50 protein-coding genes (2 of these 50 running past the window's edge) are annotated in these 56,990 nt (G+C 63.8%); 18 read left to right on the top strand and 32 right to left on the bottom strand.

From position 1 onward, the window contains the following. From AB6809_RS14255 to AB6809_RS14235, 5 genes are all read right to left on the bottom strand, one after another. Positions 1-711, bottom strand: the 5' end (the start) of a protein-coding gene (locus tag AB6809_RS14255; protein ID WP_029966516.1) for an acetate--CoA ligase family protein. The gene continues 1,485 nt to the left of window position 1, outside the view; the window shows 711 of its 2,196 coding nt (coding positions 1-711); the start codon lies at positions 709-711; the stop codon falls past the left edge of the window. 100 nt (positions 712-811) lie between these two features. After that, positions 812-2,059: a formyl-CoA transferase gene (frc, locus tag AB6809_RS14250; protein WP_006049166.1), complete on the bottom strand. Its 1,248-nt coding sequence runs from the start codon at positions 2,057-2,059 to the stop codon at positions 812-814. A gap of 24 nt (positions 2,060-2,083) precedes the next feature. Next, positions 2,084-3,847 (bottom strand): thiamine pyrophosphate-binding protein, encoded by a 1,764-nt coding sequence (locus tag AB6809_RS14245; RefSeq protein ID WP_371026845.1) that lies wholly within the window; start codon positions 3,845-3,847, stop codon positions 2,084-2,086. Between the two features lie 532 nt (positions 3,848-4,379). Further along, complete coding sequence (locus AB6809_RS14240) at positions 4,380-5,099, bottom strand: GntR family transcriptional regulator (RefSeq protein ID WP_006049164.1); 720 nt, start codon at positions 5,097-5,099, stop codon at positions 4,380-4,382. Continuing rightward, positions 5,077-5,295: a hypothetical protein gene (locus tag AB6809_RS14235; RefSeq protein WP_029966517.1), complete on the bottom strand. Its 219-nt coding sequence runs from the start codon at positions 5,293-5,295 to the stop codon at positions 5,077-5,079. The genes AB6809_RS14240 and AB6809_RS14235 overlap by 23 nt, the downstream gene beginning before the upstream one ends. Positions 5,296-5,673: 378 nt before the next feature. On the opposite strand from AB6809_RS14235, the gene shiA reads away from it, so the two are divergent. The 3 genes from shiA to AB6809_RS14220 all read left to right on the top strand — a co-directional run bounded on the left by shiA (position 5,674) and on the right by AB6809_RS14220 (position 8,904). Then, positions 5,674-6,990, top strand: coding sequence for a shikimate transporter (shiA, locus tag AB6809_RS14230; protein ID WP_006049162.1), 1,317 nt, complete (start codon positions 5,674-5,676; stop codon positions 6,988-6,990). Between the two features lie 371 nt (positions 6,991-7,361). Beyond that, a complete protein-coding gene (locus AB6809_RS14225; RefSeq protein ID WP_006049161.1) occupies positions 7,362-8,765 on the top strand; it encodes an OFA family MFS transporter in 1,404 nt (467 codons plus the stop codon). 10 nt (positions 8,766-8,775) lie between these two features. Further along, positions 8,776-8,904: a hypothetical protein gene (locus AB6809_RS14220; protein WP_006049160.1), complete on the top strand. Its 129-nt coding sequence runs from the start codon at positions 8,776-8,778 to the stop codon at positions 8,902-8,904. A gap of 88 nt (positions 8,905-8,992) precedes the next feature. On the opposite strand, the gene AB6809_RS14215 is transcribed toward AB6809_RS14220, so the two are convergent. From AB6809_RS14215 to AB6809_RS14205, 3 genes are all read right to left on the bottom strand, one after another. Further along, a complete protein-coding gene (locus AB6809_RS14215; protein ID WP_029966519.1) occupies positions 8,993-11,851 on the bottom strand; it encodes a YadA-like family protein in 2,859 nt (952 codons plus the stop codon). 406 nt (positions 11,852-12,257) lie between these two features. Further along, positions 12,258-12,683 (bottom strand): DUF3830 family protein, encoded by a 426-nt coding sequence (locus tag AB6809_RS14210; protein WP_029966520.1) that lies wholly within the window; start codon positions 12,681-12,683, stop codon positions 12,258-12,260. Between the two features lie 587 nt (positions 12,684-13,270). Beyond that, positions 13,271-14,194, bottom strand: coding sequence for an AraC family transcriptional regulator (locus AB6809_RS14205; RefSeq protein ID WP_029966522.1), 924 nt, complete (start codon positions 14,192-14,194; stop codon positions 13,271-13,273). A gap of 176 nt (positions 14,195-14,370) precedes the next feature. Between AB6809_RS14205 and AB6809_RS14200 the strand changes: the two genes are divergently transcribed. Continuing rightward, a complete protein-coding gene (locus AB6809_RS14200) occupies positions 14,371-15,369 on the top strand; it encodes a LuxR family transcriptional regulator (RefSeq protein ID WP_006049156.1) in 999 nt (332 codons plus the stop codon). Between the two features lie 125 nt (positions 15,370-15,494). Here the strand turns inward: AB6809_RS14200 and AB6809_RS14195 are convergent, their stop codons facing one another. From AB6809_RS14195 to AB6809_RS14185, 3 genes are all read right to left on the bottom strand, one after another. Continuing rightward, positions 15,495-16,256 (bottom strand): ABC transporter permease, encoded by a 762-nt coding sequence (locus tag AB6809_RS14195; RefSeq protein WP_006049155.1) that lies wholly within the window; start codon positions 16,254-16,256, stop codon positions 15,495-15,497. After that, the gene (locus AB6809_RS14190; RefSeq protein WP_006049154.1) at positions 16,253-17,179 is read right to left on the bottom strand and encodes an ABC transporter ATP-binding protein; all 927 of its coding nucleotides are present in this window, start codon (positions 17,177-17,179) and stop codon (positions 16,253-16,255) included. Before AB6809_RS14190 ends, AB6809_RS14195 begins: the two co-directional genes overlap by 4 nt. A 112-nt stretch (positions 17,180-17,291) precedes the next feature. Continuing rightward, on the bottom strand, positions 17,292-17,531 hold the full coding sequence (locus AB6809_RS14185; protein WP_029966524.1) for a hypothetical protein: 240 nt from the start codon (positions 17,529-17,531) through the stop codon (positions 17,292-17,294). 50 nt (positions 17,532-17,581) lie between these two features. Between AB6809_RS14185 and AB6809_RS14180 the strand changes: the two genes are divergently transcribed. Next, on the top strand, positions 17,582-17,989 hold the full coding sequence (locus AB6809_RS14180) for a hypothetical protein (RefSeq protein ID WP_029966526.1): 408 nt from the start codon (positions 17,582-17,584) through the stop codon (positions 17,987-17,989). Positions 17,990-18,210: 221 nt separating this feature from the next. Here AB6809_RS14180 and AB6809_RS14175 read toward each other — a convergent pair whose 3' ends face one another. Both AB6809_RS14175 and AB6809_RS14170 read right to left on the bottom strand, forming a co-directional pair. After that, positions 18,211-19,908: a tannase/feruloyl esterase family alpha/beta hydrolase gene (locus tag AB6809_RS14175; protein WP_370882146.1), complete on the bottom strand. Its 1,698-nt coding sequence runs from the start codon at positions 19,906-19,908 to the stop codon at positions 18,211-18,213. 2 nt (positions 19,909-19,910) lie between these two features. After that, on the bottom strand, positions 19,911-21,011 hold the full coding sequence (locus AB6809_RS14170) for an OpgC domain-containing protein (RefSeq protein ID WP_029966530.1): 1,101 nt from the start codon (positions 21,009-21,011) through the stop codon (positions 19,911-19,913). A gap of 65 nt (positions 21,012-21,076) precedes the next feature. On the opposite strand from AB6809_RS14170, the gene AB6809_RS14165 reads away from it, so the two are divergent. From AB6809_RS14165 to AB6809_RS14155, 3 genes are all read left to right on the top strand, one after another. Next, the gene (locus tag AB6809_RS14165; protein ID WP_029966532.1) at positions 21,077-21,343 is read left to right on the top strand and encodes a hypothetical protein; all 267 of its coding nucleotides are present in this window, start codon (positions 21,077-21,079) and stop codon (positions 21,341-21,343) included. A gap of 176 nt (positions 21,344-21,519) precedes the next feature. After that, positions 21,520-22,692 (top strand): acyltransferase, encoded by a 1,173-nt coding sequence (locus AB6809_RS14160; RefSeq protein ID WP_035569558.1) that lies wholly within the window; start codon positions 21,520-21,522, stop codon positions 22,690-22,692. Positions 22,693-22,766: 74 nt separating this feature from the next. After that, the gene (locus tag AB6809_RS14155) at positions 22,767-23,024 is read left to right on the top strand and encodes a hypothetical protein (protein WP_029966536.1); all 258 of its coding nucleotides are present in this window, start codon (positions 22,767-22,769) and stop codon (positions 23,022-23,024) included. A gap of 25 nt (positions 23,025-23,049) precedes the next feature. On the opposite strand, the gene AB6809_RS14150 is transcribed toward AB6809_RS14155, so the two are convergent. Beyond that, a complete protein-coding gene (locus tag AB6809_RS14150) occupies positions 23,050-24,966 on the bottom strand; it encodes an AAA family ATPase (RefSeq protein ID WP_029966537.1) in 1,917 nt (638 codons plus the stop codon). Between the two features lie 506 nt (positions 24,967-25,472). Between AB6809_RS14150 and AB6809_RS14145 the strand changes: the two genes are divergently transcribed. Beyond that, on the top strand, positions 25,473-26,096 hold the full coding sequence (locus tag AB6809_RS14145; RefSeq protein WP_029966538.1) for an ATP-binding cassette domain-containing protein: 624 nt from the start codon (positions 25,473-25,475) through the stop codon (positions 26,094-26,096). A 28-nt stretch (positions 26,097-26,124) separates the two neighbouring features. On the opposite strand, the gene AB6809_RS14140 is transcribed toward AB6809_RS14145, so the two are convergent. Beyond that, positions 26,125-27,132: an NAD(P)-dependent alcohol dehydrogenase gene (locus tag AB6809_RS14140; RefSeq protein ID WP_029966539.1), complete on the bottom strand. Its 1,008-nt coding sequence runs from the start codon at positions 27,130-27,132 to the stop codon at positions 26,125-26,127. A gap of 156 nt (positions 27,133-27,288) precedes the next feature. Next, positions 27,289-28,878: a tetratricopeptide repeat protein gene (locus tag AB6809_RS14135; RefSeq protein WP_029966540.1), complete on the bottom strand. Its 1,590-nt coding sequence runs from the start codon at positions 28,876-28,878 to the stop codon at positions 27,289-27,291. 250 nt (positions 28,879-29,128) lie between these two features. Here AB6809_RS14135 and AB6809_RS14130 point away from each other — a divergent pair, with 250 nt between their 5' ends. Continuing rightward, positions 29,129-29,326: a heavy-metal-associated domain-containing protein gene (locus tag AB6809_RS14130; RefSeq protein ID WP_029966541.1), complete on the top strand. Its 198-nt coding sequence runs from the start codon at positions 29,129-29,131 to the stop codon at positions 29,324-29,326. A gap of 43 nt (positions 29,327-29,369) precedes the next feature. Next, on the top strand, positions 29,370-29,777 hold the full coding sequence (locus tag AB6809_RS14125; protein WP_029966542.1) for a DUF305 domain-containing protein: 408 nt from the start codon (positions 29,370-29,372) through the stop codon (positions 29,775-29,777). Positions 29,778-29,801: 24 nt separating this feature from the next. Here the strand turns inward: AB6809_RS14125 and AB6809_RS14120 are convergent, their stop codons facing one another. From AB6809_RS14120 to prpC, 4 genes are all read right to left on the bottom strand, one after another. After that, positions 29,802-30,242: a hypothetical protein gene (locus AB6809_RS14120; protein WP_006049141.1), complete on the bottom strand. Its 441-nt coding sequence runs from the start codon at positions 30,240-30,242 to the stop codon at positions 29,802-29,804. 247 nt (positions 30,243-30,489) lie between these two features. Then, positions 30,490-31,677: a 2-methylaconitate cis-trans isomerase PrpF gene (gene prpF / locus AB6809_RS14115; RefSeq protein WP_029966543.1), complete on the bottom strand. Its 1,188-nt coding sequence runs from the start codon at positions 31,675-31,677 to the stop codon at positions 30,490-30,492. 26 nt (positions 31,678-31,703) lie between these two features. Continuing rightward, positions 31,704-34,301: a Fe/S-dependent 2-methylisocitrate dehydratase AcnD gene (gene acnD, locus AB6809_RS14110; RefSeq protein ID WP_192699398.1), complete on the bottom strand. Its 2,598-nt coding sequence runs from the start codon at positions 34,299-34,301 to the stop codon at positions 31,704-31,706. Positions 34,302-34,466: 165 nt separating this feature from the next. Further along, positions 34,467-35,642 (bottom strand): 2-methylcitrate synthase, encoded by a 1,176-nt coding sequence (prpC, locus tag AB6809_RS14105; RefSeq protein ID WP_029966545.1) that lies wholly within the window; start codon positions 35,640-35,642, stop codon positions 34,467-34,469. 215 nt (positions 35,643-35,857) lie between these two features. On the opposite strand from prpC, the gene prpR reads away from it, so the two are divergent. Next, positions 35,858-37,828 (top strand): propionate catabolism operon regulatory protein PrpR, encoded by a 1,971-nt coding sequence (prpR, locus tag AB6809_RS14100; protein WP_029966546.1) that lies wholly within the window; start codon positions 35,858-35,860, stop codon positions 37,826-37,828. Here prpR and AB6809_RS14095 read toward each other — a convergent pair. From AB6809_RS14095 to AB6809_RS14045, 11 genes are all read right to left on the bottom strand, one after another. Continuing rightward, a complete protein-coding gene (locus AB6809_RS14095; RefSeq protein WP_029966547.1) occupies positions 37,785-38,195 on the bottom strand; it encodes an AraC family transcriptional regulator in 411 nt (136 codons plus the stop codon). The two genes, prpR and AB6809_RS14095, sit on opposite strands and share 44 nt — an antisense overlap. After that, entirely contained in the window at positions 38,192-39,343 is a 1,152-nt protein-coding gene (locus AB6809_RS14090) for an FAD-binding oxidoreductase (protein WP_006049135.1), read from the bottom strand. The genes AB6809_RS14095 and AB6809_RS14090 overlap by 4 nt, the downstream gene beginning before the upstream one ends. After that, positions 39,340-40,719, bottom strand: a complete 1,380-nt coding sequence (locus tag AB6809_RS14085) for an NAD(P)/FAD-dependent oxidoreductase (RefSeq protein ID WP_029966548.1) — start codon at positions 40,717-40,719, stop codon at positions 39,340-39,342. The genes AB6809_RS14090 and AB6809_RS14085 overlap by 4 nt, the downstream gene beginning before the upstream one ends. Continuing rightward, positions 40,704-41,018 carry a (2Fe-2S)-binding protein gene (locus AB6809_RS14080; protein ID WP_029966549.1) on the bottom strand — a complete coding sequence of 105 codons (315 nt, stop codon included), beginning with the start codon at positions 41,016-41,018 and terminating at the stop codon, positions 40,704-40,706. The genes AB6809_RS14085 and AB6809_RS14080 overlap by 16 nt, the downstream gene beginning before the upstream one ends. Then, positions 41,015-42,859: an ABC transporter ATP-binding protein gene (locus tag AB6809_RS14075; protein WP_029966550.1), complete on the bottom strand. Its 1,845-nt coding sequence runs from the start codon at positions 42,857-42,859 to the stop codon at positions 41,015-41,017. The genes AB6809_RS14080 and AB6809_RS14075 overlap by 4 nt, the downstream gene beginning before the upstream one ends. Then, positions 42,859-43,839 (bottom strand): ABC transporter permease, encoded by a 981-nt coding sequence (locus AB6809_RS14070; protein WP_006049131.1) that lies wholly within the window; start codon positions 43,837-43,839, stop codon positions 42,859-42,861. The genes AB6809_RS14075 and AB6809_RS14070 overlap by 1 nt, the downstream gene beginning before the upstream one ends. Further along, positions 43,836-44,789, bottom strand: a complete 954-nt coding sequence (locus AB6809_RS14065; RefSeq protein WP_006049130.1) for an ABC transporter permease — start codon at positions 44,787-44,789, stop codon at positions 43,836-43,838. Before AB6809_RS14065 ends, AB6809_RS14070 begins: the two co-directional genes overlap by 4 nt. A gap of 126 nt (positions 44,790-44,915) precedes the next feature. Continuing rightward, positions 44,916-46,532 (bottom strand): ABC transporter substrate-binding protein, encoded by a 1,617-nt coding sequence (locus AB6809_RS14060; RefSeq protein ID WP_006049129.1) that lies wholly within the window; start codon positions 46,530-46,532, stop codon positions 44,916-44,918. A 112-nt stretch (positions 46,533-46,644) separates the two neighbouring features. Further along, positions 46,645-47,919 (bottom strand): FAD-binding oxidoreductase, encoded by a 1,275-nt coding sequence (locus tag AB6809_RS14055; protein ID WP_029966551.1) that lies wholly within the window; start codon positions 47,917-47,919, stop codon positions 46,645-46,647. Positions 47,920-47,994: 75 nt separating this feature from the next. Next, on the bottom strand, positions 47,995-48,663 hold the full coding sequence (locus AB6809_RS14050; protein ID WP_029966552.1) for a haloacid dehalogenase type II: 669 nt from the start codon (positions 48,661-48,663) through the stop codon (positions 47,995-47,997). Between the two features lie 273 nt (positions 48,664-48,936). Beyond that, on the bottom strand, positions 48,937-50,430 hold the full coding sequence (locus tag AB6809_RS14045; RefSeq protein WP_029966553.1) for an aldehyde dehydrogenase: 1,494 nt from the start codon (positions 50,428-50,430) through the stop codon (positions 48,937-48,939). A 308-nt stretch (positions 50,431-50,738) separates the two neighbouring features. On the opposite strand from AB6809_RS14045, the gene AB6809_RS14040 reads away from it, so the two are divergent. The 4 genes from AB6809_RS14040 (at position 50,739) to AB6809_RS14025 (ending at position 54,695) form a co-directional block, all read left to right on the top strand. Further along, the gene (locus AB6809_RS14040; protein WP_029966555.1) at positions 50,739-51,605 is read left to right on the top strand and encodes a GNAT family N-acetyltransferase; all 867 of its coding nucleotides are present in this window, start codon (positions 50,739-50,741) and stop codon (positions 51,603-51,605) included. Between the two features lie 6 nt (positions 51,606-51,611). Then, on the top strand, positions 51,612-52,538 hold the full coding sequence (locus AB6809_RS14035; protein ID WP_006049124.1) for a glyoxylate/hydroxypyruvate reductase A: 927 nt from the start codon (positions 51,612-51,614) through the stop codon (positions 52,536-52,538). A 184-nt stretch (positions 52,539-52,722) separates the two neighbouring features. After that, positions 52,723-54,144, top strand: a complete 1,422-nt coding sequence (locus AB6809_RS14030; protein ID WP_029966557.1) for an aspartate aminotransferase family protein — start codon at positions 52,723-52,725, stop codon at positions 54,142-54,144. 53 nt (positions 54,145-54,197) lie between these two features. Then, positions 54,198-54,695 (top strand): Lrp/AsnC family transcriptional regulator, encoded by a 498-nt coding sequence (locus AB6809_RS14025; protein WP_006049122.1) that lies wholly within the window; start codon positions 54,198-54,200, stop codon positions 54,693-54,695. A 7-nt stretch (positions 54,696-54,702) separates the two neighbouring features. On the opposite strand, the gene AB6809_RS14020 is transcribed toward AB6809_RS14025, so the two are convergent. Next, entirely contained in the window at positions 54,703-55,626 is a 924-nt protein-coding gene (locus AB6809_RS14020; RefSeq protein ID WP_029966558.1) for a LysR substrate-binding domain-containing protein, read from the bottom strand. Between the two features lie 145 nt (positions 55,627-55,771). Between AB6809_RS14020 and AB6809_RS14015 the strand changes: the two genes are divergently transcribed. Further along, the gene (locus AB6809_RS14015; protein WP_029966559.1) at positions 55,772-56,854 is read left to right on the top strand and encodes a tartrate dehydrogenase; all 1,083 of its coding nucleotides are present in this window, start codon (positions 55,772-55,774) and stop codon (positions 56,852-56,854) included. A gap of 2 nt (positions 56,855-56,856) precedes the next feature. Further along, positions 56,857-56,990: the 5' portion of a succinylglutamate desuccinylase/aspartoacylase family protein gene (locus tag AB6809_RS14010; protein WP_371026844.1), read on the top strand. 850 nt of this gene lie beyond the right edge of the window; only the first 134 of its 984 coding nucleotides appear in the window; its start codon is at positions 56,857-56,859; the stop codon falls past the right edge of the window.

Genomic DNA, 56,990 nt, shown 5'->3' with positions numbered 1-56,990 from the left:
CAGATCCAGCTCGGAGATTTCGGGGAAGTCGGACACGAGCCGCGAGACGTTTTCGATCAACCCGGCGAGCGCCTCGCGGTCGACGGGTTCGCCGCCGCGCACGCCCTTGAGCATGTCGGCAGCCGCGATGCCGTCGAGCATTGAGCGAGCGTCGTCGCGCGTGGCCGGCGCGAGGCGGAACGTGATGTCCTTCAGCACTTCGACCAGCACGCCGCCAAGACCGAACGCGACCAGCTTGCCGAACGACGGATCGGTCACCGCGCCGACGATCACTTCCTGCCCGCCGCCGATCATCTGCTGCACCTGCACGCCAAGCAGATTCGCGTTGGCGTTATAGCGCTTCGCGTTCTCCATGATCGTGGTGAATCCTTGCACCACGTCCGCAGCGTTCTTCACGCCGACGAGCACGCCGCCCGCTTCCGTCTTGTGCAGGATTTCCGGCGAGACGATCTTTAGTACCACCGGAAAACCGATGTCCGCCGCGAATTGCGCGGCTTCGTCCGCGGTCGTCGCAAGCGCTTCCTTCGGCACCGAAATGCCGTAGACGTCGCACACGAGTTTGCCTTCCGGCGCGGTCAGCGAGTTGCGGCCTTCGGCTTTCGCGTGATCGAGAATGTGCCGCACGACGTCCTTGTTGGCGACCTGCGCGCGGTCGTCCGGCGTGTGTGCGGTACCGCGTTCTTTCAGTGAGAGCGTGTCTTCGTATGCCATGTCCTGCCGTCTCCAATGCGGGTTCGAAAGGCGCCGCCCGGCACCGCGCTCGCCTGGATGGCGAGCGGCGGGCGGCCTGCACTACGGGTTTTTCTATGCGCTAGATGGCGCCGGCGGTGCGCAGTGCGCTGATCTGCTCGGGCGAGTAGCCCAGTTCCGCCATGACTTCGTCGGTATGTTCGCCAAGCAGCGGCGAGCGCTTCACTTCGGTCGGGCTATCGGACAGTTTGATAGGATTGCCAACGGTCAGATATTTGCCGCGCGTCGGATGATCGACTTCGACAATCGTGCCGGTCTTGCGCAGCGAGGGCTCCTCGGCGATCTCTTTCATCGACAGAATCGGCCCGCATGGAATGTCGTACTTGTTGAGAATCTGCATCGCCTCGAACTTGGTCTTGGTCATCGTCCAGCGTTCGATTTCCGCGAAAATGTCCTTCAGACGCGGCAGGCGTGCGGCGGGCGTCGCGTAATCGGGGTCCGTGGCCCACTCTTCCTTGCCGATCACGTTGCAGATCTTGGCCCACACCGGCGCCTGCGTGATGAAGTAGATGTACGCGTTCGGATCGGTCTCCCAGCCCTTGCATTTCAGAATCCAGCCCGGCTGGCCTCCGCCCGACGCGTTGCCCGCGCGCGGCACCGCTTCGCCGAACTTGCCGTTCGGATATTGGGGATACTCCTTCATCACGCCGGTGCGTTCGAGCCGCTGCTGATCGCGCAGCTTCACGCGGCACAGATTGAGCACGCCGTCCTGCATCGCAGCGAGCACGCGCTGGCCGCGGCCCGTCTGCGTGCGCTGATAAAGCGCGGTGACAATGCCGAGCGCGAGATGCAAGCCCGTGCCGCTATCGCCGATCTGCGCGCCGCTGACGACCGGCGGGCCATCGTCGAAACCCGTGGTTGACGCCGCGCCGCCCGCGCATTGCGCGACGTTCTCGTAGACCTTGCAGTCTTCGTACGGACCTGGGCCAAAGCCTTTCACCGACGCGACGATCATGCGCGGATTCAGCTCCTGGATGCGCTCCCACGTAAAGCCCATGCGATCCAGTGCGCCCGGGGCGAAGTTCTCCACCAGCACGTCGCATTTCTGGATCAGTGCCTCCAGAACCTGCTTGCCTTCGGGGTTCTTCGTATCGATCGTGACCGAGCGCTTGTTGTGATTGAGCATCGTGAAGTACAAGCTGTCCACGTCGGGAATATCACGCAGTTGCTCGCGCGTGATGTCGCCGGCGCCGGCCCGCTCCACCTTGATCACGTCCGCGCCGAACCACGCCAGCAATTGCGTGCAGGTCGGGCCCGATTGCACATGCGTGAAATCGAGAATGCGCACGCCGTCGAGTGCTTTGCCCATGTCGTGTCTCCTAAGGTGTCCGTATTACTTGTACATGGTCTGATTCTTGGTGCCCGGCGCATACTCGCGCGGATCGACCCAGATGTTGACGACTGCGGAGCGGCCGGTGCGATGAATCGACTCGCGTGCACGCTGCAATGCGCTGGCGATCTGCGCGGGATCGCGCACTTCCTCGCCGTAGCCGCCGAGCATTTCGGCGAACTTGCTGAACGGCACATCGCTCAGCAGATTGCCGACGTTGCCGCGCTCGTCGCCGTATTTGGCGAGCTGGCCGTAGCGGATCTGGTTCATCGCCGAGTTGTTGCCGATCACCGCGAGGTACGGCACGCCGAAGCGGTTGGCCGTTTCCATGTCGAACGCGGTCATACCGAACGAGCCGTCGCCGTAGTAGCACAGCACTTCCTTGTTCGGATGCGCGATGCCCGCTGCGAGCGCAAAGCCGGTGCCGACGCCGAGCGAGCCGAGTGCGCCTGGGTCCATCCATTGACCAGGGCGGCGCGGGCGAACCGCTTGCGCGGAAATCGTCACGACGTCGCCGCCGTCGCCGATATAGATCGTGTCGTCGGAAAGGAACTCGTTGAGTTCGTAAGCGACGCGGTACGGATGAATCGGCGTGCTGTTGGACTTGAACAGCGGCATCAGTTTTTCGGTCGCGGTTGCTTCGGCATCCTGAAGTTGCGCCATCCACTTGCGGCGTGCCTGGCGCTTGTCGTCCTTCAGGCGACCGCTCGCGGCTTGCAGCACCGCGGCGAGAATCGCGCCCGGATCGCCGACCAGACCGAGGTCGATGTCGCGATTCTTGCCGACTGTCCGGTAGTCCATATCGATCTGCACCAGCGTCAGTTCCTTGCTGATGCGCTTGCCGTAACCCATCCGGAAATCGAACGGCGTGCCGACGACGATCAGCACGTCCGCATTCGCAAACGCCTGCGAACGCGTGCGATCGAAGTGATGCGGATCGCCCGGCGGCAGCAAGCCGCGGCTCGCGCCGTTGAAATAACCAGGAACGTCGAGACCGCGCAGCAATGCAATCGCTTCCTCGTGACCGCGCGCGGTCCACACCTGCTGTCCGTACAGGATCGCGGGGCGCTCGGAATTGACGAGGATGTCGGCGAGTTTCTCGATGTCGCGCGGATCGCCAATCGATTTCGTCGACGCGCGATAGTGCCCCGGCTGCGGCACGACGGCGCGCGTGAGTTCGACTTCACGGTCGAGCACGTCACGCGGAATTTCCAGGTAAGCCGGGCCAGGCGCGCCGTTGAAGCACTCGCGCGCGGCCATCGAGATCATGTCCGCGACGCGCTCCGTGCTCGACACGCTGGCGGCGAACTTCGTGATCGGCGACATCATGTCGACGTGCGGCAGGTCTTGCAGCGAGCCCATCTTGTGCTGCGTCAGCGCGCCTTGCCCGCCGATATGCAGCACCGGGCTCTCGGAGCGAAATGCCGTCGCGATGCCGGTCACCGCGTTCGTGCAGCCAGGGCCGGCCGTCGTGACCACGCAGCCGAGCTTGCCGGTCTGGCGCGCGTAACCGTCTGCTGCGTGCGCCGCGACCTGCTCGTGGCGCACGTCGATGATGCGAATCCCTTCGTCCACACAACCATCGTAAATGTCGATGATGTGGCCGCCGCACAGCGTGAAGATCGTATCGACGCCTTCGTTTCTCAGCGCCTTCGCGACCAGATGGCCGCCCGAAACGACGCCCGCGTTGCGCGTCTTTTGCTTGAGCGTGTCTTCGGCCGTGGTGCTGCTCGTGGCGGAGTTCAGGGATGAAACAACTGCAGACATGGTCGTCTCCTGTGTGTCGACCGGCTTGGCGCGTCAGTGCTTGCGCCGGTCCCGTGCTTTGCATCGGCCGGTGTTGCGCATTAGCGCTTGCGCCGGCCCCATGAAAGACTGCTGCTTATCGGTTGTGCAACGCTTCTCAGAACATGCCGCCCTGCTTGCTCACATACGGTATGTGATATATCAGATTCAGGCAAGGACGATTTCATGCTCCGGGTCCGCTCTGCGTTTCTGCTGCAATCCCTGCGGGACATGGCAAAGCGGCTGTTTCGCGATCCGCTTTCGGCCTTCCGCAAGGGAAAACACTGAGCGCTGGTTAAGATCGCTCACTGTTGATATATCACATACCACATTTCACCAGACGTCAAGCGCGGTGTTTCCCTACGCAGCGCGGACAAACGAAAAAAGCCCGCGGTGCGTGAACACCGCGGGCTTCAATGCCTGCGTGACTTCGTTGCTACAGTGACGGGCGCGACCGGGCGCGGCGAAACTCCACGCCGAACGCCTAACGCACGCTACGCCTATTCAGCCGTCGTCAATCGAGAAAATCGCAGTTCTTCTCCACGAAGGCCGCCAGATCGAGCGAATGCTGGCGCGTAAGACGCTCGGCCAGTTCGGTATCGCGCTTCTCGAGCGCCTCGATAATGCGCAGATGATCGACGATGGACCGCGACGCGCGATCGCTCTGCGAGATGGTCATGCGCCGGATGGCGCGCACGTGGATAAAAATATTCTTGATGGTGTCGAGAATGATCTGCGACTTCGACAACTCGACGATCGACTGGTGAAACGCGATGTTCGCATCCGAATACTCGGCGATGTGCTCGGCCGGCGTGGCGTCGCGGAAATTGTCGAACATATGCCGCAAGCGAGCGATTTCCTCGTCTGTGGCGCGCTGGGTCGCCAAACGCGCGGCCATGCTTTCCAGCGCGGCCCACATGTGAATCATCTCGACGATCTCGCGCTTGCTTTTGCGGACGATGTAAATGCCGCGCCGCGGCACCATGCGCAGAAAGCCTTCCTGCTCGAGCAGCGTCATCGCCTCGCGCACAGGCGTGCGGCTAACGCCAAGCGTCTCGCTGAGCACACGTTCGTCCAGACGGATTTCGTCGCGCGTCTGGTAGATGTCCGCATCGGCAATCGCCTGGCGCAGCATCGCATAAGCCTGATCGCGCAAGCTCGCGCTTGCGCCGATAGGCTGCAACGACAACGTCAAAGGTGTTGCCACCGCTTCAGTTTGAAGTTCCGACGACATTCATCGCCTCTGGTTGAACATGCATACGATAAGGCGCCACCGCTGCCCCACGTTGCTCGCTCAGTCCGACGAAACGGCCATGTTGCGCTGCAAGTTGCGCGACAGTCTGCGGAATCCAGCGAGCGATAAGAAGCGTGGCGGCACTGCCCAAGCCAACAACAGCGACGGCCAGCAGCGAGAGAGGAACAAATTCCATTTGTAGCTCCAACTGATTGAGTGATCGAATGACTCAATCATATGCTGCATCGCCGCAAAAATCAATATTGTGTATGTAGTATATCAGTGACTGTTGTTTTTCAATCAATGACTACGGTAGCATGCGCCGCGTCGTCCCGCCTCCCGCTTGTTGCCGGCGCGCCGCGCCTCCGTGTATACGCCAGGAACGCGCGCTATTCGCGCAGACGCGTTCGACTATCGCGCAAGCCACGTCGAGTGCCGATTGTGCGGCAAGCGCAGCGTCATTAATCTTCCGCACAACCTGCAAGCGATCGGCGGCCCGCAGAAGGCGCCGACGCCGCGCCGCCAGCACGCGGCCGGTCATGCAGTAGTCCAAGAATCTCACGGAGACCCCGTCATGAGCACCACTCTCTCGCCGGCCGCCACAGCCGACAACCGCATCGCCCGCAGCCGCGCACGCAAAGCCGCGCTGGGCAGCTTCGTCGGCGCAGTCGTCGACTGGTACGACTTTCTGCTGTACGGGATCGTCGCGGCGCTCGTCTTCAACGCGGAGTTCTTTCCGAAAGTGAGCCCGGCAATGGGCACGCTCGCGGCCTTCGCGACGTTCGGCGTCGGCTTTCTGTTCCGCCCGCTCGGCGGCTTCGTGTTCGGCCATTTCGGCGACCGGCTCGGCCGCAAGCGCATGCTCGTGCTGACCGTGATGATGATGGGTCTCTCCACCGCGGCCATCGGCCTGCTGCCGTCGTTCGCGACTATCGGCTGGCTCGCGCCGGTGCTGCTCGTCACGCTGCGCGCGATCCAGGGCTTCGCGGTCGGCGGCGAATGGGGCGGTGCGGCGTTGATGGCGGTGGAAAGCGCGCCCGAGAAAAAGAAGGCGTTCTACAGCAGCGGCGTCCAGGTCGGCTACGGCGTGGGCCTCGTGCTGGCGACGGGGCTCGTCGCGCTGATCAGCCGTTCGATGGATAACGCGTCGTTCATGAGCTGGGGCTGGCGCCTGCCCTTCCTCTTCAGCGTAGTGCTGGTGCTGATCGCGATGTGGATCCGCTCGAGTATGGAAGAGTCGCAGGAATTCGTCGAAAAAGTCGGCGCGCACGGCGAGCGCCGCGTGCGGCTGCCGATCGTCGAAGCGCTGCTGCGTCACCCGAAAGCGTTCCTGCTGATCATCGCGCTGCGCCTCGCCGAACTGTTCACGATGTATATCGTGACCGCCTTCGCGCTCAATTACTCGACGGCGAACCTGCACATGCCGCGTGAGTTCTTCCTGACCATCGGTCTGCTGGTCGGCGCGGTGAGTTGCGTGACGATTCCGCTTTTCGCGATGCTCGCCGACCGCTTCGGCCGCCGCCGCGTGTACATGATCGGCGCGCTCGTCGGCATGTTCAGCGCCGTGCCGTTCTTCCTGGCCCTTGAAGCACGCTCGACGGTATGGATCGTGGTTTTCGCCGTGATGCTCGCGAACATCGCGCACGACATGGTGGTCAGCGTGCAGCAGCCGATGTTCACCGAACTGTTCGGCACCGAGTACCGCTACAGCGGCGCGGGCGTCGGCTATCAGGTGGCGAGCGTGGTAGGCGGCGGCTTTACGCCGTTCATCGCCGTTGCGCTCGTGAGTTTCGCCGGCGGTTCGTGGCATCCCGTGGCCGGCTATCTGGCGATCGGCTGCCTGATCTCTGTGCTCGTGGCCGCAAAAATGAAGACCGGGCGCACCGTTTGAACGGTTGATCGAGGTTCGAAGAGGCCGGCGTGGCGTTGCAGCCACCGCCGGCCTTTTTTGCTTTGAAGGCGCGGTTCGGGCTGCACGCCAAGTTGCGCCAGACCCGACATCTGGGACCCACTGCCGCGATCCGGCAGATGCGCGTCGCATTTCTTCGGGCAATGCCTTATGCATTTCTATCTCATATTGCCAACCTAGGTCCGCCGCCCTATCGTTCGACCAGGCAAGCTCCATCCGGGACTTGCGCACGTTCATATGAAGCCCAGCCGCATATATGAGCGCCCCATCGAGTAGCAATTCTCACGCCGAAGCACTAAAGGATTCGGTCTGATGCGCCGATAACAAAGACTTCGCTTTCCGGGAGACCGACCATGAGCAGCATGACCGAGCCACAGCACAATTCAGGCTCCGCACCATTTTTTTCGAAAGAAGCCACCATCGCGAAACCGGGGTTCTCGCGCTGGATGGTTCCTCCCGCGGCACTCGCCGTCCATCTCTGTATCGGCCAGGCGTACGCGTTCTCCGTGTTCAACGGCCCGTTGACCAAGGTGATCGGCATCACGCAATCCGCGCCCGATGACTGGTCGCTGACCTCGCTTGGCTGGATTTTCTCGCTGGCGATCGTGTTCCTCGGTTTGTCGGCGGCGTTCGCGGGCAAGTGGCTCGAGCACGTCGGCCCGCGCCGCACCATGTTCACCGCGGCCTGCTGCTTCGGCGGCGGCTTCCTGATTTCCGCGCTGGGCGTGTACTTCCACCAGATCGCGTTGCTGTATCTCGGCTACGGCGTGATCGGCGGAATCGGGCTCGGCCTCGGCTATGTGTCGCCGGTGTCGACGCTGATCCGCTGGTTTCCGGACCGCCGCGGCATGGCGACCGGCATGGCGATCATGGGCTTCGGCGGCGGCGCGATGATTGCCGCGCCGCTGTCCGTCGCGCTGATGAACCACTTCAAGAGCGCGACGAGCATCGGCGTGGCCGAGACGTTCATCGTGCTCGGCATCGTCTATTTCATCTCGATGTCGATCGGCGCGTTGGCCATTCGCGTGCCGCCGACGGACTGGAAACCGGCCGGCTGGACGCCGCCCGCGACCTCGCAGCAAAAGATGATCACGCGTAACCACGTGCACATCGACCAGGCGCTGAAGACGCCGCAGTTCTATCTGATCTGGCTCGTGCTGTTCCTGAACGTGACGGCCGGTATCGGCATTCTCGGCCAGGCTTCGGTGATGATCCAGGAGAGCTTCAAGGGCACCGTGACGGCTGCCGCCGCTGCCGGTTTCGTCGGCCTGCTGTCGCTGTTCAACATGGGCGGGCGCTTCGTGTGGGCATCGGCGTCGGACTGGATCGGCCGTAAGAACACCTACTTCATCTTCTTCGCGCTTGGCGCCGTGCTGTATTTCCTCGTGCCGAGCTTCGCTGCGTCCGGCCAGATGGCACTCTTCGTGCTGGCGTACTGCATCATCCTCACGATGTACGGCGGCGGCTTTGCGACGGTGCCCGCGTATCTCGCGGACATGTTCGGCACGGCGTTTGTCGGCGGCATTCATGGACGCCTGCTGACCGCATGGGCCGCGGCCGGCGTGGCGGGTCCGGTGCTCGTGAACTACATCCGCGCGTACGAAGTCGCGCACGGCGTGGCGAAGGCCGACGCCTACACGATGACGGTTCACATCATGGCCGTGCTGCTGGTGGTCGGCTTCATCTGCAATCTGTTGGTCAAGCGTGTGGACGACAAGCATCACATGACCGACGCACAAGTCGCCAAAGGCGCATAAGGAGACTCGCATGTCGACCATTGAACCCGTGCACCCGACCAACAAGGTCAAGATCGCCGTCTTCTGGCTGTACGTGATGATCCCGCTCGCGTGGGGCGTGTTCAACACGCTCTCGCAAGCGATGAAGCTGTTCCAGTAAGCGTACCCGCGCCCCGCCGCCCGCACCGCGGGGCGCGCGGGGCGCCTTCGATTTGCCGCCGGCAGTTCTCGCCGGCTGGCTTCCCTTGCTACCACTGATACGCAGCGCCGGCGCCGACCGCCGTGGTCACCGAACTGATGCCCGCGCTCAGCTTCACCTTGAAGTTCTGCGCGACGCGCGCCGACAGCCCCACGGCCACCGCCTGATAACCCATGTAACCCGCCGTGCCTACGCCGATGGCGAGGTTCTTCGTCGCGTCGACTTCGGGGACCATGGTCATTGCCATCGCGGACGCCGTTCCCGCATACGCACGCCGCGCCAGATCGCCCATGCCGCCCTGGAACTGCTGCATGTTGACGGCGTCGCCCGGCGCCTGGCCTGCGGCGAGGTTCGTGATGCGGCGCTCGTTACCCGACGAGCCGACGGAAACCGTGTTCGGCTGATCCGCGACCGAACCTTCGCCTAGCGCGACGGTGTTCGCCGCCGACGCTTTCGCTCCGCCGCCGACCGCCACAGAACCGTTGCCGGTCGCCTGCGGCGCACTCGCGGAACTGTTCACGGCCGTATAGCCGTTGCCGCTCGTCGCATAGTTTCTGACGGTCTGGTCGATGCTGCTGATCTGCTGATTGGTTTGCCAGAGCTGCGCGCCGGTTACCGCATCGCTGCTGGTTGCCGATACTTCGCCGTTCTTCAGGTTGGTCAACTGCACGGCCGGCGCATTCGCCGCCGTGCCGCCGAGCGTCATCTTGTCGTGCGCGGAACTGTCGTACTGAACGGCATTCGCCACCGTTCCGTTGATGCGGCCAACCGTGTTCTGCAGACCCGCAATGTCGTTGCTGTTTTGCGTGACGCGGCCATCCAGATTGCCGAGCGCGCCGCCGACGTTGTTGACGACCTGCCCGCCCACCTTGTACGAAGGCGCGCTGACCGAGCCGTCCGCGTTCACCGTGGAGCCGCCGCCGAGCGCCGTCGCCGTGCTAGCGGCTTGCGCGAACAGTTGCGAGCCGTTGACCGCGTCGGTGCTCGCCGCGTTGAGCGAGCCGCGCCCGACGCCGGTCACGACGCGGTTGCCCTGCGTGCCCGCCACATTGATCGCCCGGCCGTCGGTCGAAGCACCGATCTTGATCACGCGCGAAGACGGGTCTTGCGTCACCATGCCGGCGCCGCCCTGCTGGACGTTCTGCTGCAGCGTGCTGAGCCCGCTGTCGAGCGAGTCGAGCGCGTCGCCGACGTTCTTCTGCGTGCCGCCTTGCACGTGATACGACGGGCCGGTCACCGAGCCGTCGATATTGACCTGCGCGCCGCCGCCAAGCCCGGCGACCACCGGCCTCAACTGCGCAAAGTTGACCGCGGACGTGTCGGCCAGGCCCGCCGCGACGCCGGTCAATTGACGCGCGCCACTCGTGCCCGCGAAGTCCACGCGCGCGCCGCCTGCATCTTGCCCGACGCTAATGACGCGCGAGGTCAGGTCCTGCTGAACGAGCCCGATCTCGCCGTTCGTGATCTGCTTCGCGACGTTCGTCACGTTGCCTTCGAGCGCTGTAGTGCGCGTGTCGAGGCCCGATATCTTCGTCGTGTTGACGCTCACGCGCTGGTCGAGATTCGAAATGTCGGTCGCGTTGCTGCCGACGCGCCGATCCAGGCTTGCAATGTTGTCGCTGTTTTGCGCAACCACCTGATTGGTCGCGAACAGTTGGCCGCCGTTCACCGCGTCCAGGCTGTCGCTGTCCAGCCTCGTGGCGCGTACGTTGGTCACGCGGACCGGCGCGCCAGAGTTGCCGAGCGTCAGCGTGTCGTGCGCGGCGGAGCCGTATTGAACGGAGTCGGCCGTGGCTGCTGCAATTGCCTTCGTGCTTGCTGCCGCGCTCGCCGCGGTGCTGGTTGTCACGCTCGTGTTGACGGCCGCCGCGAGCGCCGAGCCGACGTCGCCAAACGTGTTTCCGCCGATGGTGTAAAGCGGCGGCTTGACCGTGCCGTCCGCCTTGACCGCCGCCTCGCCGCCGAGCGCGGCCGCCACGCTCGCGGCATTGCCGTAAAGCTGCGCGCCGTTGACCGCGTCGCTGGCGAACGCGTCGATCGCGCCGCGCGCGAGACCTGTGAGCGTGCGGTTGCCGTTCGAACCGGCCACGTTCACCCGGATACCCGTCGACGACGGCGCGACCAGAATGTCGCGCGTTCCGAGGTCCTGCTTGACGAGACCGATGCTGCCCGCCACGACTTGCGACTGCAGCGTGACGATGCCCGTATCGAGTGAACTCAGCGCGCCGCCGACGGTGGTTTGCGTGCCCGACTGCATGTAGTACCGCGGGCCGACGGTCGCGCCGCTCGCGCTCACCGACGCGCCGCCGCGGAGCGTCGACACGACCTGCTTGAGCTGCGTAACGTTGACCGCCGATTGAGCAGTCGTCCCCGCAGCGACGCCGCGCAGTTCGCGCGGCCCGCCGGTTCCGGTGAAGTCCACGGACGCGCCATCGGTGCCCGCGCCAATGCTGAGATTGCGCGTGCCCAGGTCCTGCCGCACGAGTCCTGTCTGACCGCTTTCGATGTTGCCCGCGAGGTCCGAGATGCTCGCCGCGTTCTGCGAGACGGCATCGTTCGTGGCGTGCAGTTGCGCGCCCGTTACCGCGTCCGTGCTGTAGGCGTTGAGCGCGCCTTGCGCGACGTTCGTCACTCTGACCGGTGTGCCCGCATTGCCGAGCGTCGCGCTGTCGTGCGCGTCGCTATCGTAGAACAGCGCGTCGGCGACATTCGGGCAGCCGGCCGGCGCGCACTCCTGGGCGCCGGCCGGTTGCGCGAACACCAGCGCGCCGAGCAAGCCCGCCGCCGCGGCGGCCAGCGCCCGGCATACCGAAGCGCACTTCGCACCCCCGCTTTTCGTGACTTCCGATGCGGCCACATAGACGCGCCTCGCTTCATTCCATACCGCTTTATAGGTCTTGTTCAACATTCCTCCCATTCTTTTTATTTACTGTCTCTTGCCGAGACTTTTCTTATGCCATCCTAAGTATTAATCGACTAAACAGACTCAGGACGCACTGCGCTTTTACTTGGCCAACAAGGCTGGAGCGACGAGTGTGCAACCGCGTCCGCCGTTCGCGAATACGATTAATCCTAAAAGCGATTTTTTAGCTTTAATTAGCTAAATGGCATAGTGCGATTCAGACGAAAACTGCCAAAGCTCTTAATCCCGAATGCGGACGATTAAGTGTTTTTAGTCGAATGCTGAGAGTGGCCGAGAACCGGCATGGAGGAAATGCGAGCCCGTCGATGCCGGCTCGCAATCAAAGCAGGACCGCGCGACGCAGACGCCGGGCGTGCAACTTACATGGCGTCCGAAAAACGCCCGGCGATGCTCAGATCTTTTCGAACAGCACGTCTTGCGCGCCTTCCCACAAAACCTTGACGCCGACTTCGCGCAGCTTCTCCTTACCTTCGACGATGGTCAGGAAGTGGTTGCCCGCGAGCTGTCCCATCTTGCTCGCGAAGCAGCACGAGCCGTAGGCGATCAGAATTTCGGTTTCGCTATAGCCGCCCGGATAAAACAGAATGTCGCCGACCGACGGATGACTCGTGTGATTTTCGAAGCCGACCGCCGCGCCGTCGTTCTCGAGCTTGAATTCGCCGAGCGGCACCCAGCAGCCTTCGCCGCTCCAGCGCACGTGGATGATCTTCTGCCGGTACGGCAACAGCTTCAGGAAAGCGGCCACGGTTTGCGGCGCGTCGGGGTTCGTTTCGGCGATAAAGACATGGCCGCAGGAGGTGATTCGAAGTCGGGTCATCGCTGGATATCCGGTATGACGGTGAATGTTGGATGAAGTGGTCGGTCAGACGCGGCTCGGGCCAAGCCGTGGGCTGGTCATTCTGTCGTGCCGTGCAAGGGTTCGACAGATACAGTTCGCGCGGGCCCGGTCAGGCCAGTTCGACCGCAAGCGCCACGCGCCAATCGGACCGTGCGTGAGTCGACATAGCATGGCCATGCCAGCTTTGCAGGTTGTCGCGCCACGAAAGTTCGTAGTTTGCAAGCCGCGCAATGCACAGCACACTTCGAAAGGTGCGTGATTCCTACAGACGGCTTCCAGCTTCGCTTCTTCCTGCGTGGCGCAGTCCGGCCGGCCGCCAAACCAAGCGCGAACGAAAGGCGCAGCGCCGCCATGCATCGGAGGGCACCGCTCGCAGCGGCGAGCGCAGCGGACGCCGTCCATCACCGGCTGTTGCCGCTGTTGCCGCTGTTGCCTAGTGTTGCCGGCCGTTGCCGGCCCTTGTCCAATAACCTGTCTGAGGCTGAACTGGCCGTTTTGCTGGTCGGCTGCTCGTCCGTTGCTGATCGCTTACCGGCGCAAGCGTTGGCTGCCGCACGGTCCGCACGTCAGCCGCGCAACCGGTAAGCCAGCGGCGTCACGCCGTAATCACGCTTGAACTGCACGGAGAAATGACTGGCATTCTCGTAACCAACCGCAATTGAGATCTGCTGCACGGTCTGATCGGTCGAACGCAAGAGCCTGGCCGCTTCTTCGAGTCGCAAGCGCGTCACGTATTGATGCGGCGTTTCGCCGGTTTCGCGGCGGAACACGCGAGCAAAGTGGAAGCTGCTTAAGCCGGCCTGCGCGGCAAGTTCGCCGATGGTCAGGTCGGCACTGAGATTCGCCCGGATGTAATCGGTTACACGCCGGATGCGGCGCGGCACCAGCCGTTCGGGTTGATCGAAGCGCGCCGTGCCCGCTTCCCGGCCGCGCGAATAATGTTGAAGAAGATGCGCGGCGAGCGCGTGAACCAGCGCATCGACATACAGGCGCGAGTCGGCCGGATCACTGGCGGCGCGATGCAATGCAGAAAGCATCGCGGCGACCAGCGGATCATGAAACCGCATCGCGTCGCCGAGCGACAGTTCGCGGCACGACCCGCCGAGCTCCATCTGATCTGCGACGCTGTCGATCAGGCTGCGCTCGATATGTAAATGGACGGTCGACAGCGGCTCATCGCTGATCGAACGCCAGCGCCAGGAAATCGGCGCGGGCGGCACATACCAGAGTTCGCCCACTCGCAGTTCGGCGCTTTCCCAGCGCCCGTTCAGATTGCGCTCGAGATGCTCGGCGCCGCTTGCCAGCGTCATCAGCGTGAGGTCCTGCAGGCCGGGCGCTTCCAGCAGTTCCTGCTCGTCCGGCTCGAGATAGGAGCGCAACACCAGATGCCGCCACGGGCGATCCACGCTCGACACCAGTTTCTGGCCCGCCATGTAGCGGTCGTAGGCAAGCGTCGTTGTCAGCTTTGGAATTCGTGTCTTCACGTCCATTCCCAAGGAGGTGCCGTATGCAAAAGAGAGAAACCCGTCAAACCCGCGTGGCCGGTCGGCTGTCAGCGCAAGATCGCAAAAATGATAGCAAGGAACCGGCTACCGTAATTTTTGGAAATAGCTAATCATTCAGGTTGTCGTCTTTCACGCGTTTCGAACGCCGGAGCTACCGTTTCATGGAACACGAATGCGATACGCTGCCGCATTGGCTGACCGGTTCGCCGCAGGGCGAAGCCGGCCATGCGTCGGCAGCATACAACCCAGCGGTCACCGCACAACCGGCCTACCCGGCCGGTACGCGGCAGGCCGCGAAGTCAGCCCACGCGGCTGAAGCATCGATCGTATCTGGCCGCGCGGCAACAGGCGCGGCGCCCGCAGGCTTCCTCACGCTGTTCACCGAGGAAGAGATCGGCACGCCCGCGCCGGCCGCGCGGCGCGCGCCGGTCATCAGTCCGCTGGTGCGTTTCGGCAGTGCGCAGGACCGCATCGAATTCGTGCGGCAGCGCATCAGGCAACTGGGCTTCAACTCGTTCAGCTATACGGCCACGCGCACGTCGGCGCATCGCAAGACCATGTTCGTGCTGACGAGCTACGAGTCGCAAAGCTGGCTCACGCGCTATTTCCGCGAGCGTTATTTCGAGCTCGATCCGCGCGTGGCGCTCGCGTCGCCGACCGGCATGCCGTTCCTCTGGAACACGGTCGACATGCGCGCCGATCTGCCGCGTGCGCAAATGCGCAGCGAGCGGCTCGGCGGGCTGATCGACATGCTGGAGGCAACCGGGCGCAAGAGCGGCATTCTCACGCAGATGCCGCTGCCCGAGCCGGAACTGAGCGCGAGCCTGTGCTTTAACTCGGAGATCGCCAATCCGCGCTGGATGACCGAATCGATCGTGGCCGAAACGCTGATGTTCGCGCACACGATTCATGAGTTCATCTGGACGCACGCGAAGAGCGTGATCGGCATGACGCCCGCGCAGCAGCATCGCGTGACGTTGAGCGAGTTGCAGCACGCAGTGCTGAAGGCGGTGGTTCAGGGGCAGCGCGACAAGGAAATCGCGTATTTCCTCGGGCTGTCGCCGCACAATGTGGACTACCATCTGCGCCGCTTGCGGCAGTTGTTCAATGTGCGCAATCGCGTGCAACTGATCAACGTCGCGAAGGCCTACGTGTCGTAGACGCGGGTAGTACGCGGAGTACGCACGGAGCACGCACGGAGCACGCACGTAGTGCAGGCAGGCCACGAAAACGGCGTGGCGGCTTCCCGCCGCCACGCCGTTTTTTTAATGCGCGGGCTTTGCGCCTAGCTCTTCAACCGGTAGCCCGTCTTGAAGATCCACGCGACGATCGCAAGAAACACCGCCAGAAAGAGCGCGGTCATGGCGAGGCTTATTTCGACGTTGACATCCGCGAGACCGTAGAAGCTCCAGCGGAATCCGCTCACCAGATAGACGATCGGATTGAACAGCGTCACGATCTTCCAGAACGGCGGCAGCATGTTCACCGCATAGAAGCTCCCGCCGAGGAACGTCAGCGGCGTGATGATCAGCAGCGGCACGAGTTGCAGTTTCTCGAAGCTATCCGCCCAGATGCCGATGATGAAGCCGAGCAGACTGAACGTGACCGCGGTCAGCACGAGAAACAGGATCATCCAGAACGGATGCTGCACTTGCAGCGGCACGAACAGGCCCGCGGTGGCGAGAATGATGAGCCCGAGCAGGATCGACTTGGTAGCCGCCGCGCCCACATAACTCACGACAATCTCGAGATACGACACGGGCGCGGACAACAACTCGTAGATGGTGCCGGTGAAGCGCGGAAAGTAAATGCCGAACGACGCGTTCGAAATACTTTGCGACAGCAGCGACAACATGATCAACCCCGGCACGATGAACGCGCCGTAGCTGATGCCGTCCACTTCCTTGATACGCGAGCCGATGGCCGCGCCGAACACGACAAAGTAAAGCGACGTGGAAATCACCGGCGCGATGATGCTTTGCATCAGCGTGCGCCAGGTGCGCGCCATCTCGAACTTGTAGATCGCGCGAATGGCGTAGATGTTCATTGATTACCTCGAAGCAGGCTCACGAAGATGTCTTCAAGCGAACTCTGCGTGGTATGCAGGTCCTTGAAACGGATGCTGGCGTCGTCGAGCGCCTTGAGCAGCGCGATGATGTCCGTGCGGCCGCCGTCGCCTTCATAGGTGTAGATCAGTTCGTTGCCGCCTTTGGCGACATCGAGCCCGTAGCCGGCGAGCGCGGGCGGCAGTGCGTCGAGCGGACTCTCCAGTTGCAGCGTCAACTGCTTCTTGCCGAGCTTGCGCATGAGTTCGGTCTTCTCTTCGACGAGCATGATCTCGCCGCCGTTGATCACGCCGATGCGATCCGCCATTTCCTCGGCTTCGTCGATGTAATGCGTGGTCAGGATGATCGTCACGCCGCTTGCCGCGAGCGAACGCACGAGCTTCCACATATCGCGGCGCAATTCGACGTCGACACCGGCCGTGGGTTCGTCGAGGAACAGCACGCGCGGTTCGTGCGACAGCGCCTTCGCGATCAGCACGCGCCGCTTCATGCCGCCCGACAGCGTAATGATCTTGCTATTGCGCTTCTCCCACAGCGACAGGTCGCGCAGCACCTTCTCGATATGCGCGGGATTCTTAGGCTTGCCGAACAGGCCGCGGCTGAACGAGACGGTCGCCCAGACGGTTTCGAACGAATCGGTGGTGAGTTCCTGCGGCACGAGGCCGATCAGCGAGCGCGCGCCGCGATAGTCGGCGGCGATATCGCGGCCGTCCACCATCACGCTGCCTTCGCTCGCGTTGACAATGCCGCAGATGATGCTGATGAGCGTGGTCTTGCCCGCCCCGTTTGGCCCCAGGAGGGCAAAGATTTCTCCGCGGTTGATCCCGAGGTTGATGTTTTTGAGCGCCTGAAAACCGCTTGCATAGGTTTTCGACAGATTCGTGACTGAGACGATTGGCTGCATGGATTCGACGATGGCAGACACCGTTGTTTAAGTGGATGAAATGACGCGCAAGCGCGGCCGCACCCGCAATGTAATGGAAACTGCGAAAGCCTGCAGCGCAACGGATCGAAGTCTACGGGAAGTCGCGTACCGCCGAACGCATCGCCGAGCCATTTCGCTGCAGCGCAAGATAGTTCGGTTTCCATAACGATATCCGCGCGATGCGCGTCGTCTCCCGCACCGTTCCCCGCTCGCCCAGCAGACTCCACCGCCACCGCTCCGGGAACGCCGCGTGCTCGATTTCAGCCGTGCTGCTGCGCCCGTGCGCGTCGCGCCGGCATCCAAGGCACAGTGCTTGCGGCAGTTTGTTCATGTGAGTGCAAGGCGCTCGCGTGACATCAATCGACTCTATGGAGATGAACCATGAAACGCTTTACCAAAACGATTTTTGCTTCAGCGCTCGTAATGGCACTCTCGGGCGGAGCCTTTGCACAAGCGGGCGGCGGTGCCGGTGCCGGCGGTAGCGGCGGCATGGGCGGCGGTGGTGCGGCAGCGGGTGCGGGCGGCGGTAACGGCGTGGGCGCCGGCGGCGGCACGACGGGCGGCGCGGGCGGCACCGCGGCGCCAGGCGTCGGCCCCGGCACGATGAAGCACCCCGGCGATTCCGGCTATGGCTCGCCGGGCGTGACCGGCACCGGCGGCGGCATGGGCACGGGCACCGGCGCATCGCCGAACAGCGCGACCACGAACCGTTCGAATAGCGGCAGCATGAGCAACGGTACGCGCAGCGGCACGAGCGGTACTAACGGTACGATGCAGAACGGGCAGTAATCACGTTAAGGGAAGACTCGCGCTCGGGCCGGGGCAGTCGTATGAATTCGAGGCCCTGATTTAAGAGCGCGAGGAAAGATGGACGGCGGCGCCGCTTGACGGCATCGCCGTCCATTTGTTTTTTCACCCGCAATCCGAGCGCTTGCAATGCTCCAGCGTCGATGGTGGATTTTGCAACGGCTCCAATGTAAAGAAGTCGCGCTTCGCTTTACGGCTCGCCGTCACGGCTCCGCGCATACGAAGCTGCTCGCGAGATTCACATTGCCCTTGCCCGCGTAACGCGGAAACGTCGGATAGCGGCACAACGGTCGCGAGCGTCCATTGGTCGCCGCGGCGATGTCGGTTGCGATCAGCGTTTCCGGCGACGCGCCGCGCGTGACCCAGCTATCGAGCGCGCCAAGCAGATCCACCGACGGCACGAACGCTCCGCTGCCATGCTGAAAACCCGGCACCATGTACAGACGCATGAAACGGTTGACCTCGTCCACACCGTAACGATCGACGAGCGCCTGGCGGTAGGCAATCGTCTGATTCGGGCTGATGACTTCATCCGCGAGACCTTGCAGCGTGATGAGCTTGCCGCCGCGCGCAATGTAGCGCGCGAGGTCCGTGTTCATTGCGCCGATGGTCTGCGACAGCGCGATCAATTGCGCGCGATATTTGCCGGGACGTTGCGGGTCGAACTTCAGCGAGTCGAAGTCCGCGTCGTGTGCAACGAAGTAACGCACATAGCCGTCGCCCTGCGCAAACAGGTAACCGTTGGCGAAGAATCTCGGCGTCGCGAGCCGTTCGGCCTGGTGCCCGAGGCCCAGTGAACCCGCGAAATAAGTGCCCTGAAAAACGTTGTAACCGCGATAACCGCCGACGTTCCAGGCCAGCTTGTACGGCAGCGACAAACCATCGCGCAGCACCATCAACGTAGCGAGTTGCGGCTCGGTGACGCATTCGTCGCGTGGCAGCATGTGCCCCGCGCAACGCAACGAATCGACGATCTCCGCCTCATGCTCCCGGCATGCGGCGACGTCGCTCACGATGCCGTCGGCGGCGCCGTCGAGCCGGTCGCAAACCGCAAGCGTTCGTCGATACACGTGATCCAGCAGCAGCGGAGGGATGAAGCCGCCCGGCGTCGCATATTCGGCCTGGCCGACCTTCACGCCGATGAGCCGCACGCCGGAAAAATTGAGTGCCGGCGAATTGGCGATCACGCCGTCGTAGTCGTCGGGAAAGCGCTGCATCACCGTGTAACCTTCGCGGCCACCGGTCGAGCCGCCGGCGAAATACATGCGCTGCGGCGGCCGCCCATAAGCGCGCGCGATCAACGCAAGCGCGGCGTCGTGTGTCTTCTTCAGATGCGCGTAGCCGAAGTTCGTCACGGCTTCGTCGACGAGACCGAACACCGCCAACGACGAATCGCCCACGTGCCCGGAATCGTCGCCGAACGTCGCATAGCCTTGCGCAAGCGGCGCGCGATCCGGTGAAAACGGCATCACGCCGACGCCGCTCACCACCACGCCGTTGTAACCGCCGCCGCCCACTTGCAGCGCGCGGCCGTTCCAGTGGCGCGGCAGATTCAGGTCGAAGCGGATGTCGGGCGTGGTCGGCTTCGCCGCCTTGATGCGCCCGGTGATGCGGCAGTATTCGCCGCCCTGCTGATTGCCCGGCGCGGTCGCGCCGACCATCGACGCGCTCTCGATCTGCGCGCCCGCAGTCGGCAATGCGATGAGTTCCGGCGGCAAGACGGCGCCCGCGAATTCGGCGCAACGCATCGAAAGCGGCGCCTCCTTTTGCGCGGCGAGCACCATACGCGAGCCGGCTCCGGGCAGCAAGCCGGCAAGCGTGGCCGCGAGCGCTACCGAGGTTGCTAATGCGCGTAGCCGCGAAGCTCGCGGAACAGCCGTGCAGCGCGAGCGCGCCCTCATCCTCAACGCGCCCCGCTCGCTGCCGCGCGCAGTTGCTGCCCTTTCCATCCGTGCCAGCCGCGCGCAAGAATCAGCAGTGCGCCGATCGCGACGACATCGCCGGCCAGCCCGATCAGCACGCCGCGAAAGCCATGAAACATGTGAGGCGTCGCCGTATCGACGATCAGGGACACGAGCGTGCCGCCGACAAAACACACGAGCCCCGTGCGCCCCACGGTAACGACAGCAGGCAGGCGCTGCGCAAGCCGCGCGATGCTGCCCAAGCGCACGAGCCGCGCGGCAAGCCATGCTATGACGATGAAATTGATCACGCGGTCCACGGAAAGATTCTGTTTAAGGGTGCCGGGCAAAGGCTGCGTCAACACGAAAAGTTTAACCGCGGCAAACGCGAGCACGGCGGCGACGGCCGCCCACGTCAACCAGCGAGCGGCCTTCCCTGCATGAAAGCGCTCGCTGACCGGCGCGAGCCGGCACACGATGCCGAGCACGAACATCAGTTGCCACGCAAACGGATTAAAAGCCCAGTCGGCGATGTCGTCAATGCTTAGAAGCGCCGCGAGCGACCGCGCGAGCCACCATACGGCGGCGCTCAGGGCCAGCGCCGCCACGCGCGAGCGCATGGCCAGCGGCACCATGGCCGGCACCAGCAGCGCGTAAAACACGTACATCGGCAGCACGCTCGACAGATACGGCTGCCGGCGCAACACCGCGATTTCAAGCGCCTGATGCAGCGGCCTCGCGGCGAAAGGCGACCAGCCGGTAAGGTCGATCATCGCGTGATTCAGATTGAGGAACGCGAGCACCGCGCCCGAAAGCAGCGTGAGCAGCGCCGTCAACAGATAGGCGCGGTAGATTTCCCAGCAACGCAGCACGAAGCGCAGATTAGCGGCCTTCTCGCCGCGCGTGGCGAGCACCGCCGTATAGGCCGCCGCCGACGCATAGCCGCCGAGAAACACGAACACTTCCGCCGAATCGCACAACGCGTACGCATGCAGCATCAGATGCGAAAGCGTGCTGCCCGGCATGTGATCGAGCACGATGACGATCAGCACGACCCCGCGAAAGAAGTCGACTTCGACGGAGCGTCCGCGGCGAATGTCCATTCGGTTCTCGCAGCAAGGTTATCCAGCAACACAGCACGATATAACGTTTGGGGCGGCGTCGTGCGATGAGTTCATGCACGCTGACAGGCAGCCTCCTGTTTGCAGTGGCGCAGTGGCAATCTGAAATCGCGCTGTCGGCAAGCGGTAATTGTGATTCAGGCGATGGGCGCGATTACGGCGATTCACGCAATTCAGAATTCGCGATGGAAAGCGCATTCGATGCGCGGCAAGTTTTGCGGCTTTCACAGCTATTTGCGAATGCACCGGTAATTGCCGCCGAAAAAAATCCGCGCATTGCGGTGTGCGATTTTTTTCGCTTTTTTTCATCGTAGGATGGTTTCATGCACGACCGTCGGAGTTCGCGCGTCCCGCTCGAACGATGCTCCGCACGGCGGCCACTCATGTGGACCGGACAGACGTGCCCGGTCATTCACGCGGCACCGGTCCTTCCATTACCGGCCTGAACGGTTCGCGCACGCGCACCGCCTTCGCATTGGAAGACACTCACATGAACAAAAGAATCGCCGGCTTCGACGGACTGCGCGCCATTGCAGTCCTGATGGTCTTTCTTCAGCACCGGCTATTCGGCGACATCGGCGAAATAGGCCATCTCGGCGTATGGATCTTCTTTGCACTGAGCGGCTTTCTGATTATCGGCATTCTCTCGGCACAACGGCTTCGCATCGAAGAAAACGGCAGCGGGTTCGTCGTGGAGCTGAAGCGTTTTCTGTTTCGCCGCACGTTGCGCATCTTCCCGATTTATTACCTGATGCTGACCGTGATGTGCGTGCTGATGCTCTTCGGCATCGCGAGTCCGCAACTGGCGAGCGGCATGCCGTTTCATTTCGCTTATCTGTCGAACTTCTGGATCGGCTCAGTGTTGCATTACTGGCCAGGGCGCTACTCGCATTTGTGGAGTCTCGCGATCGAGGAGCAGTTCTATCTCGTCGTCGCGCCGCTGCTGTTGCTGCTTGCCGCGCGCCGCCATTTCGTCGCGTGTGTGATGATCGCGGCGACGGGACTCGTTGCGCTCTTCGCGATGCGCGCCGGGCATTGGCAGGAGATCACGATCTACACGCATCCGTTGAGCAACTTCTGGCTATTGGCGCTCGGCGGAATGGGCGGCCTGATGGTCGCCGGCAACGCAGCCGGTGTGCGTGCGTGGCTCGGCCACGGCGCGACGCTGTTTGCGTTGAGCGTTTGTCTCGTGGGCTTTTGCGCGAGCGAGCCGGTGTGGAGCGAGTTGCACGATCCGCTGCTGTTCACCGTCGTCAATGCCGTGTACGGGGTATGCATCGCGGCGCTCGTGTGTTCGATTGCATGCTGCCGCAATGCGGTCGTCGTGGGTCTGCTGGAAGCGCGCTGGCTCGCGGGGCTCGGGCGGATCAGCTACGGCTTCTATCTGTATCACAACCTGATTCCCGACCTGACCCGCAACCATCGCGCGCAGGCGTTGTTCGGCGGTGCTGTGCCGCTGTGGGCGCATGCGCTGGGGATTGCCGCGTCGTTCGGCATTTCGCTCGGGCTGGCGCTGTTGTCATGGCGGCTGATCGAGGAGCCGATTCTTCGATTGAAGACGCGGCGGGCCTCGGTGGATAACGCGAAGTCTGCAGCGCCGCAGCACGATAAGCGCGGCGCGCGCGTGCTGACAGACGATGATGCGGCTTCCGAGGTCGCTTGAGGTTGTCGAAGTCGACCCTTGGGCACGCGCATTGCTCCCTGCTTGTCATGACTGCGATCAACTGGAGATGCGCCGTGGCCACTCAGCCCGATAGCCCGAACGAGCACGACCAGAAGCCAGACGAAACAAAAGATCCCGGCGGTCCACCCACCGAGGTCTCAAAGCCTATCGGCGATGCAATCCCGACGCCGGTCGAACCGGGGCTTGATCAGCCGCTGCCCGAGAAAGGCGAAACGCCGCCATCGGATGACGACGAAGCGAAGCGCGACCCTTTGGGCGAAACGGAGACGCCTCCGGGCGTTCCGCCGCCGGGGCCATCTGACTTCGCATAGGGCGGTGGCGTCGGCTTATCCGCCTTTACGCGGCTTCGGGCTCAGGCTCCTGCTCGTGCACGATCTTCAGCGTGCTTTTATGCTCCTTGATCAGCCGATACACCGTCTCGCCAGGCACCGTTTCGTGCTCGAGAAGTTCGTCGGCGATAGCGCGCAGCACCGGCTCGTACGCATGCAGCAGGCCATAGCACTGCTCGTTCAATTCCTTCAGCAGCACGTTCGCCTGCTCGATCGCGCTCTTCATCTGAAGACCCGCGTATTGCGAAGGCAACGCGGCGAGGCTGAACAGATTGCCGTCGCTGTTAAAGCCGAACTTGGACACCATGTCGAGGCCGATGCGCGACGCTTCCTGCAAATCGGAAGCCGCCCCGCTCGATGCCTCGGAGAACGCGAGAATTTCCGCGTTGCGACCGCCGAGCAGCACCTTGATCTCGTTGCGGATCTCGGTCTCACGGTACAGATGCTTGTCCTGCGCCTTGGTAATCAGCGCCACGCCGAGCGCGCCGCCTCGCGGCAAAATCGTGACTTCTTCGAGTACGCCTGTGCCGAGCAGCGCGGCCACGAGACCATGCCCCGCTTCGTGCACGGCGATGCGCGTGCGTTCGTCTTCGGTCAGCGCGCGCTCGGCGCCGCTCACGTCGCCGATACGCGCAATCTTGATCGCCTCGATGAAATGCTTGGCCGCGATTTCCGTCTCGCCGGCCTTGCGCGCGACCAGTCCCGCCTGATTCACGACCATCGCGACGGTCGCGGGTGACAGACCCGTGGTCAGACGCGCGAGCTGATCGTAGTCGATGTCCGCCGCTTTCGATTTCAGCTTCTCCGCATAGAAGCGGAAAATCTTCGCGCGGTCTTCGCGATCCGGCAGGCGAACCTGCACCGTGCGATCGAAACGGCCCGGCCGGCGCAATGCCTCGTCGAGATTGTCGGGATGGTTCGTGGCCGCGACGATGATCACGCCTTCGTTCGAAGCGAAACCGTCCATTTCCGCGAGCAACTGATTGATGATGCGGTTGCTCTCGGCTTCGACAGGACCGCCGCCTGTGTCGGTGCGCTTCGCGAGTCCGTCGGCTTCGTCGATGAAGATCACCGTCGGCGCATTCTTGCGCGCCATTTCGAACAGGTGCTTGACCTTCTGGATGCCGACGCCGTAATACTTCGCGCTGAAATAGCTGCCGGTGATCGAGATGAAGTTCGCGCCGCATTCGCCGGCCAGCGCCTGCGCAAGCCGCGTCTTGCCGACGCCCGGGCCGCCCACCATCAGAATGCCGCACGGCGCGCGCACGCCCATGGACGTGAATTGCTTCGGGCTCGACAGATAACCGCGGATGTCCGCGAGCGCCGCCTTCGCTTCGTTCGCGCCGATCACGTCGTCGAAGCGCAGCGTGGGCGCCTTCGTCAACAGCGACGCGCCGCCGCGCATTTCGCGGCGCATGAACCACACCATGCCGCCGATCAGCAGCAGCGGCAGAAGCAGGCTGATCACGTCGCGCGTCTGGTCGAACACCTGAAGCCAGCGCGAGCCGCCCGTGCGAATGTCCGCGTCGGGCAACCACACGAGCTGATAGGAAGCGGCGTCGCCGGTTTTAGGTTCGCCAAGCAGCAGCGCATGCGAAAACGTCGCGTTGTGGTCGGTCACGAAGTACTTCGAACCGTCGCGCTTCGACACGAGAATCGCACTCGGACTCACGCCGATCGCCGCAACGTTCGCGTCATGAATGTCGCGCAGCATTTGCGACGCGTCTTTCTCCTCGCGCGTCCACGCGGACGTATCGTGCCGCATCTGACTCGCGACGCCGGTTAGCGCGGGCGCGACCTGCGCCGAGCGCTGCTGGTAATGCCACAAACTGAATGCGAGCACGAATGCAATGAGCGCGGCCACGGCCGCCACGGTGATTTTGCGCGCACGTCTTTTCTCAAGCGAGTTCTTTCCCGGCTTCATGAGTCACTTCCAAAAACAGGCCCGAGCGAGCCCTAATACATGTCAAATCAGAGGATGAGCGGTTGGGAGAGGAATCGGCTTTCGCGACGCCACGCCTGCCCGGAAGAGAGGATGCCCAACCATGCATCCCTTTTAACCAGTCGCGTACGAGCCAGTATGCCGTGCGGCTGCTTCTTCCAAATCGCAGAAAAGGCCTGTTTCTACCGCCTATCCCGCCGTTTGATGAGGCGGAATATAGGGCGCAAGCCGCGCATGAGATGCGGTAGAAAACTGCTCCGGCGCACAGTTTAGCAGCGTAAAAAAGGCCGTGTATTCTGTAGACCTATCATTTTCAACCCGCCCTATTTTTTGTCATGCGCTGTCGAGCGGTAATCGGTCAATTGTTCCTGATTATTCGTTTCTGGACCGCGCGCATTTTTTTGTTAGGCTTCGCCATTCGTCAGCGCTTGATTGCGGAGACGGCGACATGCCCCTGCGCGGCACGCACATTCAACACGCCACAACTTATGCTTCGATTCGAAAACCTCAGCAAGCGCTATAACGACCGCATCGTTTTCGCGGGATTGCGTCACGACTCCGCCGCCGGTTGCGTCGCGCTCAACGACGAGTCCGGCAGCGGCAAATCCACTTTGCTCGCGATTCTCGCCGGCGCGCTCGCAGCCGATTCCGGCGATGTCTGGATCGGCGGCCATTTGGTGAACGCGGCGCCCGCCGTCGCGAGATCGCTTTTGACGTACGTGCCAGAGGATTGCATGCCGTCGCCCGACCCGACCGGCCGTGAGTACTTGCGGCGCGTGGCCGCGGCGCGCAACGCGAGCGTCAGCGACGCGGCGCTAACGCTCGCCGACCGTTTCGGGCTCACGCCGCATATGGACAAGCGCTTCGAACAGATGTCGTTCGGCACGCGCAAGAAGTTCTTTCTGACCTCGGCGATGCTCGGCGAAACGAGCGTGCTGATCGCCGACGAGCCCGTAGGTGGACTCGACGCCGCCGCGCGCGCCGTGCTGGTCGATCTCTTCACGACACTCGCGCAAACTCGCACGGTGTTTTTCTCGAGCTATGACGAGGCGTTCACTGAAGCCTGCGCGGCCACTCGCATCACGTTTGCCGATCTCGCGCAGCGCGGCTAAACCTGGCGGGCCGTGCACCGCGCCGCGCTCAAATCGACACGCAGATCTTCCCGAAGTGCGCACCCGACGCCTCGTGCCTGAACGCATCCGCGAGTTGCGCGAGTTCGAACGTGCTGTCGATCACCGGCTTGATGCCCGTCACTTCGAGCGCGCGGATCATATCGCGCTGGTCCTGCCGGCTGCCGACGATCAAGCCTTGCAGCCGCTGTTGCCGCGCCATCAGCGCCGCGGTCGGCACGGGGCCGGCGCGGCCCGTCAGCACGCCGATCAGCGCAATATGCCCGCCGATCCGGCAAGCCGTGATCGACTGCGGCAACGTGCCCGGGCCGCCCACTTCGATCACATGATCGACGCCTCGGCCGCCGGTCAGCGAGCGCACTTCCTTGCCCCATTCGGGATTGTCGCGGTAGTTGATCGTATGATCGGCGCCGAGCGCGCGCAGCTTCTCGAGCTTCGCATCCGATGAAGACGTCGCGATAACCGACGCGCCCATGGCTCTCGCAAGCTGCAAAGCGAAGATCGACACGCCGCCCGTGCCGAGCACGAGCACCGTGGCGCCCGCCTTCAACTGACCGTCGACCACGAGCGCCCGCCACGCGGTGAGCCCCGCGGTGGTCAGCGTCGCGGATTCGGCGTGACTATAACCCTGCGGCGCATGCGTGAAATACTGGCTCGGCAGCACGACGACTTCACGCGCATAGCCGTCGACGCCGTCGCCCGGTGTGGTCGTGAAATCGCCGATGGCGGGCGGGCCGTTCTCCCAGAACGGGAAGAAACATGACACCACGTGATCGCCGGCCTTGAATCCGTCGACGCCTGCGCCGACCGCCTCGACGACGCCCGCGCCGTCCGCCATCGGAATACGCCCGGCCTCGGCGGGCAACACACCGCTCACGACGCCATAGTCATGGAAGTTCAATGAGCTCGCGTGAATGCGAACCCGAAGCTGGCCCGCGCCGGGCTGTCCAGGATCGCCGATGTCGACCACCTGGAGACTATCGACGCTGGCGGGTGAACCAATCTTGACGGCTTTCATATCGCGGCTCCTTTAGGTTTTGTCAGGCGCTCGACGCGCGCCCTGCTTCGCCAAAGAATATCGCAAGCAGGTTTTGCATGTCGACGAGCGCGGCATCGCGAACTGTGCGTTTATGCTTGTTCTACGGGGCCAACGCGAAGCCGCGATGCCAGCCCGCTAGCGCACAAAAGAGCCGTACGTCTTGCCCAGTTCATAACGACGCTTCAGTTCGTCCGCGATACGCGCGATGACGTCCGTCCAATTGTCCCGCTCCGGCTGCGTGAAGATGCGCACGCCCGGATACCACGGACTGTCTTCGCGATCGCGCAGCCAGCGCCAGCAGCCGGCGAAGCGATTGAGCAGCCAGACCGGCTTGCCCATCGCAGCGGCGAGATGCGCGACCGACGTATCGACGGAAATGACCAGATCGAGGTTGTCGATAATCGCCGCGGTGTCCGCGAAATCCGCGACTTCATCCATCCAGTCGATCAAATAAGGTTTCGTGGCGGCGCTCGGACGCTTCGCGAGGTCGTCGGTCTTTTGCAGGCTGATCCAGCGAAGCGGCGACGACGCGAACAATGGCGCCATTTGCGCCGAGCTCAGACTGCGTGCGCGGTCTTCGGTAAGCCCCGAGTGACCGCCCGCCCACACGACGCCGACGCGCGGCAGCCCTTGTTGCGGCAACGCGTCGAGTCTCGCGCGCCAGGTCGCGGAGCGCTGCGGGTCCGCGCACAGATATGCGTCGGCCGGGATGTTGTCGAGGCGCGTGCCGAACGCGAGCGGCAGCGACATCAACGGACATTGCCAGTCCCATTGGCTGATGTCCGGCATGACGTCGTCGAGCATCACGAGACCTGGCCAGCGGGCGCACAACGACTCTTCGTAAAGCCGCCGCAACGACGGCGGGCAGATATAGCCCACCTCGGCAAAGCGTTCGAGCGCGAGCGGCAGATAACGCACGAATTGCAGGCTGTCGCCGTGGCCCTGCTCGGGCAACACCAGCAGACGCGCGCCGCTCGCGTTCAGGCCATGCGCGCCGCCCACCACGTCGGGGCGCTCGCCCTTCCATTGCGGCAACGGCAGTTGCGGCGCCTGCGACGCGGGCTGCCCGCGCGCATCGACGAAATTCGCCGTGCGCTCCTCGAAGTAAGGCCACGCCTCTTCATAGCGGCCCGCCGCGAGCAGCACCAGGCTGAGACTCGCGCGCGCACCGCGATTTGCGGGATCGAGCGCGATGGCTTGCCTGATATGCCGCTCCGCGTCGCTCAACGAGCCCAGATCCTTGACGACGACGCCGAGGTTCGCATGCGCCTGCGCGTAGTCCGGTTTCAGCTCGATCAAACGCCGATAGACAGCCGCGGCCTCGTCGGAACGCCCTTGCAATTGCAGCGCCACGCCCAGGTAGTAGTGAAGCGGGAGCGAATCCGGCTGATGGACAAGTCCCGCCTTCGCGGTCTGTGCGATGCTCGCGAACATGCGCAGCTTGATCTGGACGAGGCACAGCATGTCGAAGAACGGCGGCTGCGGCTCGACTTCGATCGCGCGCTCGATCCAGCGCTGCGCCAACGGAAGCTGATCCGACGCGAGCGCCACCAGCCCACGCGCATAAAGAGCCCCGGCGTGCGTCGAATCGTGCATGATGATCCGGTCGAGCAGCGCCTGCGCCGTATCGAGCCGGCCTGCGACGCGCGCCTCCTCCGCCTCGTTGAACCAGAGCGAGATGACTTCAGACGAGACTTCAGATGACAGCGGAGTTGGGCTTTGCATGATCGCAAGAATGAGATTGCGTTGATGAACCGTGGAGGCGTTGCCCGGGCACGGGCTGCGAACGCTGCGTTACTGCGAGCTGCGTCGATTATCGATGCCCCGCGCGCGAACCTGTGTAGGACCGTTCCGAATCGGACGCGCACATTGGCGTCAGCAATAAAGTAAAAACGCCGGGATACGGACTTGACCTTACCCCCGTGGGAAGGTCCAAGATCGCCCTGAGATTTATCTCAGGAGATTCGAAATGGAACTGGAATTAGCGGTGAAAGATATGTCGTGCGGCGGCTGCGCCAACTCGATCGCTCGCGCGCTCACCGGTGTCGATCCGGCTGCGGCCGTCGACATCGACGTGTCCACAAAAATCGTCAAGATTGCTTCGACGCTGCCGGCCGCGCAACTGATCGAGGCGATCGAAGCGGCGGGCTTTCATCCGTCGATAAAAAACTGATCATGTATGTTTCGCTCGAAAGAGCTTTTAACGGGAATCGACTATGAACAAATTTCGCGCGTTTTGCTTGCTTCGTGTTGTATGCGTATCCGCCGGCCTCGCATGCGCCGTTGCCGCCGTGCCTGCTCATGCGCAGCACACGGCGTCCATGCCCGGCATGGACATGTCCTCACCGGCCGATGCCGGCTCGGGCGACTCGACGCCGGCATTCAAGGCCGCCGACGACAAGATGATGAAGAACATGAGCGCGCCGGCCTACACCGGCGACGCCGACAAGGACTTCGTCGCGCACATGATCCCGCACCACGAGGGCGCGGTCGACATGGCGCAGGTCGAGCTCAAGTACGGCAAGGACCCCGAACTGAAGCGCCTTGCCAGGAACATCATCAAGGCGCAGCACGAAGAGATCGCCTTCATGCAACGCTGGCAGGCGAAACACGGCGCGAAGTAGTCTCGCAGGCGAGGACGGAGCCGCTCAGTGCTGGGTGGCGCCCGCTCCGGAACCGGCTTCCATGTCGTCCGCCAACGCGTCGTCTGCCGACTCCGCCTGCTCGGCGGCCGCGCTGTTCGCGGCCTCCTGCAGCAGGCGCGCGGCATGGCTCGCCGTGATGCGCTTGCGGGCAACTCCCTTTGCATCCAGTCCGATAACCTGGAACAATTCGCGGTCGCACTCGAGTTCCTGCCGATACTGCTCGCCGGTACTGACGAGTAATTCGAGCATGCTCTGCTGACGGAGGCGCTCGTCGGTCGTGACGGCAGGATTCCTACATATCGTGGACGCAAGTGCAACCAGCGTATCCAGTTTGCTCATCTGCCGGTCACAGAAATGGAAAGCCGACAACGCGAGCTTTTCGTACTGGAGAGCATCGACAGGCGGGCGAGAATCGGCTTGCGGCGGCTTCTTGTTCTTACTCATTGTGCGATCTCTCTAAGACATCAGTGGGTCGCCCGCATCCTGCTGCTGGACGATGCGGTTACGATCGCAGGCGGTCAAACCTGGTCATCGGTTGTTCTTCAACGGGCTGTTGATTATAGCGAGTACCGAGCCGTGAAAGTACAACCAGGCAAGCTAAATATGACGATGTTTCGTCACCCGAATTATTTCGTTTAGCCTGGCAGCCGCGATCGTCCATCGACGCACAAATCCGAGATACGTCGCACGGCTAAACAGCCGCGGGCACCATCACCCAACCTTCCATCAACACGCGCGCGCTGCGGCTCATTACCGCCTTCTTCACGACCCACTCGCCGCCTGCGAGCGCCGCCTCGGCCCCGACTCGCAGCGTGCCCGACGGATGCCCGAATCTCACGGCTTCGCGCTCGCCGCCGCCGGCCGCCAGGTTCACCAATGTGCCCGGAATCGCCGCCGCCGTGCCGATTGCGACCGCCGCCGTGCCCATCATCGCGTGGTGCAGTTTGCCCATCGACATTGCGCGCACAAGCAAATCGACATCGCCCGCATTGATCCGCTTGCCGCTCGACGACACGTAATCAGCGGGCCGCGCGACGAACGCGATTTTCGGCGTGTGCTGCCGCGTCGCGATTTCGTCCAAATTCTTAACGAGTCCCATACGCAGCGCGCCATGAGCGCGAATTGTCTCAAACATGGCCAGCGCTTTTTCATCGCTATTGATGGCGTCCTGCAACTCCGTGCCCTTGTAGCCGATCGCTTCCGCATCCACGAAAATAGTCGGAATGCCGGCGTTGATCATCGTCGCCTTCAACGTGCCGACGCCCGGCACGTCCAGGTCGTCGACGAGATTGCCCGTCGGGAACATCGAGCCGCCCGCGCCGTCTTCTTCCGCAGCCGGGTCCATGAATTCGAGCTGCACTTCCGCGGCCGGGAAGGTCACGCCGTCGAGTTCGAAGTCGCCGGTTTCCTGCACCGCGCCGCCCGTCATCGGCACATGCGCGATGATCGTCTTGCCGATGTTCGCCTGCCAGATGCGTACGGTCGCCACGCCATCGCGCGGAATGCGGCTCGCGTCGACCAGGCCCGCGCTGATCGCGAACGGTCCGACCGCCGCCGACAGATTGCCGCAGTTGCCGCTCCAGTCGACGAACGGCTTGTCGATCGACACCTGGCCGAACAGATAATCCACGTCATGATCGGGCCTGCTGCTTTTGCCGACGATCACGGTCTTGCTGGTGCTCGACGTCGCGCCGCCCATGCCGTCAATCTGCTTGCCATACGGATCGGGGCTGCCGATCACGCGCAGCAGCAGCGCGTCGCGCGCGGCGCCGGGCATTTGCGCCGCGTCGGGCAAATCCTGCAAGCGAAAAAACACGCCCTTGCTCGTGCCGCCACGCATGTACGTGGCCGGAATCCTGATTTGCGGTTGATGCGCCATGAAAGTGTCCTGAAACGAAATCGTGATCAAGCCGCCGCTCGCGACGACTCCAGAAAGTCCTGCGCAAAGCGCTGCAACACGCCGCCGGCCTCGTAGATGGAAACCTCTTCGGCGGTATCGAGCCGGCACGTCACCGGCACCTCGACGCGCTCGCCGCTCCTGCGATGAATCACCAGCGTCAGGTCCGCGCGCGGCTTGCGTTCGCCGACCACGTCGAAAGTTTCGGTGCCGTCAATCGCGAGCGTGATGCGGTTCACGCCCGGCTTGAACTCGAGCGGCAACACGCCCATGCCGACCAGGTTCGTGCGGTGAATGCGCTCGAAACCTTCGGCAACGATCGCTTCCGCGCCGGCGAGGCGCACGCCTTTCGCTGCCCAGTCGCGCGACGAACCCTGACCGTAATCCGCGCCCGCGATCACGATGAGCGGCTGCTTGCGCTCCATATACGTTTCGATGGCTTCCCACATGCGCGTGATCTTGCCCTCGGGCTCGATGCGCGCGAGAGAACCGGCCTTCACCTTGCCGTCCACCACGACCATCTCGTTCTTCAAGGTTGGGTTCGCAAACGTCGCGCGCTGCGCGGTCAGATGATCGCCGCGATGCGTCGCGTACGAATTGAAATCCTCTTCGGGCAAGCCCATTTTCGTGAGGTATTCGCCCGCTGCGCTGTCCGGCAGAATCGCGTTCGACGGCGACAGGTGATCCGTCGTGATGTTATCGCCGAGCACGGCAAGCGCACGCATGGCCTTTAACGTGCGCTCGCCTGCCAATGCGCCTTCCCAATACGGCGGACGGCGAATATACGTGCTCGTCGGGCGCCAGTCGTAGAGCGGGTCGGCTTTATCTCCAGTGTCGACGGAAACCGCGAACATCGGCTCATACACTTTGCGGAACTGCTCGGGCTTCACGCTCGAAGCGACGATCGCGTCGATCTCTTCGTCCGACGGCCAGATGTCCTTCAACGTCACCGCATTGCCTTCGGCATCGACACCGAGCACGTCCTTTTCGATGTCGAAGCGAATCGTGCCCGCAATCGCATACGCGACCACCAGCGGCGGCGACGCGAGAAACGCCTGCTTCGCAAAGGGATGAATGCGTCCGTCGAAATTGCGGTTGCCCGACAGCACGGCAGTCGCGTAAAGATCGCGCTCCACGATCTCCTTCTGAATGACCGGATCGAGCGCGCCCGACATGCCGTTGCACGACGTGCACGCATATGCGACCACGCCGAAACCGAGCTGCTCGAGTTCGGGCAGCAAGCCGGCTTCTTCCAGATACAGCGTGACGGCTTTCGAGCCCGGCGCAAGCGATGTCTTCGCCCACGGCTTGCGCGTCAATCCGCGCCGGTTTGCGTTGCGCGCGAGTAGACCGGCCGCAATCATGTTGCGCGGATTGTTGGTGTTCGTGCAGCTCGTGATGGCCGCGATGATCACCGCGCCGTCCGGCATTAGGCCCGGCTCGTTTTCAACTTTTCCGCTGATGCCGCGCGCGGCCAGCTCCGAGACCGGCAAGCGCCGATGCGGATTCGACGGCCCGGCGAGCGTGCGCACGACCGTCGACAGATCGAACGTGAGCACGCGTTCATACCCGGCTTGCTCGAGGCTGTCGGCCCACAAGCCGGTTTGCTTCGCATACGTTTCGACGAGCGTCACGAGTTCGTCGTCGCGGCCCGTCAGCTTCAGATACTTGATGGTCTGTTCGTCGATATAAAACATCGCGGCCGTCGCGCCGAATTCGGGCGCCATGTTGGCGATGGTCGCGCGGTCGCCGAGCGTGAGCTTCGTCGTGCCTTCGCCGAAAAATTCCAGGTACGCGCCGACCACTTTCTCTTTGCGGAGGAACTCGGTGAGCGACAGTACGACGTCGGTTGCAGTGATGCCTTCGCCGGGCTTGCCCGTCAACTCCACGCCGACGATATCCGGCAGCCGCATATACGACGCGCGGCCCAGCATCACGCTTTCCGCTTCGAGTCCGCCCACGCCGATGGCGATCACGCCGAGCGCGTCGACCATCGGCGTATGCGAGTCCGTGCCGACGAGCGTATCGGGAAACGCCACGCCGTCTTGCACCTGCACGACGGGGCTCATGCGTTCGAGGTTGATCTGATGCAGGATGCCGTTGCCCGGCGGAATCACGTCGACATTCCTGAACGCGCGCTTCGTCCAGTCGATGAAATGAAAGCGGTCTTCATTGCGGCGATCTTCGATAGCACGATTCTTCGCGAACGCATCGGGATCGAAACCGCCGCATTCCACCGCGAGCGAATGATCGACGACGAGTTGCGTCGGCACTACCGGATTGACGAGCGCCGGGTCGCCGCCCTGCGCGGCAATCGCGTCGCGCAAACCGGCGAGATCGACGAGCGCGGTCTGGCCGAGAATGTCGTGACACACGACGCGCGCGGGAAACCACGGAAAATCCAGCTCGCGTTTGCGCTCGATAATCTGTTTCAGCGACGCGACGAGCGTCACCGGATCGCAGCGTCGCACGAGATTCTCCGCGAGCACGCGCGAGGTGTACGGCAGCTTGTCGTAGGCGCCGGGCTGGATTGCGTCGACGGCGGCGCGCGCGTCGAAGAAATCGAGCTCGGTGCCGGGAAGGCGTTTGCGGTAGGCAGTATTCATGGCTTGGGGACGATCGGTAATGAAGCGCAAACAAGGCGGCGACGTGCGTCGAGCGCGCCCTAAGCGCAGGCGCGTTCCGGTATTTAAAGCAGGCGCTTCGGTCTAGTGTAGCTCGCGGCTGCGAAAGCGCGGCCTCGGTTCGTTATCGAACCGAGGCCGTCAACATCAAACGCGCTTTTCCAGCGGCACGAACGACAAATCGTCAGGTCCGGTGTAATTCGCGCTCGGACGAATGATCTTGTTATCGATCCGCTGTTCGATGATGTGCGCACTCCAGCCCGCAGTGCGCGCGATCACGAAGATCGGTGTGAACATCGCGGTGGGCACACCCATCATGTGATAAGACACAGCGCTGAACCAGTCGAGATTCGGGAACATCTTCTTGGCTTCCCACATCACCGATTCAAGCCGCTCGGCGATATTGAACAGCTTGTTGTTGCCCGCTTCTTTCGACAGCTTCTTCGCGACTTCCTTGATGACCTTGTTGCGCGGGTCCGAGATCGTATAGACCGGATGACCGAAGCCGATCACCACTTCCTTGTTCTCGACGCGCCTGCGGATGTCGGCTTCCGCTTCGTCCGGCGTCTGATAGCGCGACTGGATTTCGAACGCGACTTCATTGGCGCCGCCGTGTTTCGGTCCACGCAGCGCGCCGATTGCGCCGGTAATTGCCGAGTAAATGTCCGAACCCGTGCCCGCGATCACGCGGCCGGTGAACGTCGACGCATTGAATTCGTGTTCGGCATACAGATTGAGCGACACATGCATCGCATCGACCCACGACTTCGGCGGCTCGACGCCATGCAGCAGATGCAGGAAGTGGCCGCCGATCGAATCGTCGTCGGTTTCGACTTCGATGCGCTTGCCGTTGTGCGAGTAGTGATACCAGTAGAGCAGCATCGAGCCGAGCGACGCCATCAGCTTGTCGGCGATGTCGCGCGCGCCCGGCAGGTTGTGATCGTCCTTCTCCGGCAGCACCGTGCCGAGCACCGACACGCCAGTGCGCATCACATCCATCGGATGCGCGGCGGCGGGAATCCATTCGAGTGCGGCCTTGACGTTCGCGGGCAGGCCGCGCAACGCCTTCAACTTCGTCTTGTAGGCGGTGAGTTCAGCCTGCGTCGGCAGCTTTTCATGCACGAGCAGATAGGCGATTTCTTCGAATTCGCAATTGCCCGCGATGTCGAGAATGTCGTAGCCGCGGTAATGCAGATCGTTGCCGGTCTTGCCAACCGTGCACAGCGCCGTGTTGCCCGCGGTCACGCCGGACAGCGCGACGGATTTTTTCGGTTTGAACGCGCCGGCGTTGGTGGTGCTGGTGCTGTTGTCTGCTTCGCTCATCGTTGTCTCCAGATGCGTTAGGGATTCTCGAACGCGGCCTTAAATGCAAGGAACGGGCCATCGTCGCAGGCTTGCGCTAAGTGCCTGATTTGTCACGGCGGACTGCTTTGCGCGAAACGGCGCACGTTTCGGCAATGAAATCATGAAATTTCATTTTTGAAACCGACGCGCGCATAATAGCCGGACCCTGCCACTCACCTCGCGCGAGCCGCAACTTGAGCACTCCATCGTTCGATACAGCCCGACGCCCGCGCATCTGGGCGCTCAGCATCAGCCGTCTGCGCGACCTGTTTATCGACATCGCGGGCGAATACGTGGAACGCGCGGATCTGCGCATCGTCGCCCAAGGTTTCGAAGACGCCGTGCGCGAAATCGACGCCGCCGGCGCGGGTCGTCCGGACGTCGTGATTGCGGGCGGCTCCAACGGCGCTTACCTGAAAACGCGCGTCGCGGTGCCGGTCGTGATGATCACGCCGACGGGCTTCGACGTCATGCACGCACTCGCCCGCGCGCGCCGCGACGGCGCAAAGGTCGCGCTGGTCACGCACGGCAACACGCCCGACGAAGTGCGCCGCTTCGTCACGGCGTTCGGGCTCGACGTGACGTTCGCCTCGCATCAATCCGCGCAGGACGCCGAAAGCGTCGTGCTGGACCTGCGCGATCGCGGCATCGACGTGGTCGTCGGCCCCGGACTCGTCACCGATCTCGCCGCGCACGCCGGCATGGGCGCGGTGTTTCTGTACTCGCGCGATTCGGTGCGCGCCGGCTTCGACACGGCGCTCGAAGTCGCGCAGGCGACGCGGCGCGAAACGATACGCCGTCAACGGCTCGATAATCTGCTGCAACACTTGCGCGACGGCGTGGTCGCGCTCGACGCCGAAGGACGCGTCGAGGCGATGAACCAGCGTCTTGCCGCCGTGCTCGGCGTCGACGCCGCGAATGCAGCGGGCCGCGCGCTGCTCGAACTCGCGCCGGATCTGGCCGGCAGCTTGCCCGACTCGGACGGCGACGCGTTCTGCACCGTGCGCGGCGCGAGCTACGTCGTGCATCGCGGGCCGCTTGCGAGCGGCGGCGCGGCCGCGGGCACCGTGCTGACGTTTCAGGAATCGCGCGCGGTCGAACGGCTGGACCGCACGCTGCGCTCGCGTCAACGGGTGCAGCAGTTCAGCGCGCGTTACCGGCTCGAAGATATGGTGGGCGCGGCGGAATCCATGCAGCGCGTGCGCGCGCTCGTGCAGCGTTACGCGAGGTCGGACGCGACCGTGCTGATTCTCGGCGAAAGCGGCACAGGCAAGGAAATGGTCGCGCAGAGCATGCATCAGTTGAGCGCGCGGCGCGACTTCGCCTTCGTCGCGATCAATTGCGGCGCGTTTCCCGAGGCGTTGCTCGAAAGCGAACTGTTCGGCTACGAGGAAGGCGCGTTCACCGGCGCGCGCAAAGGCGGCAAGGCGGGGCTCATCGAAGTCGCGCACCGCGGCACCTTGTTTCTCGATGAAATCGGCGAAATGCCGTTGTCGTTGCAGAGCCGTTTGCTGCGCGTGTTGCAGGAGCGCGAAGTCGTGCGGCTCGGTTCGACGGAACCGACGCGCGTCGACATTCGCGTGGTTGCCGCGACGCACCGCGCGTTGACCGAGGGTATCGAAGCAGGCCGCTTTCGCGCCGATCTTTACTACCGGCTCAACATTCTCAGCATTGCGCTGCCGCCGCTGCGCGAGCGTCCAACCGATCTGCTGCCGCTTGCCGCCGAACTGCTGTTGCAAGCCGCGGCGCGTGAGCCGAGGCTCGCCGCGCGCCTGCCCGACGCCGCTGCCGCCGAACGCATTCTGGCCGCGCTCGCCGAGCCGTTGCGGCGTTACGCGTGGCCGGGGAATGTGCGCGAGTTGCAGAACGTGATCGAGCGGATTGCAGTGGAGCTTGCCGAGATGGAGTCAGACGCCGACTCGCCGGCGGAGACGCAACCGCTGATCACGCGAGACATGCTGCGGACCATCGCGCCGGAAATCGTCGAACCGCAGCAACCGCGCGCTCACAAAACGGCGCTGACGTTGCGCGAACGCAGCCGTCATGTCGAAGCCGATGAAATCCGCGCCGCGCTGGCTGCGCACGACGGCGACCGCGACGCGGTGTGCGACGCGCTCGGCATCAGCAAGACGACGTTATGGCGGAAGCTGAACGGGGCGCGCTAGCTTTTGCGATACTCGCGGCAGCGCCGTGCTTGCCCGCATTAACCGCCGCGCGCTGCTGGATGAACATGCTCGGCGTCATGCCGCAGCATCGCTTGAAATGCCGGCCAAAATGGCTCTGATCGAAGAAGCCGACCTCGGTCGCGACCACCGAACCAGGCACGCCTTCGAGCAACAGCATCTGTGCCCGCTGAATCCGCACGCCGCACAGATAGCGATACGGCGACGAGCCGTACTGCTGCCGGAACACCGTCGCAAAACGCGACACGCTGAGCGCGGACAGCGCCGCGAGTTGCGCGAGCGTCACCGGCTCGTTGAAATGCGCTTCGATAAAAGCCCGCGCGGCGTTGAGGCTGAGGGACTGTTTCATGACGTCGCGATGGGCTCTTTTGCAAAGCGCTGGATGGAGAACCTGTCGAGCGGAATCGGCGTGCTGCCCGTATCGACGAGTTCCGCCATCGTCTCGCCGACGCCCGGCCCGATCTGAAAGCCCGAACCGCTGAAGCCGAACGCGTAGAAGAGTCCGTCGACCTTGCTGCTCGGGCCGATCACCGGTTCGCTGTCAGGCAGATAACTTTCCACGCCGCTCCACACGCGGATCACATGCAACGGCGCGAGCGCGGGCACGAGCCGCCGCATCTGCGCGAGCTGGCGCACCGTGTTCTGCGGCAGCACCGACGCGCGGCTCGTCGCGGCATCGGCCGGACCCGCGGGACCGCCGCCGACGATGATATTGCCGCGCGGAATCTGCCGGAAGTAAATGCCCTCCTGTTTGATCGACGTGAACACGCCCATCGACGATTTGAAGACGTACGGCACCGGCTCCGTCACGCACATTTGCGGTCCGCTTACGACGAGCGGCGCGCTTTCGCCGAACTGTTCGGTCAGACGCGTGGCCCACGCGCCCGCGCAGATCACGAGTTGCGCCGCGCGATACACGTCGCCGCGCGCGCTTTCCACGCGAAAACGGTCGCCCTCTTTTTCGACGCGCACGATCTCCGTGTTCTCGATCACCTGCGCGCCGAGCCGCGCGGCCGCGCGTCCGAAGGCGGGCGCGGCGAGCCGGGGATTCGCGTGGCCGTCGAGCGGCGAACTGGACGCCGCCAGCACTTCGCGGCTCAGAAACGGAAAGCGCCGGAACAACGCGTCGCCATGCAGCACTTCGAGTTCGAGCCCGTAGGCGCGCGCGTCGATTGCATACTGATCGAAATTCTCGACGTCCTTCTGGTGATAGCACACGCGCGTATGGCCGACCGGCAAGAATTCGACGTCCTCGCCGAGCAGTTCCGCCGAACGCTGCCAGGTGCGCAGCGCGCGATTGGCCATCGCGAGTTGCGGCAATGCGCGGCCTTGCCGCCGCACGCCGCCGAAGTTCACGCCGCTCGCCTGCTGCCCGGTCAGTCCGCGTTCCAGCAGGATCACCGAGCGATTGCGCCGGCGCAAAAAGAACGTGGTCGTCGTACCCATGATGCCGCCGCCGATCACGATGACATCCGCTTCGTTGCGAGTCGCGCTCATTGCGCTGCCTCCTCGGTGAGCGCCACTGGCAGCGGCTTGACCGGCGCCTGGCCGCGCAGGCGTCCCACGGAAGCGAGCGGCACGCACGCCGCCGCGGCAATGACTTCCGCGCCCGCATGTCCGCAATAACGCCCCTGGCAACGTCCCATACCCACACGCGAAAACGCCTTCGCGCGATTGGCTTCCTGCGCGCCGGTTTCGCGAACGACGCGGCGCAATTCGCCCGCCGTGATCGCTTCGCAGCGGCACACAATCGTCTCGTCCGGCAACGCGGCGGCGAATTGCGCGGGCCACGGAAACGCTTCACGCAAGCCCGCGGCAAAGCGCGAGAAGCGCGCGAGCTCGTCGCGCAAACGCTGCATATCGCCGATGCCCGCCGCTTGCACGCCGTGGTCCTGCAGCGCGGCGAGCGCGGCGAGGCGGCCCGACCGTTCGGCTGCGTCCGCGCCGCGCACGCGCGCGCCATCGCCCGCGAGATAGACGCCCTTGACGCTGCTGCGGCCATCGCTGTCGATTTGCGCGAGCCACTGCTGCGCGGCGTCGTCGAAGATAAAACGGCAGCCGGCGAGATCCGCGAGCTGCGTTTCCGGGCGCAAGTGATAGCCGAGCGCAACGGCGTCGCACGCGAACTCGATGCGCTTGCCGCCGGCCAATGCGACTTCGACGCCGCTCACACCCGTTTGCGGCGAACCTTTGATTTCGACGGGCTGCACGCCGCGATAAACCGGCACGCCCGCTTTCGACAACACGCGCGTCAACGCAATGCCTTTTTTCAGCGCGGCGGGAATCGCGAAGAGACGCGGCAACGCGGCGATGCGCTGCATGAACGTCGACGTATCGAGCACCGCCGCGATCTGCGCGCCGGCCTTCACGTATTGCGCGGACACGAGGTAGAGCAGCGGCCCGCTGCCCATCATCACGATGCGCGAACCGATCGCGCAGCCCTGCGATTTCAGCGCGACCTGCGCGCCGCCGAGACTATAGGTGCCCGCCTGATGCCAACCCTTGACGGGCATGAGCCGGTCGGTCGCGCCGCTGCACACGATGAGCGCGTCGAACGGCAGCGTGCCGTAACGCGTGCCGCTCACGGTATGCACCGCGTTCGCCGAAATATTCCAGACCAGCGTTTCGGGCAAATAGTCGATGCTGCGTTTCAGCGCATCGAAGCCCGTGTGCAACGACGCCGCGCGCTCGGCCTCGGTGCCGTACAGCGTGTCGTAGCTGCGCGAAAAGCCTTCCGGTTGACGCCGGTAGATCTGTCCGCCGTCGCGCCGGCCTTCGTCGATCACAGTCGGGCGCAGACCCGCTTCGACGCATGCCTGAGCGGCGCGCACGCCCGCCGGCCCCGCACCGATGACGACTACACGCGGGGCCATACGCCCTCCCCGGCTTCAGCGAGACTCGTGACGATCGACATGCCCGGCGCCGCCGGCGTGCTGCACGCGCGCACGCGCTCGCCTTGCGCGGTCCACACCCAGCAATCCTGGCACGCGCCCATCAGACAGAAACCGGCGCGGCGACCGTCGCCGAATTCGGAGTCGCGCAGCGTGGTGCCGTTGGCGAGCAGTGCGACCATCAGCGTGTCGCCTTCGGCGGCCTCGCGCACTACGCCGTCGACGGTAATCGGAAAGGTCTTGCGACCGGTTTCCGCGAGCCGCACAAATCGCTGGTTCATGCCGGGATCGTCTCCAGGTTTTGCAAACGGCTCAACTCGGCCGCCGAGTGATGACAAAGAATCTCCGCGCCGGAAGGCAGTTTCTTAAGCGACGGCGGCGTCATGTTGCAGATACCGTCGATGCGCACCGGGCAGCGCGAGCGGAACGAACAGAGTTCGGGCACGGCGGCGCTCTCGCCCATCGCGGGCAACTTGCAGGCGGCGACGTGGCGGCGCGCATCGAGCCAGCCCGGTTTTAGTTCGGGCACCGAATCAACCAGCAAGCCCGTGTACGGGTGATACGGCGGCGCGGCGAGCACATCGCGCTGTCCGGCTTCGACACGCTGCCCCGCGTACAGCACGATCACTTCGTCGCAGATCGCGCGCACCGTCGAAATGTCGTGGCTAATGAACATGTACGAGACGCCCAGTTCGCGCCGCAATTCCGCGAGCAGATCGAGGATCGCGGCGCCCACTACCGTATCGAGCGCGGACGTGACTTCGTCGCAGAGAATGAGCGCGGGATCGGCGGCAAGCGCGCGCGCGAGGTTCACGCGCTGCTTCTGGCCGCCCGACAGGCCCGCGGGCGTGCGCGTCGCAATCGAAGCCGGCAGCTTGACCAGATCGAGCAACGCGAGCATGCGCTTCTTCGCCGCCGCGCCACGCAGATGGTGATAAAACGCGAGCGGCCGGCCAAGAATATCCGCGATCGAATGGCTCGGATTCAGCGCCGTATCCGCATTCTGAAACACGATCTGAATCTGCCGATACTGCTCCGGCGTGCGGCGCGATAGCTGCGCGGGCAACGGCTCGCCGTTGAACAGCACATCGCCGCGCGCACGGTCGACGAGACCCGCGACCACGCGTGCCAGCGTCGTCTTGCCCGAGCCCGATTCGCCGATCACGCCGAGCGCGCTGCCGCGAGCAATGCTGAGGCTCACGTCGTCGAGCACGCGCACGGCGGGCACGCCGTCACGGCCTATGCGTCCATAGCCCGCCGAGAGGCCGCGAATCTGCAGCAGCGGCGGCACCTGTCCCGCGCCGTCCTGCAACGCGGCCGAGGGCGCTTCCGGGCGGCGCGTCGCGGCGAGCAACTGGCGCGTGTAGGCATCCACGGGCGCATCGAGCACTTGGGCGACCGCGCCGTTTTCCTTCACGGCGCCGCCGTTCAGCACGACGATGCGGTCGGCCATCTGCGCGACGACGGCAAGATCGTGCGACACGTACACCGCCGTCGTGCCGAGTTCGCGCACCACCTTCTTGAAGGCCGCGAGCACTTCGATCTGCGTGGTGACATCGAGCGCGGTGGTAGGTTCGTCGAACACGACGACCGCCGGATCGGTGATCAACGCCATCGCCGCCATCAGACGCTGCAATTGCCCGCCGGAAACCTGATGCGGATAACGCTCGCCAATCGTATCCGGCGCGGGCAGCGCGAGCGCGCGAAACAGTGCGATCGCTTTGGCGCGCGCGGCGTCTTTCGTCATCAACTGATGCAGCAGCGCGGGCTCGGTCACCTGATCCATGATCGTGCGCGCCGGATTGAAGCCCGCCGCCGCGCTCTGCGCGACATACGCGACCGTGCGCGCGCGCAACGCGCGGCGTCCTTTGGCATCGAGCGAGAGCACTTCCACCTCGCCGATGCGCACCGAGCCGCCGCTGATCGAGCAGCCCGCGCGCGCATAGCCGAGCAGCGACAGCGCAATCGTCGTCTTGCCCGAACCGGATTCGCCGATCAGCGCGAGCACCTCGCCCTTCTTCACCGAAAAGCTGACGCCCTTGACGATCTCCGTCACCGGCCCGTGCGCCGCGCCCGCGACGACACGCAGCCCTTTCACTTCAATCATGTCCCGGTCGGCCATCATGCGTCTCCGTGGCTACGGCTGCGACGCCGCAAGTTGTCGATCAGCAGATTCATGCCGATGGTCAGCGTGGCAATCGCGACGGCCGGCATCAGCACCGCAGGCGCGCCTTCCGACAAGCCGCCGATGTTCTCGCGCACGAGCGAACCCCAGTCGGCGTTCGGCGGCTGCACGCCGAGGCCGAGGAAACTCAGCCCGCTCAGCAGCAGCACGATGAACACGAAGCGCAGGCCGAAATCGGCGAGCATCGGATGGATCATGTTTGGCAATACCTCGACACGCGCGATATATAAGAGCCCTTCGCCGCGAGCCCGCGCAACCTGCACGTATTCGAGTCCCATCAGGTTCAACGCGAGCGAACGCGAGATGCGAAACGCGCCGGGAATGTAGGCGAGCGCCGCGACCGTCGTCAGCATCGGGATCGACGAACCGAACGCCGCGATCACGACGAGCGCAAGCACCTTGCTCGGAATCGAAATGAGCGCGTCGAACAGGCGGCTCAGCACTTCATCGACCCACTTGCCCGACACCGCGGCAAGCAGACCGAAGAACGTGCCGATCACGCTCGCCAGCACGGCCGCCGCGAGCGCGAGGCCGACCGTATAGCGTGCGCCGTAGAGAATGCGGCTCAGCATGTCGCGGCCGAGGTAGTCGGTGCCAAGCGGATACGCCGCGCTATAACGCCCGAAAATTTCCGTCGACGTCAGCGCGCCGCCCTGGTAAGGCGCGACGAGCGGCCCGACGAACGCGACCAGCAGCCAGAACAGCACCATCACGAGGCCGAGTAGGCCGAGCACCGAAAAGCGGTGGACGAGGCGTTGCAGCGGGTTGTACTTCGCCGGTGCGCTCGTGGTTGCGGCATCGGCGGCCAGCGTTTCAGCCGCCATGTCAGCCGGTATATCGGCGACGAGTTCGTCGCGGCTCACGCCGTACAGTTCGGTGCCCGCGTGAGGGACGTGGTGATCAGGTTGGCTCATCATCGACGTAGCCTCGGGTTGGATACGATTTGACACAGGTCCGCGATCAGCACGAGCGCGAGATACGCGGCGCAGAACACCATCACGCAGCCTTGCACGAGCGGCATGTCGCGGTTCGTCACGGCGTCGACCATCAGGCTCGCGAGGCCCGGATAGTTGAAGATCGACTCGACAATCACCACGCCGCCGAACAGGTACGACAGACTCAGCGCGACCGCATTCGCAATCGGCCCGATGGTGTTCGGCAGCACGTGCCGCAGCACGACGCGCACGGGCGACGCGCCCTTGAGCATCGCCATTTCCACATACGACGAATTGAGCTGGTCGAGTACTGCGGCGCGCGTCATGCGAGCCATCTGCGCGACGATCACGCAGCACAGCGTCATGACGGGCATTGCATAGATACGCAATAACGCGCCGAACGAATTCACTTCGGACAGGTAAGACAGCGCGGGCAGCCAGCGCAGCTTCACGGCGAAGATCAGCACGGCGATGGTCGCGACGAGAAACTCGGGCACCGCTACCGTGGAAAGCGTCAGCACATTCAACGCGCGATCGAGCAGCGAGCCGCGGAACATCGCGGATGAAATGCCGATCAGCAGCGCGAGCGGCACCGAGACCACCGCGGTCAAACCGGCGAGCACGAGCGAGTTCGGCAGACGCGTCGCGATCAACTGACTAACGGGCAGATTGTTCGACATCGACGTGCCGAAGTTGCCGGTGACGATATGAAAGAGCCACTGGCCGTAGCGCTGAAGCGCCGGCTGATCGAGCCCGAACTGATGCCGCAATGCGGCGACGGCCTCCGGCGTGGCGGCCTGGCCGAGCGCCTCTTGCGCGGCGTCGCCAGGCAGCAGCCCTGTCACGCCGAACACGATGGCCGACACCAGCAGCAGCGTGAGCAGCGCGAGGCCGAGGCGCGCGGCGATGAGTCGTTGCGCGTGTGCTTTCATTGAAAGTCGCCTCCAGTTGAAGCATGCGCGCGGCGTCGCGGCGCCGCGCCAGTGCATGTATTGCGTGTATTGCGCGCAGGTGCGAAGTCGTGGCGCTCCGGCTCAACGAGCCGGAGCGCCTTCGCGTTACGCCTCTAGCCAGACGTTTTCCGCGAATGCAAAACCCATCAGACCGGCAAGCGGAATCGAACCGAGTCCCTTCAGCTTACTCGTATAGCCATCGAGCGAGCTATGAAAGAGCGGAATGCCGATGCCGCCGTTTTCATGCACGAGCACCTGCATGTCGCCGTAGATCTTCTTGCGCTTCGCGTCGTCCGGTTCGCCGCGCGCGGCGACGAGCATCTGATCGAACTTCGGGTTCTTCCAGTTGGCTTCGTTCCACGGCGCATCGGACTTGAAGAACTGCGTGAACAGCACGTCCGCGCTCGGGCGCGCATTGATGTTGCCGAAGCCGAGCGGATGCTTCATCCAGTGATTCGACCAGAAGCCGTCCGAGGGCACACGGCTCACCTGAAGGTTCAGGCCCGCGCGCGGCGCAGCCTGTTGCAGCAGCATCGCCATTTCGACGGAACCGTCCGCAGCCGGAGACGCGAACACTTGCAGCGGCGCCGAGCCGAGCTTGGCCTTCTGGAAATAGAACTTCGCCTTGTCGGGATCGAAGCCGCGTTGCGGCAGGCCGGCGAGATAGTATTTGTTGGTCGGGTCGATCGGCTGATCGTTGCCGATCGCGCCGTAGCCGCGAAACACCGAGCGGCGGATCTGCTCGCGATCCATCAGGTACATCATGCCGCGGCGGAAATCGTCGTTGCCGGTAATGCCGCCCTCGTCGCGAACGATCAGGTCCGTGTAGCCGCCGGTCTTCGTTTCCAGCACCTTGAAACCCGGCGCGGTCTTCAGGCGTTCAGCCGAATTCGGCGTAAGGCCGTTGATCAGTTGCACGTCGCCCGACAGCAACGCGTTCACGCGCGCCGATTCGTCGCCGATACCGATCAGCTCGATCTCGTCGAGATACGGCATGCCCGGCTTCCAGTACTTGTCGTTGCGCACGCCGACCGTGCGCACGCCCGGCGAGAATTCCTTGACCTTGTACGGACCCGTGCCGACGGCCGTTTTGAAATCGCTCGTGCCGTCCTTGATGATGAGGAAGTGCGACGTGGCGAGAATCACCGGCAAGTCGGCGTTCGCGCCGTCGAGCGTGATCGTCACTTCGTTCGGGCCGGTGGCCTTCACTTCCTTGATCTGATCGGCGATCGTCTTTGCCTTCGAAGCGGTGGCCGGATCCTTGTGGCGCATGATCGAATAGACGACGTCGGCGGGCGCGAGCGACTTGCCGTCGTGGAATTGCACGCCGTTGCGCAGCTTCACGACCCATACCGTCGCGTCTTTCGTCTCGATGGATTCGGCGAGCGCCATCTTTGCGCCGAGATGGGAATCGAGTTCGGTCAGGCCGTTGTAGAACATGTTGCAGCGGACGTAGTCGGTGCTGAGCGCGCCCTTCGCCGGATCGAGCGTGTCGGCTGCGGAGGCCGACTGCGTCGCCACGCGAATCTTGCCGCCCTGCTTCGGCTTCGCTTGCGCGAGCGCGGAACCGCTTGCGGCCATCAGCCCGGCGCCCGTCAGCGACATCATCCCGGCCGCGGTCAGCGCGCGCAGCACGTCGCGCCGCGACGCGCCTCTCGCTGTCAATTGCTCGAGCCCGTTGTCGAGGCCAGGAGCGCCGTGGGGTGAGTTTTCCTTATTCATCGAACTTCTCCGCGAGGTAAGGCAGTTGTGGGGGCTGCGTGGGTTTGTAGTTGTCGACTGCAACAGCGGGTGCAACAGCGGGGACTTCAACAGCGAGTGCAACAGCGGGACTTCAGTAGAAGATGTCCTTGATACGGTAGTACGTGCCGACCAGCGGCAAGAACCAGGGCTTGCCGGTGTGCCCAGGAATCGCGGCCCATTCGGACTCGTCCCACGGGTTGCGCTCCGCGCGGCCGTCCATCACATCGGCCATCACCTGACCCATGTGCGTCGACATCTGCGTGCCGTGGCCGCTGTAGCCCATCGAAAAATAGATGCCGTCGTGCTGCCCGGCATGCGGCAGGCGATCGGCGCTGATGTCGACGAGACCGCCCCAGCAATAGTCGATGCGCGCACTCGCGAGCATCGGAAACATCGCGGCGAGACCTTGCTGCAGGATGCGCCCGCTCTTGGCATCGGATGGCCGCTCGGACGCCGTGAAGCGCGCGCGTCCGCCGAACAGCAAGCGCGAATCGGGCGTCACGCGAAAGTAGTTGTGCATCAGCCGCGTGGTCGTGTACGCGCGCCGGTTCGGCAACGTCTGCACGAGCAACGCGGGCGGCAGCGGCTCCGTCACGACGATGAACGAGCCGACCGGCGCAAGCCGCCGCCGATACCAGCCGAACGGTCCATGCCGCGACGGCCCGGTCGCGATCAGCACCTGCTTCGCGCGCACTTCGCCGCGCGCGGTGACGACGCGATGCGCGCCGCCGTCTTTCACGATCGACGTAACCGGCGCGTGTTCATACACCTTGGCGCCGCGCCGAACCGCCGCTTCCGCAAGCCCGACCGCGAACTTGCCCATATGCATCTGGCCGCCGTGACGATGCAGCAGCCCGCCGTAAAAACTGTCCGACTGCACTTCGCCGCGAATCCGCTCGCCGTCGATCAGTTCGATGTCGGGATCCACCGCGCGACGGATCAGATCCGCCGTCTTTTCCAGATGCGCAAAATGATGCGGCTTCGACGCGAGCTTGAGCTTGCCGGTCGCGGCGTAATCGCAGTCGATCTGTTCTTCGTCGATCAGACGCTCGACCGTATCGACCGCATCCGAATACGCGCGATAGCACGCGCTCGCACGCTCGAGGCCGAGTTGCGCGGCGAGCGCGACGAAGTCTTGCGCGACGCCCGTGTTCACCTGGCCGCCGTTGCGGCCCGAGGCGCCGCCGCCCACGCGTCCCGCGTCGACCACCACGACCGACGCGCCGCGTTTGCCGAGCGCCAGAGCCGCCGACAAACCCGTGAAGCCCGCGCCGATCACCACCACATCGGCGTCACCGTCGAGCGGGCCTTCGCACGCCGACACAAAGGGCGGCGCAGTGTCGAGCCAGTAAGAGTCGAGCTTCAAATCGAGCTTCATCCTGTGCGGGTCCATGATTGCAATCAGCGAGGCAACGTGGCGGGCGGCAGGTTCGTCGCGCGCTTACAGGCCGAGTTCGGCGGCCAGTTCCGGAATGCCGTTCACTTCGTAGTACTGGTAGTACGGCGTCGACGGTTCATGGCCGCGGTTGATGAACGCCTTGTGCTTGACGCCCATGTCGTGCACGGTCATCAGGTCGTAGCGCAGGCTCGACGACACATGCAGCACGTCTTCCGGATTGCAGCCGAGCTTGTCGAACATGTACTCGAAGCCTGGCATGCGCGGCTTGTACGACTGCGCCTGCTCGGCGGTGAACACCGCATGGAACGGCGCGCCGAGTTTGTCGACGTTGCTCTGGATCTGATCGTTCGACGCATTCGACAGAATCACGAGCTTGTACTTCTTCGCGAGCCGCGACAGACCTTCAGGCACGTCGGGATGCGGGCCCCACGTCGGCACCGCTTCATAGATCTTTTGCGCGCCGGCTTCGTTGAATTCGACGTTCATGCGCGCGCACGCACGGCGCAGCGCATTGACCACGACGTCGCGATACGGCTTCCATGCACCCAGCACTTCGTCGCGGCGATAGCCGGCGTAGAACGCGACCAGCTTTTCCAGGTCGTCGCTCTTCAGAATGTGGCCGTACAGTTCGCGCGTCATGTCCGCCATGCGGAATTTGGTCAGCGTGCCGTAGCAGTCGAAGGTGATGTATTTCGGTTCGAATTCGATCATGGTGCAGTCGTCCTATCGTGGTAAGGAACTCGGCGTCGAGCTCATTGGCGAAAAGTAAAAGCTGATTCCTGTAAAAGATTTAATCAGCGCAAAAACATAGATGTTCCTGATTCGCGCGCTGCCTGTGACACAAACCATGCGTTTTGAGGCCGTTGCGCAGCAGAGTCTGCCGTGATCCGGCGCAACCCTTAGCCGGCTTGGGTTTGCGGCGTTCTGAAGGGAATCTGTCGGGCGTCGGTCAGGCTCCAGGGCGGCCGCAAGATCGCCCCTGCATCACTGCCGCAAATCGATCAGCACGCTTTTGAAGCGCAGGTTCGCCTCGTAAGCCTGGCGGCCGAGATCCTTGCCGATGCCGGAGCGCTTGTAGCCGCCCGTCGGGATCATGAAGTCGGACGTGCGGCCATAGCGGTTGACCCACACGGTGCCCGCTTCCAGCGCGCGCACGAAGCGCAGCGCGCGGCCGAGATCGGCGGTATGCACGCCCGCGGCAAGCCCGTACTCGGGATGCTGCGCGAGCGCGAGCGCTTCTTCTTCGGTATCGAAGGTTTGCAGCGTGAGCACCGGACCGAAGACTTCCTCGCGCACCGCCTCGGACTGAGCGGTGACATCGGTGAGCAAGGTCGGCGTATAGAACGCGCCCGCCGATGCGCCGCGAACCTCGGCACGCTTGCCGCCGTGGCGCAAGGTCGCGCCCGCGTCGAGCGTGCGCCCCACGATACTTTCGATGCGCGCCGCCTGCGGCTCCGAAATGATCGGCGAGAGCGTCGTGCCCGCGGCCCAGGTCGCGCCGGGCTTAAGCTCCGCAAAAATCCTGCCGATGCGTTCGGCCAGCGGCTCGGCAAGACTGCGCTCGACCAGCAGCCGCGAGCCCGCGACGCACACCTGCCCCGCGTTGCCGGTGATCGCGCCCGCGATGCGGCGCGCCACATCGTCCAGACGCGGCGCGTCGGCGAAAACGATTTGCGGGCTTTTGCCGCCCAGCTCAAGCGTGACCGGCTTGGTGCCGCTCGCCGCGCAGGCCGCCATGATCGCGGCGCCCGTGCGCGTCGATCCGGTGAACGTGACCTTGCTGATCTTCGGATGACGCACGAGTTCGTCGCCGGTCGTGCGTCCGTCGCCCTGAATCACATTGAAGATGCCGGCGGGCACGCCGGCCTCGACAGCCAGTTCCGCGAGGCGCAGCACGGAAAACGGCGTCATCTCCGAAGGCTTGAGGACGACCGCGTTGCCCGCGGCGAGCGCCGGGGCGATCTTCCACGAAGCCATCACGAGCGGGAAATTCCACGGCGCGATGGCGCCGATCACGCCGTACGGCTCGGCGATCGTCATGCCGAGATGATCGTGGTCGGTAGCCGCGACGTCGCCGCCCAGCTTGTCGGCGAACTCCGCGTAAAAGCGGATGCCCTCGGCGGTGAACGGCACGTCCCACGACACGGCCTGGGCAACCGGCCGCGTCGAGCCGAGTGCTTCCAGGCGGCCGAGCGCGGGTGCGTCGGCTTCGACCAGATCGGCGAAGCGCCGCATGATCCTCGCGCGCTCGCGCGGCGCCATGCGCGCCCAGCCGCTCGTGCGAAACGCCTGCCAGGCGTTCTCAACCGCGCGGTCCACCATGTCCGCGTCGGCGACCGGCACGCTCGCGTAGACGACGCCGTCGGACGGGCGCGCCACGTCCATGCGGCGCGTGCCCTGCCCGCTGCCTTCCACCCACTCGCCGCCGATGAAATGGCCGCTGCGAATCGCGACGTCGTCCGGATTGAAGCTGTCCATGAGAAAGTGTCCTGAGTGAGTGACGCTGGATGGAAACCGCCTGCGCGGCGCCGTCGCCGCGACGCCCGCCATAAGTAAAATCGTAGAGCCGCGCGCCTGGCATATGTCGCCGACAAAAATCGCCGCGCAGCAGAACCCGCCTGTAATGCGGGCGCATACGGCATGTTTTGCATCGAATTGCGATGCGGCCTTGCGCGGCGCGCCGGATAGAAAGATCGTCCTAGTCACACCGCGCCGTGGATGACACAGTGACGCGTAAGCCTTTAGCCATTCAGGAGCACGGCGTGCCCGATTCGAAGACAGATCCGATAGCTGATCCGATCACATACAGACGCTTCACCCTCGACGACGTCGCCGCGGCGCATGCGTTGACGGTCGAACTCAAATGGCCGCATCGCGCGGACGACTGGAAGTTCGTCGCGCAACTGGGCGTGGGTTTCGTCGCCGAAGATGCGAGCGGCGTGATCGGCACCGCGCTTTGCTGGAAGTACGGCGCGGATCGCGCGTCGCTCGGCATGGTGATCGTGTCGCCGGCGCGGCAAGGGCTCGGCATCGGCAGAAAGCTGATGGAACTGCTGCTCGAGGAACTCGGCGGCCGCATCACCTTCCTGCACGCGACCGCCGCCGGTCAGCCGCTCTATGAAAAGCTCGGCTTTCGCGCGACGGGCACGCTCGATCAGCATCAAGGCGCGGCGTTCCAGCCGCCGCTCGTGTCGTTGCCGGCGGGCGAACGCTTGCGGCCGCTAGGGTCGAGCGATACCGCGCGCCTCGTCGAGCTGGCTTCGCAGGCAAGCGGCCTCGATCGCGGCGAAGTGCTGCCCGCGCTGCTGGAGAACGCCGACGGCATCGCGCTCGACCGCGACGGCGAACTCGTCGGCTTCGCGCTCTTTCGCCGTTTCGGACGCGGCTTTGCGATCGGCCCGGTGGTCGCGCCTGCCTCGGAAGGTTCGAGCCGCGCGAAGGCGCTCATCAGCCACTGGCTTGCACTGAACGAAGGCGTGTTCGTGCGCGTCGACACGCCGGGCGACAGCGGCCTGACCGAATGGCTCGAACAGCTCGGGCTGCCGCGCGTGGACACGGTCGTCAGAATGGTGCGCAACGCGCAACCGCAGAGCGTGGCGGCCAACGCGACACCTTATGTGCAATACGGCATCATCAATCAGGCGATTTTCTGACCCGTCATGGCCTTACTCTATAAAGCCGACCCGGCGCGCGGCCTGCAATGGGCGAGGCTCTTCGCCGAAAAGGCGCCCGGTTTGCCGTTCCATATCTGGCCCGATCACGGCGATCCCGCTGCGATCCGCTATCTGGTGGCATGGCAGCCGCCCGAAGACCCGACCCGCACGTTTCCCAATCTGGAAGTGGTGTTCTCGGTGGGCGCGGGCGTCGATCAATTCGATCTGTCCGGCGTGCCTGAGCATGTGCCGGTTGTGCGGATGATCGAACCGGGGCTCGTCGAAGGCATGGTCGAATACGTGACGCAGGCAGCGCTCACTATTCATCGCGATCTGTTCGACTACGGGCTTCAGCAGCAACAGCAGGTGTGGCGCGAACTGCCGCTGAAGCCAGCCGCGCAACGGCGCATCGGCGTGCTGGGGCTCGGCGTGCTCGGCACCGCGGTATTGGAGCGGCTGCGTCTCTTCGGCTTTGCGTGCGCGGGCTGGAGCCGCTCGCCGCGCGAGATCGAGGGCGTCGAATGCTATGCGGGCGAAAGCTCGCTCGATGCTTTCCTCGCCCGCACCGACATCCTGGTTTGCCTGCTGCCGCTCACGCCGGCCACGCGCGGCCTGCTTGATGGACGCCTGTTCGCGAAGCTGCCGCGCGGCGCCTCGCTGATTCAAACGGGCCGCGGCGCGCATCTGAATCAGCAGGACTTGCTGACGGCGCTCGACAGCGGCCAATTGCAGAACGCGATTCTCGATGTGACCGATCCCGAGCCGTTGCCCGCCGGTCATCCGCTGTGGACGCATCCGCGCGTGCGCATCACGCCGCATATCGCCAGCGCCACGCGGCCCGACACCGCCGTCGACGTCGTGCTCGATAACCTGCGCCGCCATCGCGAAGGCCTGCCGATGCTCGGCCAGGTCGACCGCACGCGCGGCTATTGAGCGCTCCCGCATTCCACCGGATACGCGCGCGCCACGGCTTTTCAACGTCCGCAGCACAAAATGCTAAGGGCATGCATCAAAACGCGTCGCGCGCGCTTTTCAGGCAATTGTTTAGGTAAGCGGACCATCGCCGTGGATCAGTAGTATGGAACCGTCAACAGCCCTTTCGCGACGAGAACCCACCATGCCGATCCAATCGCTCATTGAAGCCGACCGCCAGCACCTGATCCATCCTGTCATCAACTACCGTGCGCACGAGGCGCGCGGCGTCACGGTGCTCGAATCCGCGAGCGGCGCCTTTCTGCGCGACGCGGCGGGCAACGAACTGCTCGACGCCTTCTCCGGCTTGTGGTGCGTGAACGTGGGCTACGGCCAGCAGAGCATTGTCGAGGCCGCCACCGCGCAGATGCAGAAACTGCCCTACGCGACGAGCTATTTCCATTTCGGCTGCGAGCCGGCTATCGAACTCGCGCAAAAACTCGCGCAGGTCGCGCCCGCTTCGCTGCAACACGTGTACTTCACGCTCGGCGGCTCGGACGCGGTCGACTCGGCAATCCGCTTCATCACGCATTACTTCAATGCGACGGGCCGTCCGTCGAAGAAGCACATCATCGCGCTGCAACGCGGCTATCACGGCTCGTCGAGCATGGGCGCGGGGCTGACCGCCCTGCCCGCGTTCCACCGCAACTTCGATCTGCCGCTGCCGAACCAGCATCACCTGCCGTCGCCGTATGCGTACCGCAATAATTTCGCGGACGACGCCGCGTTGATCGCCGCCTCGGTCGCCGCGCTCGAAGCGAAGGTCGCGGAACTGGGCGCGGATAACGTCGCCGCGTTTTTTTGCGAACCGATTCAGGGCTCGGGCGGCGTGATCGTGCCGCCGGTCGGCTGGCTGAAGGCCATGCGCGAGCGTTGCCGCAAGCTCGGCATTCTGTTTGTCGCCGACGAAGTCATCACCGGCTTTGGCCGCACCGGGCCGCTGTTCGCATGTCAGGGCGAGAACGTCGAGCCGGATCTGATGACGGTCGCCAAGGGTTTGACCGCCGGCTACGCGCCGATGGGCGCGGTGCTGATGTCTGACGAAATCTATCAGGGCATCGCCGATGGCGACGCCGAGGCGATTGTCGGCCACGGTCATACGTATTCGGCGCATCCGGTCAGCGCGGCGATCGGTCTGGAAGTGCTGCGCCTTTATCACGAAGGCGGCTTGCTGGCGAACGGCGTCGCGCGCGCGCCGCGTTTCGCGCGCGGTCTCGACGCATTGCTCGGGCATCCGCTCGTGGGCGATTCGCGTCACCGCGGCCTGCTCGGCGCACTCGAACTCGTCACCGACAAGGACACCAAGGCGCAGTTCGACCCCGCGCTGAAACTGTCGGAGCGCATTGCCGTCGCGGCCTATGAAAACCGCCTGATTTTCCGTGCGTTCGGCGACAATATTCTCGGCTTCGCGCCCGCGCTTTCGTACACGGAATCGGACTTCGACCTGATGTTCGAACGGCTCGAGAAAACCCTGGACGACGTGCTTGCACAAGCCGACGTGCGGGCCGCGCTGCGCGGCAAAACCACGGCTAAGCACCAGGCCAAAAGTACCGCCGCTGCATGCTAGAGTAGAGGGCCGCCTGAGTCCCTTTCCTCAACCGCCGGAGCCACAACGTTACGATGAGCAGCGACTGCAAGCTAGACCGTATCGACCTGCGCATACTTTCGCAGTTGCAAAAGAAAGGCCGTATCACCAACGTCGAGCTTGCCGATGCGGTCGGCCTTTCGCCGAGCCCCTGCCTGATTCGCGTCAAGCGGCTGGAAAAGGCCGGCTACATCGTCGGCTATGGCGCGCAGATCCAGCTCGAAAAGCTCGGTGACGTGCAGATCGTGTTCACCGAAGTCACGCTCGCCGATCATCGGCGGGAAGACTTCGTGAAGTTCGTGAATGCGATTCGCGACGTGGACGAAATCGTCGAATGCCATCTGGCGAGCGGCGGCTACGATTACCTGCTGAAGTTCGTCACGCGCAGCGTGAGCCATTATCAGAGCATTATTGAAGGCTTACTGGAACGCGACATCGGCATTGAAAAGTACTTTAGCTACGTGATCATCAAGTCGCCGTTCGTGAAGAGCCACTATCCGCTCGAAACGCTGTTCTCGCAGAATCACCACTAAACACTAGTTAGGCGGTGTCGTCCGGCGGGTTCCACTGCGCGAACTCTTCGCTGAGAAAGTCCACGCAAACCCGCACTTTCGCCGACTGCGCGAGTCGCGCCGGATACACCGCCCACAGGTTCGCCGGCTGCGTCACCTCCGGCAACACCTGCTGCAACTGGCCGCTTTCCAGCAGCGGCCGCACGTCCCACATCGAACGCAGCACGATGCCGCGCCCGGCCAACGCCCACTGCACCGCGACCTCGCCGTGATTGGTCGACAAGGGTCCCGTGACCTTGATCGACGCCGCCTCGCCGCGCACCGTCAAACGCCACAAACCGAACGGATGATCGCGCTCCTTGATCGCGAGGCACGCATGCGCCGACAGATCCGCCAGTTGACGCGGCGCGCCTTCTCGCGCGAGATAATCGGGCGACGCGCACAGCACGCGATGATTCGACGCGAGCCGCCGCGCGATCAGATGCGGCGCGATGTCGTCGCCGATGCGAATGTCCAGATCGAAACCTTCGCCGGCGACATCGACGAGACGGTCGAACAGATCGAGCCGCACGCTCAATTGCGGATAACGTTCGGAAAAGCGCGCAAGCGCGGGCGCGACGAAGCGCCGGCCGAAACCGAAGCTGCTCGAAATGCGCAGCTTGCCGCCCGGAATGCGGCGCGTGGTGGACACGTCTTCAACGAGCTGATCGACGTCGTCGAGAATTTTTTCGGCCCACGTGTAGACGCGCTCGCCCGCCTCGGTGATCGCGACGCGGCGCGTGGACCGGTGCAGCAGGCGCGTGCCGAGCGTAGTCTCGAGCACGTTGATACGCTTGCTGACATACGCCGCGGACACCGACAGCGATTCGGCCGCCGCGCTGAAACTGGCTTTGCGCGCGACTTCGCAAAACACGCGCAGGTCGCCGAGATCGGGTGACGGGACGGCATTCATAGGTTTCTCGATGAGGCTCTGTGGCGTCCGGCTTTGTACACGAATCGTGCACAGTGGCTTAACTAAAGCGACCATTTTATGACCAAACAGCAGGAATAAAATAACTGTTATCGGATCGGTACAAGCCCTAATGGAGGAGCACAGCATGTCGAAGAAATATCGGATCGCAGTCATTCCCGGCGACGGCATCGGCGTCGAAGTCATGCCCGAGGCGCTGCGCGTGCTCGACGCGGTGAAGACGCGCTTTGGCATCGAACTCGAGTATCAGCACATCGAATGGGCGAGCTGCGACTACTACGCAAAGCACGGCCAGATGATGCCGGACGACTGGAAAGCGCAACTGCAATCGGCCGACGCCATTCTGTTCGGCGCAGTGGGCTGGCCCGACACCGTGCCCGACCACGTTTCGCTGTGGGGATCGCTGCTCAAATTCCGCCGCGAATTCGATCAGTACATCAACCTGCGTCCGGCGCGACTCTTCGCCGGCGTACCTTCGCCGCTCGCGGGCCGCAAGGCGGGCGACATCGACTTCTGGATCGTGCGCGAGAACACCGAGGGCGAGTATTCGTCGGTGGGCGGCGTGATGTTCGAAGGCACCGAGCGCGAGTTCGTGTTGCAGGAATCGGTATTCACGCGGCACGGCAGCGAGCGCGTGCTGAAGTTCGCGTTCGATCTCGCGCAGCGCCGCGAGCGCAAGAAGATCACCGTCGCGACGAAGAGCAACGGCATTGCGATCAGCATGCCCTGGTGGGACAAATGCGCGGCCGGCATCGCCGCGCAATATCCCGATGTGACGTGGGACAAGCAGCACATCGACATTCTGTGCGCGCGCTTCGTGCTGAATCCGGATCGCTTCGACGTGGTGGTCGCGACCAATCTGTTCGGCGACATTCTTTCCGACCTCGGCCCTGCATGTACCGGCACGATCGGCCTCGCGCCGTCGGGCAATCTGAATCCGGACCGCAAGTTTCCGTCGCTGTTCGAGCCGGTGCACGGCTCCGCGCCGGACATCGCCGGCAAGAACATTGCCAATCCGATTGCGATGATCTGGTCCGCCGCGATGATGCTCGACTTCCTCGGCAATCACGAGGGCAACGAGCGCGACGCGCACGACGCGATTCTGGCCGCCATCGAAGCAACGCTCGTTGAAGGCCCGCATACTGGCGACCTGGGCGGCAAGGCGAACACCACACAAGTCGGCGAGGCGATTGCGGCGAGGCTCGGCTGAACATGGAAACCTATCCGATCGAAGTCGCGTTCCCCGATATTTCGGTGCACGAACAATCTGCGTCGGGCATTGCCTACGTTCACACGTTCGACTCCGGCGTGGACGGTCCGCACGTCATGATCAACGCGCTCACGCA

Source organism: Paraburkholderia sp. RCC_158, from assembly GCF_041355255.1.
Taxonomy (GTDB): domain Bacteria; phylum Pseudomonadota; class Gammaproteobacteria; order Burkholderiales; family Burkholderiaceae; genus Paraburkholderia; species Paraburkholderia graminis.
Note: the sequence above shows the minus strand (reverse complement) of the source record. Positions and strands in the feature narration are given on the sequence as shown.

What these genes read in the sequence shown, in the direction of transcription:
- frc (WP_006049166.1), bottom strand. Translation starts at nt 2,059, where the DNA reads ATGGGCAAAGCACTCGACGGCGTGCGCATTCTCGATTTCACGCATGTG.
- AB6809_RS14245 (WP_371026845.1), bottom strand. Translation starts at nt 3,847, where the DNA reads ATGTCTGCAGTTGTTTCATCCCTGAACTCCGCCACGAGCAGCACCACG.
- AB6809_RS14240 (WP_006049164.1), bottom strand. Translation starts at nt 5,099, where the DNA reads ATGTCGTCGGAACTTCAAACTGAAGCGGTGGCAACACCTTTGACGTTG.
- AB6809_RS14235 (WP_029966517.1), bottom strand. Translation starts at nt 5,295, where the DNA reads ATGGAATTTGTTCCTCTCTCGCTGCTGGCCGTCGCTGTTGTTGGCTTG.
- shiA (WP_006049162.1), top strand. Translation starts at nt 5,674, where the DNA reads ATGAGCACCACTCTCTCGCCGGCCGCCACAGCCGACAACCGCATCGCC.
- AB6809_RS14225 (WP_006049161.1), top strand. Translation starts at nt 7,362, where the DNA reads ATGAGCAGCATGACCGAGCCACAGCACAATTCAGGCTCCGCACCATTT.
- AB6809_RS14220 (WP_006049160.1), top strand. Translation starts at nt 8,776, where the DNA reads ATGTCGACCATTGAACCCGTGCACCCGACCAACAAGGTCAAGATCGCC.
- AB6809_RS14215 (WP_029966519.1), bottom strand. Translation starts at nt 11,851, where the DNA reads ATGTTGAACAAGACCTATAAAGCGGTATGGAATGAAGCGAGGCGCGTC.
- AB6809_RS14210 (WP_029966520.1), bottom strand. Translation starts at nt 12,683, where the DNA reads ATGACCCGACTTCGAATCACCTCCTGCGGCCATGTCTTTATCGCCGAA.
- AB6809_RS14205 (WP_029966522.1), bottom strand. Translation starts at nt 14,194, where the DNA reads ATGGACGTGAAGACACGAATTCCAAAGCTGACAACGACGCTTGCCTAC.
- AB6809_RS14200 (WP_006049156.1), top strand. Translation starts at nt 14,371, where the DNA reads ATGGAACACGAATGCGATACGCTGCCGCATTGGCTGACCGGTTCGCCG.
- AB6809_RS14195 (WP_006049155.1), bottom strand. Translation starts at nt 16,256, where the DNA reads ATGAACATCTACGCCATTCGCGCGATCTACAAGTTCGAGATGGCGCGC.
- AB6809_RS14190 (WP_006049154.1), bottom strand. Translation starts at nt 17,179, where the DNA reads ATGCAGCCAATCGTCTCAGTCACGAATCTGTCGAAAACCTATGCAAGC.
- AB6809_RS14185 (WP_029966524.1), bottom strand. Translation starts at nt 17,531, where the DNA reads ATGAACAAACTGCCGCAAGCACTGTGCCTTGGATGCCGGCGCGACGCG.
- AB6809_RS14180 (WP_029966526.1), top strand. Translation starts at nt 17,582, where the DNA reads ATGAAACGCTTTACCAAAACGATTTTTGCTTCAGCGCTCGTAATGGCA.
- AB6809_RS14175 (WP_370882146.1), bottom strand. Translation starts at nt 19,908, where the DNA reads ATGAGGGCGCGCTCGCGCTGCACGGCTGTTCCGCGAGCTTCGCGGCTA.
- AB6809_RS14170 (WP_029966530.1), bottom strand. Translation starts at nt 21,011, where the DNA reads ATGGACATTCGCCGCGGACGCTCCGTCGAAGTCGACTTCTTTCGCGGG.
- AB6809_RS14165 (WP_029966532.1), top strand. Translation starts at nt 21,077, where the DNA reads ATGAGTTCATGCACGCTGACAGGCAGCCTCCTGTTTGCAGTGGCGCAG.
- AB6809_RS14160 (WP_035569558.1), top strand. Translation starts at nt 21,520, where the DNA reads ATGAACAAAAGAATCGCCGGCTTCGACGGACTGCGCGCCATTGCAGTC.
- AB6809_RS14150 (WP_029966537.1), bottom strand. Translation starts at nt 24,966, where the DNA reads ATGAAGCCGGGAAAGAACTCGCTTGAGAAAAGACGTGCGCGCAAAATC.
- AB6809_RS14145 (WP_029966538.1), top strand. Translation starts at nt 25,473, where the DNA reads ATGCTTCGATTCGAAAACCTCAGCAAGCGCTATAACGACCGCATCGTT.
- AB6809_RS14140 (WP_029966539.1), bottom strand. Translation starts at nt 27,132, where the DNA reads ATGAAAGCCGTCAAGATTGGTTCACCCGCCAGCGTCGATAGTCTCCAG.
- AB6809_RS14135 (WP_029966540.1), bottom strand. Translation starts at nt 28,878, where the DNA reads ATGCAAAGCCCAACTCCGCTGTCATCTGAAGTCTCGTCTGAAGTCATC.
- AB6809_RS14125 (WP_029966542.1), top strand. Translation starts at nt 29,370, where the DNA reads ATGAACAAATTTCGCGCGTTTTGCTTGCTTCGTGTTGTATGCGTATCC.
- AB6809_RS14120 (WP_006049141.1), bottom strand. Translation starts at nt 30,242, where the DNA reads ATGAGTAAGAACAAGAAGCCGCCGCAAGCCGATTCTCGCCCGCCTGTC.
- prpF (WP_029966543.1), bottom strand. Translation starts at nt 31,677, where the DNA reads ATGGCGCATCAACCGCAAATCAGGATTCCGGCCACGTACATGCGTGGC.
- acnD (WP_192699398.1), bottom strand. Translation starts at nt 34,301, where the DNA reads ATGAATACTGCCTACCGCAAACGCCTTCCCGGCACCGAGCTCGATTTC.
- prpC (WP_029966545.1), bottom strand. Translation starts at nt 35,642, where the DNA reads ATGAGCGAAGCAGACAACAGCACCAGCACCACCAACGCCGGCGCGTTC.
- AB6809_RS14095 (WP_029966547.1), bottom strand. Translation starts at nt 38,195, where the DNA reads ATGAAACAGTCCCTCAGCCTCAACGCCGCGCGGGCTTTTATCGAAGCG.
- AB6809_RS14090 (WP_006049135.1), bottom strand. Translation starts at nt 39,343, where the DNA reads ATGAGCGCGACTCGCAACGAAGCGGATGTCATCGTGATCGGCGGCGGC.
- AB6809_RS14085 (WP_029966548.1), bottom strand. Translation starts at nt 40,719, where the DNA reads ATGGCCCCGCGTGTAGTCGTCATCGGTGCGGGGCCGGCGGGCGTGCGC.
- AB6809_RS14080 (WP_029966549.1), bottom strand. Translation starts at nt 41,018, where the DNA reads ATGAACCAGCGATTTGTGCGGCTCGCGGAAACCGGTCGCAAGACCTTT.
- AB6809_RS14075 (WP_029966550.1), bottom strand. Translation starts at nt 42,859, where the DNA reads ATGGCCGACCGGGACATGATTGAAGTGAAAGGGCTGCGTGTCGTCGCG.
- AB6809_RS14070 (WP_006049131.1), bottom strand. Translation starts at nt 43,839, where the DNA reads ATGATGAGCCAACCTGATCACCACGTCCCTCACGCGGGCACCGAACTG.
- AB6809_RS14065 (WP_006049130.1), bottom strand. Translation starts at nt 44,789, where the DNA reads ATGAAAGCACACGCGCAACGACTCATCGCCGCGCGCCTCGGCCTCGCG.
- AB6809_RS14060 (WP_006049129.1), bottom strand. Translation starts at nt 46,532, where the DNA reads ATGAATAAGGAAAACTCACCCCACGGCGCTCCTGGCCTCGACAACGGG.
- AB6809_RS14050 (WP_029966552.1), bottom strand. Translation starts at nt 48,663, where the DNA reads ATGATCGAATTCGAACCGAAATACATCACCTTCGACTGCTACGGCACG.
- AB6809_RS14045 (WP_029966553.1), bottom strand. Translation starts at nt 50,430, where the DNA reads ATGGACAGCTTCAATCCGGACGACGTCGCGATTCGCAGCGGCCATTTC.
- AB6809_RS14035 (WP_006049124.1), top strand. Translation starts at nt 51,612, where the DNA reads ATGGCCTTACTCTATAAAGCCGACCCGGCGCGCGGCCTGCAATGGGCG.
- AB6809_RS14030 (WP_029966557.1), top strand. Translation starts at nt 52,723, where the DNA reads ATGCCGATCCAATCGCTCATTGAAGCCGACCGCCAGCACCTGATCCAT.
- AB6809_RS14025 (WP_006049122.1), top strand. Translation starts at nt 54,198, where the DNA reads ATGAGCAGCGACTGCAAGCTAGACCGTATCGACCTGCGCATACTTTCG.
- AB6809_RS14020 (WP_029966558.1), bottom strand. Translation starts at nt 55,626, where the DNA reads ATGAATGCCGTCCCGTCACCCGATCTCGGCGACCTGCGCGTGTTTTGC.
- AB6809_RS14015 (WP_029966559.1), top strand. Translation starts at nt 55,772, where the DNA reads ATGTCGAAGAAATATCGGATCGCAGTCATTCCCGGCGACGGCATCGGC.